The sequence below is a fragment of the Nocardia sp. BSTN01 genome, assembly GCF_015354405.1.
GTDB lineage: Bacteria > Actinomycetota > Actinomycetes > Mycobacteriales > Mycobacteriaceae > Nocardia.
The window spans coordinates 1-57671 of sequence record NZ_JADKYP010000043.1 but is presented as its reverse complement, the minus strand read 5'-3'; the positions used below and the strand labels follow the sequence as shown (position 1 = coordinate 57671).

Genomic DNA, 57671 nt, shown 5'->3' with positions numbered 1-57671 from the left:
CCGGTCAGGCCGCCAACCAGCCGACGAGAGAACCGACCACGGGCAGCCGCTCGGCCACAGCGGTCGCCGCATTCCGCCGGTCGGGCTCACCCCGATATCGCGACCGATCGCCGTCGACGTGCAGCAGTGTCCACAACTTGCGGGTCACCGGATTCATCAAGCCCAGCTCGTCGGCGAGTGTGCGCATATCGCCGAAGTAGCCGGACAGGATCCGGCGCGAGTTCGGGGACCGCCAGAAGGCGTCCTCGATCACCTCACGCGGAATGTCGAATTCCTTCGCGAACGAGCGCGGGGGCGCCATGATCTCACCGGCCAGCCAGCGCATCGTGATCGGAAAAGCCAACGCGCACATCGCCTTACCGAACGGGCCCATCCGCTCGATATGCGCCTTCAAGAACTCACCGGCGAAGGAGATGTGCCGGGCCTCCTCGGCGATGTGGATCTGCATGGTACGCAGCACTGCCGGAGGCATCGACTCACCCTCCCGGATGATCGCCTTCTGATAGTGGTCGATCGGCTCCTCACCGCCGAGGATGCCGATGAACAGGATGGCGTGCGCGTAGCCGCCGGCCACGCCGATGAAGGGCGACAACGCACGGAACAGCGGCCGCATCCCCGGCACGTCCACGCCGATCCGGTTGATCAGCTCCTGGAACATCTGGATGTGGTTGCACTCTTCGGTCATCTCGTGCAGGCAGTAGCGAAACTCCGCAGATCCGTTGGGGAGCTTCATGATGTACTGCATCATGCCGCGGATGAGAATGCTCTCGAAGGCGGCGCCGACCTTGATCACGTTGGCCGTGCGCCACTTTCCGATCTCGATCCTGCGCTCCAGCGGCAGCGACTTGTACCAGTCGGTTCCGCCGAGCGGATCGAGCTCCGGCGACAGCACCCATCTCGGATCGTCGGGATCGATCGCCAATTCCGGTGAATCCCAATCGATATCGAGATAGGGATCGAAATTGCGATGGACCGATCCCTCGGACAGGATCGCCAGCATCTCCCGGTAGTCGGGGCCGAATATCTCGGTACGAATGGATTTCGACAGCGTCATCGATGTCTCCTCTGCTCTGCGGGACCCCCGCACCCGGTCGGCCCGGCGAGCGGGCTTCGCAGTGTGGCTCATCGGGCCTCCTAGCTCCCGGCCCCGAGGCTCGGCCCCGGCGGTCGACACCCAGCAGGTGTGATCCTTCGAGAATATATGGGACTCGTAGTCCCACACAATCCCCCGAGCCCGGCGATTCGGCCGGCGCCCGGGATCGCGCCCTCCCGCAACTCCGGCCGAAACCACGATGTCGATGCGATACTCGACCGGGTTCGCCGGGCCCGCGGGTCCGCCCGCCCGATCCACGAGGAGTAGCCCGACATGCTGGCCGCACGCCTTCACCTGGGACCGCAACGCCGACTGGAACTCGACGATGTGCCGACGCCGGAACCGGGCCCCGACCACGTCCTGATCAAGGTCGAAGCGGCGGGCGTCTGCCTGTCCGATGTCCATCTGATCGACGGGACGCTGACCCCGGTGATGCTCGCCGGTGACGTGGTGACGCTCGGGCACGAGGTCGCGGGCACGGTTCACACCCTCGGACCGGGTGTGACCGGCGCGAAGGTGGGGGACCGGGTGCTGCTGCAGGCGGGTGAACTGCGCGACGGCGCGGTGTTCACGCGCGGGGTCGACTACGACGGCGGGTGGGCGGAGTACACCCTGGCCCGGGTCGACACTCTGGTGCCGATTCCCGACGATCTGCCCTTCGAGCAGGCCTGCTTCATCCCGGACGCGGTCTCCACGCCGTGGGCCGCGATCACGGCGACCGCCCAGGTGCGGCCCGCCGAACCGGTCGGTGTGTGGGGTGTGGGCGGTCTCGGCGCCCACGGGGTGCAATTGCTGCGCATGGTCGGCGCGGCGCCCATCGTGGCGGTGGATCCGCTGCCCGCGGCGCGGGAACGGGCGCTCGGTTTCGGTGCGGATCTGGCCTTCGATCCGGCCGATCCCGAACTGCGGTCGCGGATCTTCGCCGCGACCGGCGGCGCCGGTCTGGCGGCCGCCTTCGATTTCGCCGGAGTGGCGGCGGTGCGCGAACAGGCCGTGACCTGTCTGGGGGCGGGTGGGCGGCTGGTTCTGGTCGGCCTGACCGACAAGCCGATCACGATCACCGGGGGTATCGGCTTCAGCTTCTTCCAGCAGCAACTGCGCGGACACTACGGATCGCAGCCCGAACATGTCACCGAACTGGTGACGCTGCGGCGGCTGCATCGTCTCGATCTCGCCCGTTCGGTCAGCGCGGTGCTGCCGCTCTCGGAAGCCCCGGCCGCGGTGCGGGCGCTGGAAACCAAGGAGGGCAATCCGATTCGACTCGTCCTGCGCCCCTGAACGGGGTGCGTTTGCCCCGCCGACCAGGGCAAGTGCCGCCCCGCCGCATTGACACCGTCTGGCCCCGGTGAGAATGTGGGGACCCAGTCAACTCGCAAGTCCGCACGGCGCAAGGGGGATCCAGGATGGCGGTAGTCGCCGGCGGTGTGTTCATCGACTGGGAACAACTGACCGGACAGTCCAAATTCGTCGTGGATCTGATCACCTTCCCGATCTTCAGCGCCGTGGCCGGTTGGCTCACCAACTGGACCGGTGTGCTGATGTTGTTCTGGCCGTTGCAATTTCGCGGCGTCCGGATTCCGGGACTCAAGGTGCTGTATCCCTATTTCCCGCGCCGGGTGCAGGTACTGCCGACTTTTTCCGGTGACGGTAGGCAACTCGGCTTTCAGGGCTTCATTCCCGCCCGCGCGGAGAAGATGGCCAGCATCTGCGTGGATATGGCGATCATGCGGATCGGCAGCCCGCGCGATTTCATCCACGAATTGGATCTGGAAGGTATCGCCGACTACATCGCCGACCGCGCGCACGAACAGTTGCAGCAGATCGTCGACGATGTGATGTACCGGGAGAATCCGGAACTGTGGCGGGCGGTGCCGCGGCCGGCGAAACAGATTCTCTATCAGCGCATCGACCGTGAACTGCCGAAACTGTGCCGGCGCGGTTTCGAGCAACTCGGCGACAATGTCGACCAGCTCATCGATATCAAGAGTTTCGTCATCCGCTATCTGCAAGCCAATCCGGAGATTCTCAAGGATCTGACCACCACGATCGCCGCGCCGGAGCTGCGGTTCATGGTGCGGATCGGGTTGCTCGGCGCCCCGTTCGGTGTGCTGCTGGCGCTGTATATGCATGTCCATCACGACATTCCGGTGCTCGGGTGGCTCCCGGGCTGGCTGGTCGTCCTGGCCGCGGCCGCCACCATCGGCGTGCTGGTGAACATGATCGCCATCAAGATGGTGTTCGAACCCGGCGATCCGCAGCCGCGCTACAAATACCTCTGGCGGCAGGCGCTGCTGGCCAAGCGGCAACCGCAGGCCGCCGACGACCTCGCCCAAATTCTGGCCTACCAGGTACTGACCCTGCCGAATCTGGCGGCGGAACTGCTGGACGGTCCGAACGGGGACAAGACCCGCCAGTTGGTGGAACATCTGATCGCCGACGAGATCCGCACCCAGCTGGGACCCACGCGCTCGGTGGTGCGCGCGGCCTTCGGAGCGCGGCAGTTCGACAATCTGCAGGTCGGTGCCGCCGGGGCTGCGGTGAGCCTGGCGCCGAGTCTGGTGCAGGACGAGGCCTTCGCCCTGGATCAGGCCAAGAAGATCGACGAATTCGCGGCGCGGAAACTCAAACAGCTCACGCCGGGCGAGTTCATGGAGATGTTCTATGCCTCGGTCGAACAGGACGCCTGGCTGTTGTATCTGCACGGTGCGGCGCTGGGCCTGGTGGTGGGCGCGGTGCACCTGCTGATCTTCGGCTGGTGAAAAATACAAGCACGCGTGCTTGCATTTTTTTCGGGGCGTTGCCATGCTTTCGGTCATGGCTGATCTAGAGGCGCTGCTCGACGACTTCGAGGCCGAATGCGCGGACCTGGACCGTCTCGTCGCGCCGCTGGATCCGGCCGGCTGGACGCGGGAGACGCCCGCCCCGGGCTGGACCATCGCACACCAGATCGCCCACCTGACCTGGACCGACGAGGTTTCGACGATCGCGGCCACCGATGCCGCGGCGTTCGCCGAACTACTGCGCGAGGCGACCGCCACGATCGCCACGTTCGTCGACGACGCGGCCGCCGAGGTGGCGGGCACACCGGCGCCGGAACTGCTCGAGCGGTGGCGTCGCGGCCGGACCGGTTTGGCGCAGGCGCTGCGCGCGGTACCCGCCGGCACGAAATTGCCCTGGTTCGGGCCGCCGATGAGCCCGATGTCGATGGTGAGCGCACGGTTGATGGAGACGTGGGCGCACGGTCAGGACGTCGCCGATGCGCTGGGCGCGGCGCGGACGCCGACGGCGCGATTGCGCAATATCGCGCATATCGGCGTGCGGACCCGCGATTTCGCCTACACCGTGCACGGTCGCCAGGCACCCGCGGAACCGTTCCGAGTCGAGCTCACCGCACCGGACGGATCGGTCTGGAGCTGGGGACCGGAGGATGCCGCGCAGCGCGTGAGCGGGTCGGCGTCGGACTTCTGCCTGCTGGTGACGCAGCGCCGGCATCGGGACGATCTCCCGCTGGTGGCCACCGGAAGCGACGCCGCGGAATGGTTGACGATCGCGCAGGCGTTCGCCGGGCCTCCGGGATCGGGGCGCGAAGTGGGCCAGTTCGCCTGACGATGTGCGCCTGAAGGATTCGGAGAGAGCGGGCGAGCGCCCACTCAGGGTGCGACGTGCTTGTGGTCGACCGGACGCCGTTGGCCGGAGGACTTCGAGATCGCATCTCGAAGTTGACGCTCGCCAGCTTTGTCGGGTTACCCGGCACTATTCCGACGCAAACCTGCGCGCCCAGCGGCCGTAGGCGGCGCACCGGCACCCTCCGGACGATGTGAACAGCGGTTTCACGCCGCTTCGCCCGCCGTTGTGATCTTGACCGCACGGTCTCGGAATCCCCCGACGACAGGCAGTAACCTGGACGTGCGTACGACTTTCAACGGTGCGGGTCGGCAACGAGGGGAACCAGGGGAGAGGGAAGGACGCACCGCTATGGCTCAGTCCGCGCAGTCCCGGTCCACCGGCCAAATTCTGCAGCACACCGCCGTCGTACTCGCCGGAATGGCGAGTATCGGCCTGACGGTCGCCGCCGGAACCTACATCGTCAATCAGATCGCCGGTACCGGCTTACCGGCCGTCATCGGCTCCGGCGAACGAGGCGACACCATCGTCCCGGCACCCGACACCGACCGATCCGAGGCGTCACCGAGCAGCACTCCTGCCACCACCGGGTCGTGGCGCCCGGCCGCCGAATCCCGTCGCCTGCCGGTCCTCGCGGCCGATGGCGCGGCAGCGCCGGTGCGCATCGTGCCCGGCCCGGCGGACCGCTCATCGAGCATCGACACCGCACCCGCAAGTTCCCGTCCGGGCGGCGTCGGGGGACGCCTGAACCTCACCGGAGAAACCTACGTCGGGGCGAATCTGTCGAGGACACAACAGCATTCGTTCGCCGTCACCCTCGACACGAATGTGCCGGCCGCCTTGGGTGCGAACGCCGGTCCGGATCATCGGCAGGGCTCCGCGCCGGATGCGGTGACCGAATTCCGCACCGACGTCGACGTGCACAGTGGCGAGTTCAGCGTCGCGATGAGCGATCCACTGCTGGGTCGGCACAACGTACAGGTTCAGCGGCACGCGCGCCCGGCTCCGGTGCCCTCGGCCGGTCCGGAGCGGATTCCTGTGAACCACACCGGCGATCCGGCCGCCGCCGATTCGACGCAGGCGGCAGTGCTTCCGGCAGCGCCGGATTCCGCGGTGGCATAGCGTTTCAACATCCTTCCGGCCGGGTACCGTCAAGGTGCCCGGCCGGTTGTCGTCTGTGTCCGCTCCTGTCGAGCACACTCGAAACGTACTGGTCGTTTCTGCATTTGTCCTCGTCAGCGGTTATTCGCCACTCGGTCCGCGGGCCGCACGTTATTCCCCGGTAACCATTTAATAAAGAGGAATTCTGTAGTACTTTTGTGGCAAGCGTGGAGCAGGGAGGGCCTATGGGCCACATCAGGTACGCGAGCGATGTCGGGGCTCCGGTGGAGGTCGCATTCACGTATACCGACAACCATCTGTTCGTCCCGGATTGGATGTTCGGTATCGCAGCGTTCGAACCGGTCGGCGAGGCCGGCCACGGACCGGGTGCGGTCTACGCGGCGACGTTCCGGCTGGGGCTGTGGCATCCCACGGTCGACTGTGAGATCACCGAATACCGCCGCAACGCGGTCATCGGGTACACCCTGCGCAGGCGCCGGCCGGGGAAGGTGGCGCCTGCGCAGGACCCCGCCGCGTCGTCGCAGAACGCGTCGTCGCAGAAGTCGGAAGCCGCCCCCGCGCTCGCCACGTTGACACTGCGATTCGATCCGCTCGGGTACGGCCGGTCGGTGCTGACCTCGGAGGCCGACTATCCGCCGGCGCACGGCTGGGCCGCCCGCCCGGCCGCCAAGGCCATCGATGCGCTGGCCAAGGCGGCGGTCCGTCGCAGCGAGACGCAATTGCGCAGAGAAATCGAGGAATTCCACGGCACGGATCTTGTCGGCCGGATTGCGTAGGGTACCGGTCATGATCATCGTGAGCACCGACGGATCCTGCCTGCGCAATCCTGGCGGCGCCATCGGCTGGGCGTGGGTCAATCATCAGGGCAGTTCAGCCAGCGCCGGCGCGGCCTCCGGCACCAACCAGGTGGCCGAGCTACGCGCGGTTCTGGAGGCGATTCGCGCGCATCCGGGCCCCGAACCGCTGTTCATCGAGAGCGATTCGCTGTACGCGATCAAATGTGCGTCGGAATGGCTACCGAGCTGGCGCCTCAACGGCTGGCGCACCGCCACCGGCAGCGCGGTGAAGAATGTGGAACTCGTCCAGTGGATCGATCACGCGATCGCCACCCGGCCGGGCCCGGTGCGTTTTCGCTGGGTGCGCGGGCATGTCGGCAACTACTACAACGAACAGGCCGACAAACTCGCCGGGGAGGCCGCCCGCGCCGCCGCGGGCCGAGCCGATGCGACCCCGAACGGCATCATCGATCTTCCGCCGTTGCCTTCCGCGGTGCGCCCCGCCGCGGCACCCGCCGAGACGATGCCGGACACCGCCGCGACGACGCCGCTGACGGTCGTCGTCACCGACAAGCCGGCGCCGAAACGCGGACGCGCGACAGCCGAAACCGCGGACGCCCTCACCCTCTTCTGACCGGGCACGCGTCAGACCAACCGAATGGCTTCCGGCGGTGGTGGGTCGGCCCACCGCCGGAGGCGCCCGGTTGCCGCCACCTCGGCCGCCCGGACCGCGCCGTGTTCACAGTCCGAATCGCCCTCGAACGCGTTCCGGCCCCGCGACGGAAACCGTCGCGGGGCCGGAAGCGTTGTGCTGTAACCGGATTCAGTTACCCGGCTGCGGGGCCGGGGCGGGCTGGGCACCGCCGTTGGCCTGCGGGCCGGTACCCGGGGCCGGCTGCGCCGCACCCGGCGCCGGAGCGGACGGACCCATTCCCTTGGTGACCGGCGAGTCGAACTTCGCGACCAGCCACTTGCCGTCGTGCTTCTCCATCTGGGCCACGCCCGGGATGGTCAGCTTGTCCGGCTGCGGAACGGCCTGGTTGGTCTGCTCCTGCGTGATCACCAGCACCACGTTGGCCTGGCTGTCGTTGCCGGACTCCCACGCGCAGTGGATCTCGTCCAGCTTCGACTTGGCCTGCACGCTGACCATGGCCTGCTTCAACGTGTCCGAGGCGCCGCTGAAGAACTTGCCCCACTCACCCGTCGAGAGATCGTTGACGCTCTTGAAGTAGGCGTCGAGATCCTTCGAGTCGTAGCTGGCCACGGCCTTACCGAAATCGCACGCCGCCTTGGTCGAATCATCGCGCGCGGCGAGCTGATCCTCGCGATTGTCGGCCTTCAGATAGAAGACCACCACCGCGGTGATCGCGGCCACCAGCAGCACCCCCGCGGCGAAGGCCGACACGATCGGCACCCACGGCGTGCTCTTCCCGGAGGAGGGCGCACTCGCCGGGGCGGGGGCCGCGAACTTGGTGGTTGCCGCATCGGCCGCGGCCGGGCTCGCGGTCTCGAGCTTCACCGTCTTGTCCGCATCGGCCGTCTTCGCGGTATCGGCACCCTTATCGGCGGCAACCGACGAGTCCGATTCGAACTTGACCGTTGCGTCCGCGGCGGTGCTGTCTTGCGCCGCGTCGACCTTCTCGGTCGACGCGGCATCGTTGTTCGCCTTGTCCTTGGCGGTGTCGTCATCGGACATGAATCGATCTGTCACCTTCCCGGCATGTGGAAACCACGCCGTATGTTTCGGGCCACTCTACTTACCGCACCGGCTTCGGGGTCCGAGCGTTCGGATCGGCACCCGACGGCATCTGCGCTCCGTTGTTCGGAACGTCGGGCCGCGGCGCGTTCGCCGAACCACGAATCTGCTGGTCCGGAGGTGCGTTGGTGCAATAGTTGTACTTCGGGAACGTACCGTCGGTCACGACGGACGGCGCGACCGGCGCGTGCGAGTACTGGCAGAACGGGCGCGGCCAGATATCGATGATCGTATAGAACTCTCCGTCGTGGGCCGGCACCCCTATGGCCGAACTACCGACGCCCAGCGACGGGAACAGCGCCCGCAGCGCCGGCAGCCGCAGCTGCGCCGCCTTGGTGACGGCCACGAAGTTGGTCGCCAGGCTGGTGATCGGATCGGTGGTCTCGTCCAGCGTCGCGCCCAGCGACTTCATCTGCGCCGGGGCCTGGTCCAGCACCTTGCGGAGTTCGTCGTTGGCGTTGTTGAACTGGGTGAACAACGTCGACGAGTTCTGGGTCAGGGTGCTCAGATCGGGCTGCGCGTTCGACGTGGTGGCGGCGATGGTCCGCAGGCTGGTGAGCAGGTTGGTGGTCTGCGGCAGCAGATTGTCCAGACCGGCCGTCACGAGGCTCAGCGCATCGACCATGTCGCGCAGCTGATCCTGTCCGCCGCTGAGCGCGGTGTCGAATTCGGTGAGGATCGTGCTGAACCGGTCCGGGTCGATCTGATCGAAGAATCCGCTGGCGTTCTCCAGCACCGCCGACACGGGGGTCGGGGTCTGCACCTTCTGCGGATCGAACGGGATCACCGACCCGTCGGTGAGGTACGGACCCTTGTCGGTTTCGGGCTGGAAGTCGATGTACTGCTCACCGGCGGCCGAGAGGGCGTGCACCACGACCTGGGTCGCCTTCGGGATCTTGTACCGGGTGTCGATCTGGGCTTCGGCCGCGATCGAGGCGCCGCGATCCGCCAGCTTGATCGAATTGACCTTGCCGACACGGAATCCGCGCAGCGTGACGTCGTTGCCCGGTTGCAGACCGCCGGAGCGGTCGAGTGCGACCGTGACCGTGTAGGTACTGCGCAGCGGATTGATCCGCATCACGTCCACCGCCAGGTACGTCGCACCCACGACGAACGCGATTACCAGTCCGATCGTGGACAGCAGCAGTTTGTGTCGCAGCAGCCAGCTCATCGGTGGCCCCCTGTCACTCGGCCGTAGACGATCTGCAGCACCTGGATCAAACTGCCCGCCATGTCCTGCAGATCGCGCACATCCCAGAACTTGCTGTGCGGCGGGTCGGTGAGCAGGCCGACGTCGAGCTGGGTCAGGGTCGCGGCGACGGCGAGGGTGTTGCCCTTGAAGGAGGCGTCGACCTTCGGCCGGATCTCGTGCAGGGCGTCCAGCGCGGGGCCGAGGTCGTTACCGGCCCGCGACAGCGCGTCCATCAGCTTGTGCACATTCTCGAGCAGGCTCGCCAGCTGATCGTGGCTGGTCTCGGCGTAGTCGCCGAGCGCCGCGCTGGTGGTGGAGATCTTGCCGAGCAGATCGCCGATCTGCTTGTTGTTCTCCGCGATGGCGCCGATCATCTGCGGCAGCGAATCCGCCACCTGACCCAGCTGGTCGTGGTTGGCCTCGATGGTGTTGGCCAGCGCGTCGAAGCCGTTGAGCGTGCTGTCGATGCGATCGCTGTTGGCGTGCAGCGTGGTGACCACACTCGTCATCTGCTTGATCAGGCTCGCGAGCTGTTCGGGCCGGCCGCCGACCACGGAATCCAGTTCCGAGGTCAGCTTGGTCAGCGCGGCCACACCGCCACCGTTGAACAGCATCGAGACCGAGAGCAGCAGCTCCTCGACGGTGGCACCGGCCGAGGTGTGGTCGATGCCGATGGTGTCGCCGTCCTTCAGCATCGGCGTGGTCTCGTCGGACTTCGGCTTCGACAGCGCCACGAAGACGTCGCCCAGCGGAGTGGCCTGGCGCAGTTCGGCGGTGGAATCGCGCGGCAGCGTGATGTCCTTGCGCACGTCCATGTCGACGATGGCCTGGTAGTTCTTGGTCGAGATGTGGGTGACCACACCGACATCGGAACCACCGATCTTGACCTTGGCCTGATCGGGCAGGTTGAGCGCGTTGGCGAAAATCGCGTGCAGGGAATAGGTCTCACCGGACTGCCCCGGTTTGGGCAGCGGCAGACTCTCCACGGTCAGACCGCAGCCGGAGGCCGCCACGGTCGCCGAGACGCCGAGGGCCAGCCAGGTGCGCCGCAGGCGCGTCGATACCGTCATTTCGTCAGTCCCAACAGTGCGGCGGACAACCCGAGGTCGGGTCCGAAATCCTCGATCTTGCCGGTCCGGCAGCCATCGGCCTTCATCTGAATGCGTTCACAGAACACGCTGACGACCTCACCGGACAGCGCCGTGCCGAGCACCGCGTGCAGGCGGACGAAGCCGCGGTTGCGGTCCATCGAGCGATCCAGGTTCTGCAGCAGCAGCGGCGCCACGTCGACGGTCTCGATCACACCGGCCGCGTTCTGCCGCAGCTGGTCGGTGACCTTGGTCAGCCCGGTCAGGCTCTCCGACAGCTGGCTCTGATACTGGCTGAAGACGCCGCTGGTGTTGGCGAGGAAGTCGTTGAGCTGATCCAGCGTGGCCTGCAGACCGGGCGCCTGCTCGGCCAGCAGCGACGACATCTGGGTGACCTTGTTGCTGAAGTCGCGCACCGACTGGTCGTTGTCGGCCAGCATCGAGGTCAGCTCGTTGAGCTTGATGATGATGGTCGAAATCGCGTCCTTGTTGTCGACGCCGACCTTCAACGCACCCGACAGCGCGTTGAGCGTGTCGCGGATCCGCTCGCCCTGGCCGTTGACCATGTCGTAGAGCAGCGTGCCCGACAGCGGGCCCTCCTTCTGCCCCGGTGCCGGCTTCAGCGCGGCGGTGAACTGATCGATGGTCTTGATCATCGTGTCCAGTTCGACCGGGGTGCGGGTCTGCTGCACGGTCAGGTGCGTGTTGTCCGGCAACTTGGGCCCGCCGGTGTAGCGCGGGGTCAGCTCGATGTGCCGGTTGGTCACGATCGAGGGCGACACGATCGCCGCCGTCACATTCTTCGGAATGTCGACGTCGTGGTTCACCGTCATGTGCACCTCGACGTACTCACCCTTGGGGATGATCTTGTCGACCTTGCCGACCTCGAGTCCCAGCACGGTGATCGGATTGCCCTCGAACACGCCGGCGATATTGCGGAAGTCGGCGGTGATATGGGTCGAACCGCCCACCGCGTTCTGCACCGAACCGCAGCTGCCGGCCACCAGTACGGCCGCACCGATCGCGACCGTCCTGGTAGCTCGGGCCAGCCATTTGTTCAGCATCATCCCTGGCACCCCTCGATCACTCGCGCGAAGCACAACCAGTTGTCCGGGAACAGCCACGGCACACCGACCTCACCGTAGGGGCCGTTGCCGAACACGTTGTTGAACTGCCGCAGCGACGCGGGCATGATCGTCAACAGTTTGTCCAGGTTGTCCTTGTTCTTCTGCAGACCCTGGGCCATCGTGTTCAGCTGTTCGATGGTCGGGCCGAGCTGGTTGTTGTTCTCCGCGCCGATCTGCTGCAGTTGCTTGGTCAGGGTCGCGGTGTTGTTCAGCAGTTGCTTGAGCAGCTCCTGGCGTTCCATCACCCGGCTTGCGATCGCCTCGCCCTGGGTGATCACCAGCAGCACGCTGTTGCGGTTGTCGCCGAGGATCCGGGTGACCTTGTCCAGATCCTTGAGCAGACCGTCGACCTGGTCGCGCCGATCGTTGATGGTCTTGGCGAGCGCGCCGACGCTGTCGAGCGCCTGCGCGGTCAGCTGCGGCGAACCGTCGATCTGGTCGCCGAGCACCTTCAGCGATTCGGCCAGCTTCTCGGTGTCGAGCGCCTCGAACTTCGGGGTGCCGATCTGCACCACATCGGCGAGGTCGTAGGGAACCTTGGTGTTGGACTTGTGAATCCGGTTGCCCGGCAAGCCTTTCCCGTTGCCCGGGTCGAGATCGACGTAGCGCGCGCCCAGCAGCGTGGCCATCTTGATGGAGGCGCGGGCATCGGGGCCGAGCTTCACGTCGTTGTTCACGTGCAGGGTGATCAGCACGTGGTCACCCTCGAGCTTCGCCCCGGCGACCGTGCCCACCGGCACACCGGCGACATTCACCTTGTCACCGGTCTGGACGCCGGCGGTCTGCACGAACTCCGCCTGCACGTCCTTGGTGCCGACACCCAGCTTCTTGTACCCGCTGGAGACCACCAGCAGCACCACGATGAGGACGGCGCCGATGACGCCGAGCCAGAAGAAGCGGTTGCCCTGGAAGCGATTCTTGATTCGCGTACCGAATGTCGTCATGGGCGGCACACCGCCGAGTGGTTGGGTCCACCGATCTGGCTGACCAGACCTCGCGGCAACAGCACCCCGTAGAGCGAGATGTCCAGCGTGCACAGGTAGGCATTGGCATAGGCGCCGTCGGAGGTGAACTTGCCCACATCGGCCAGGATGCCCGGCAGGTCGACCGCGGCCTGATCCAGTTTGGCGCCGTTGCTGATCAACATGGTCAGCGCGTCGGTGGACGAGTTCTGCGCGGCCCTGATCTTCGGCTGCACCTGATCGACCATGTTCACCAGGGAGCTGGTGGCATTCGCGATCTGGACGGTCGAAGCCTGCAGGGACTGTCCCTGCTCGTAGAGCCCGCCGATCAGCGCACGGGTCTGGGTCACCAGAGTCTCCAATTCGTCACCTCGTTTCGCCAGTCCCGACATCACGCCCGACAGTTTGGTGATCACGTCGGCCAGGATGACGTCACGTCGCTGGAAGTCACCGGCCAATGCGGCGGCCTGGGTGATGAACGAGCTCAGCGAAACACCGTCGCCCTGCAACGCCTGGATGAAGGTGTTGGTCAGGTCGTTGACCTGCTGGGGCTGCAGGGTTTCGAACAGCGGCTGAAAACCGTTGAGCAGACCCGAGATATCGAACGAGGGTTCGGTGCGGTCGACCGGGATGGTCGCGTTGTTGCGGAGCGCCGAATTGTCGCCCTTGTTGCCGGGTGCCAGCGCCACATAGCGCTGGCCGATCAGATTCTGGTACCGGACAAGGGCTTTGGTGTTGCCGTACACGGTCTGATCGGTCTGCACGATGAACGACACCTTGGCCTGGTGCTGTCCCTCGACCTCGATCTTGGTGACCTTGCCGACGCGCACGCCGGCCATCCGGACGTCGTCGCCCTCGCGCAGGCCCAGCACATCGGTGAAGATCGCCGAGTAGCTGTGGGTGGAACCGTTCACGGTGCGCGCCAGCGTATTCCAGATGACCACGGTCACCAGGACCGAGACGATGGCGAAGATACCGAACCCGATCAGCGGTTTGCGAATTCCTCTCATCAGCTGGCACCGCTTTCGGATACTTGCAAGGTTCCACCCCTCAGGATCGAGCTCAGCAGCAGATATTCGGCAGTCGTCGGATCCCGGCCGAGCAGCGCGCTCATCGCGTCCCGTCCGGTGTAGTAGGCGATCGGCCCCGCCGTGGGCTTCTGCCCGTCCGCGGCCGGAGCGGCGGCCGGAGCCGGCTGCGGCGCGGGGGCCGCGGGCGCACCCGGCAGGCCGGGCAGCTGCGGGAACAGACCTTCCAACGGAGTTCCGGCGAACGGGTTGCCCGGCTTGGGCGCCTGCTCCGGCGCGGCCGTCTGCGCGGTGTCACCGGTGGTGACGCCCGGGATGGCGGGCAGGCCCGGCATCGGCGGCAGCTTGGGCAGTCCCTGCGACGCGTCCAGCGTGCGCGGCTTGAGGGCCGGTGTCGGCGGACCGATATCGGAGACCACCGGGGCGGTGCCACAGCTCGGTGCCGCCATGTCGCCGTAGCGCGGGCAGTCGGACCGGTCGTACGGCTTGTACGGCGTGAAGGTCACCCCAGCGTTCCAGATCATCTGCTGCTGCGGACCCCAGTGGAAGGTCGTGCTCAGGTTGCGGACCGACGTGTTCAGGTTCGCGATGGCCTGCGGGATCGCATTCGGGTCCTCGCTGAGCGCACCGAACATGTCGCCGGTGCCCGAGGTCAGCTGCTTGCCGACGTCGGGGTTGCGGGCGAACAGGTTGTTGACCTTGTCGATGGTCGCCGAGGTGCCGGTGATGAGACCGGCCAGTTCGCTGCGCTTGTCGGCGATGGTCTGCGCGGTCTTGACCGATTCCGACAGCGTCGTCATGAGATCCGGCGCGGACTGGTTGAGCGCGTGGAACGAGGCGGAGAAATCGTTCAGCGTGCCCTCCGGATCCGGCACCGCGGCCCGGACCTGGGTGAACCAGTTGTTCAGCCGCTCGACGGTGGAACCCGGGACCCGGCCGCTGCCGTCCAGCGCATAGGACAGCGTGCTCAGCACCCGGCCCAGTTGCATGGGGTCGATCTTGTTGAGGATCGTGCGGACCGTGGTGAGCGTGTCCTGCAGCGCGATGGTGCCTTGGCTGTGGTCCTCGGCGATTTGTGAACCGGCCTTCAGCGAGGCGTTGTCGGGACCGTTGTAGACCAGTTCGACCGAGGTGACGGCGAACAGGTTGCTGGGGACGACGCGTGCGGTGACATTGGCCGGGATATCGGAGATGTAGTCCGGCTTCATGTTGATGTGCACCTGCTGCAGCTCGCCCTTGGCGGCCACCGACACTTCCTCGACCGCGCCGACCAGCACGCCGCGGAACTTCACATCGGCCTGCGCGGGCAGTCCGTCACCGGTGGTGGTCAGGTTGGCGGTGACCTCCACCTTGGGATTCAGGATGTAGCCCTTGTAGCGGGCCATCAGCAGGGTCAGCGCCGCGGCGATGACGACGATGCCGCAGACGCCCGCGATGAGCAGCTGCCGCATCGTCGGTCCGCGGCCACTCGGATCGATGATCATCTCGCCCCTCTATCCCGAGATCCTGATGCCCGGGTTCACGCCCCAGATCGCCAGCGTCATGAACAGGTCGGCGAAGACGACCGCGATGATGCAGAGCTTGATCGCCCGGCCCGCGGCCACACCGACACCCTCGGGACCGCCCGAGGCGAAGAAGCCGTAGTAGCACTGGATGAAGGTCGTGATCGCCACGAAGAGAATGGCTTTCAGCAACGACCACAGCACGTCGTGCGGTACCAGGAATTGATAGAAGTAGTGCTGGAAGGTGCCCGACGCCGTGCCGCCGATGAACCCGACCGTGATGGAACACGACAGGTAGGCGACCGGCAGCGCCAGGCAGTACAGGGGCACGATCGCGATCATCGCGGCGATCATCCGGGTGCTGACCAGATAGGGCAGCGGCCGGATCGCCTGCGATTCCAGCGCGTCGATCTCCTCGGCGATGCGCATCGAACCCAGCTGGGCGGTGAAGCGGCAGCCGGCCTGTGCGGCGAAGGCGAGGGTGGCGAGCATGGGCCCGAGCTCACGGGTGGTCGCGAAGGCGGAGATCGCACCGGTCAGCGGGCTCAGGCCGAGCAGGTTCAGCGAGGTGTAACCCTGGATGGCGACGGTCATACCGCCGAAGGCGCTGAGGATCAGGACTACGCCGATGGTGCCACCACCGACGATCAGACTGCCGTTACCCCAGGTGACGTCCGAGAGCAGCCGCCAGACTTCCTTCGGATAGTGCTTGAGCGCCAACGGCATCGAGCCGATCGAGCGCAGGAAGAAGAAGACTTGATGACCGACCCGCGCGAGCCAGTCCCGCGGGGCGCCGGCGGAGCTGCGGATCCGCTGCAGAGGCCGCAGTAGCGGCGGAACATAAGTTGACGACACCGGCTCAAACCATCTGTGGGGGGAACAGGGCGTTGTAGATCTGCGTGATGATCAGATTCGTGCCGAACAGCATCAGCGCGGACAACACCACGGCGGTGTTGACCGAGTTAGCGACACCGCCCGGGCCGCCGCGGGTGTTCAAGCCCGAATCACACGCGATGATCGCGGCCAGCAGGCCGAAGATCAGGGATTTGATCAACGCCACCAGCAAATCGCTGGTCACCGCGAACGACGCGAACGTGCCGATATAGGAGCCGGGGGTGCCGTTCTGAGCGAAGATGTTGAAGATGTAGCCGGTCAGGAAGCCGACGAAGATCACGAATCCGCACAGCAGCACCGACACCAGCATGGCGGCGCCGAGCCGGGGAGCCACGAGCCGGCGCATCGGGTCGACGCCCATGACCTTCATGGCGTCGATTTCCTCGCGGATGGTGCGGGAGCCGAGGTCGGCGCAGATCGCCGAGCCGACGGCGCCGGCGATCATCAGCGAGGTGACCAGCGGCGCGCCCTGCTGAATGATGCCCAGACCGTTGGCCGCGCCGATGAACGAGGTGGCGCCGACCTGCTGCGCGACCGAACCCACCTGAATGGAGACGATGACGCCGATCGGAATTGCGACCAGCAAGGTGGGCGCGGCGGCGACACTTGCCATGAATGCGCACTGCCGGACGAATTCACCGAACGGGAAGCGACGACGGAAGATGGCGACGAACAGTTCCGCGACCGCGGAGAAGCCCATCGTGATCTGTCGACCGAAGGTCTCGAGGGACCGCTTGGGGTGATCCTGCCAGTACGCCTTCGTCCAGTCCGCCGCGACACTCATTCTCGATGGTGAACTAATTGCCCCCGACCCGTCCGGACCGTTGGTGACTTGCACTGGCTACCCCTCTCGACGCCGGTTACCCGCCCCGACGACTGTTTCGCTTGAGGCACCTTACTACGGAGTTAGGAAAAACACAGCACAAAGTGTGGCTGTCGTCATAGACCCAGATCACGTTGGTTCCGGACCTGTGATCGGGCCCACCAGGCTGGTATCGATCACAATGAACACGACCATTTCCTAGAACATGTTCTAGCTTCCTGATCGAATGTCCAACTCGGGATCCGACACCCCTTTTATCGGATTGAAATTCTCGTTATTAAGATTTGCCCCGAATACTGACGAAAGCCTATAGCGAGTGCCCGCGAAAGAGCGGTCGTCGCAAGCAGGTGTCGCATCTCGTCGGCCTCGTACGTGTCGTCGCGTGGCCACGGCATCGATCCAGCAAACTGCATGGCCATACCGGGCGCACTCGGGCCCGAGAACTGCAAGGATGTAGTCCGACAAGGCTGATATCGTGCGGACTTCCGACGTCTGGAGGGAAATGTTCAACACACTCGTCAGGGCGGCTCATGCCGCCTTCGCCGTAGCTCTGGGCGCGGCGCTGCTCGGGACGGGCGCGGGGGTCGCGCAAGCCGGTCCCGGATCGCCGGTGATCGGCGGCGGCTCGGGAATCATCATCGACAACCAGTTCGAGTGCACCGTCACGACCATCGGCCACGACGCCGGTGGCCGCCTGGTGGGCCTGACCGCCGGTCACTGCGGCGAGGCGGGTTCGGAGGTGTGGTCCGAACAGGACCGCGGCGCCGGCGTGATCGGACATTTCGTCTACTCCAATCACGACCTCGACTACGCGGTCATCCAATTCGATCCGGGCCACGTCACTCCGGTCAATCGGATCGGCAACGTGACGATCACCAACGTCGGGGCACCGGCCCAGTTCCCCAGCATCGTCTGTAAGGAAGGCCGGACCACCGGCAATACGTGCGGCCTGGCCTTCGGCGACATCTTCCAGACCGACGAGACCTGGGCCGAGATGTGTGTCGTCGAGGGCGACTCCGGCGCCCCCGTCGTGATCGGCACCACCCTGGTCGGCATGGTGAACGCCTATCTGGCGGTGGCCTGCTTCGGGCCCGAGGTGGGCACCAACATGTCGGCGATCGTCAACGACATGAATGCGCGCGGCGGCGCGGGGGCGGGCTACGCGCCGATCTGATCAGCGGCACGACAACCCTTGTAACGGGCGGCGATTCGGGTATCACATCCGAGTCGCCGCCCGTTTTCCGTGCCCGGGGCGGGGCCGGCCGCGCGGCGCGGATCGGGTCGGCCGCCGCGGGATCCGGATATGGTGAGGATTGCCGGCCCGAAAGGAGCACTCCGTGAAGGTGATGAGCGCGATCACAGGTTGGGCCGTCGCGGCCGGGGCCGTCGTGTGCTGGGCCACCGGCACCGCCTCGGCAACCACCGTGCACTGCGACGCCGACCGCAACCGCGATATCACGATCATCGCCGAGACCACGGCATGCCGTGCTACGGGCGATGATTCCGGTCATGCCCGATCGGCGGGAATCGACGGCGTCGGCTATGCCAAGGCAACCGCGGGTGCGCTGGCCCTCGGCCTGGGCGCCGGGGGCGGGATCGGGGCCAGCGAGGGCGCGGCCGGTCTGCCGGTCGCGGTCGGGATGGGGCCCGATGCCTTCGCCTTCACCTCCCTCGCTCCGGAGCCCGTTCCCGGCCGGATCGGGCTCTCGTTCGCGATGAACGGTTCACAGGCGCAAGTGATTTCGGGTGAGCGCAGCACCGTCTGCCTCGGCTCGGCGGCGCTGGCCTGGGATTCCCGAACCGGCGCGGTCTGTCTGGCAACGCCGTTCGGGTTGTGGCGGGTCGCGGCCGCGCACTGAGCACGGTTCAGGGGCTCACCTACCCTGGCAGGTAGGCGTAACGACGCCGCGGCGACGCGGCGGCAGGAGGTCTTCACAGGTGGATTCGGCACGTTCGCGGCAGGCAGCCGAGGTGGAAGCGGCGCAGGTGGCGGGGGCCGCCGATACCAACGACGCACCGCAGATGGTCATCGACCCACGATTCGTGCCGGTCGTGCACCATTTCTTCCGGCTGTTCCCACGGCCCAACCGGGGCGGCGGCGCGTTCGCGGTCTTCCTGCACGGGCGGCCCGTCGTCGATGTGTGGGCGGGCTGGTCGGCGCCGGATCAGCGCTGGCAGTCCGACACGGTGGCCCTGAGCTTTTCCACCGGTAAGGGTGTGGTCACCACGGTGCTGCATCGAATCGCCGAACGCGGGCTGGTCGATTACGACGCCCCGGTGGCCGAATACTGGCCGGAATTCGCCGCGAACGGCAAGCAGGACATCACCGTCCACGAGGTGCTCTCCCATCGCGCCGGACTGCACAAGGTGCGCGGCCTGGCCACCGATGCCGACGGCATCCTCGATTACGACGCGATGATCGCGGCGCTGGCCGCGGCCGAACCGGATCCACGGCGGTTACAGGGGTCGGGATATCACGCGGTGACCTTCGGCTGGCTGGTCGCCGAGATCGTGCAGCGGGCGACCGGCGAGCCGTTCACCGAGGTGTTGCGGCACGAGATCGCCGAACCGCTGCAGACCGAGGAGTTCTGGTACCGGGTGCCCGAATCCGAGCGCTACCGCATCGCCCGCACCTTCCCGCGGTTGCGTATTCCCGGGCTGCGCTGGGATACCGCCTCGAAGGTGATCGCCCGCAGCCGCACGGTCGGCGCGATCGCCGAGGCCGGGATGCCGGCGGGCTTCGATGTACTGGTCGGCGATCCGCGCGTGCACGACGCGGTGATGCCCGGCTTCAACGGGGTGTTCTCCGCTCGTGCCCTGGCCCGGATGTACGGCGCCCTGGCGAACGAGGGCCGGGTGCTGCTGCCCGACCGGACCTGGAGCGAACCACTGCTGCGCCCGGAAACCATCGAGAACGTCAATCACGTGCAACGCAGCGAACATCGCGACTACGTCATCGGCGTACCCGTGCCGTTCACTCTGGGATACCACCGGCCGCCGATCGCCTCGCGTCGCCCGCTGCGCCGGGCGTTCGGCCATTACGGCGTGGGTGGTTCCGGTGCGTTCGCCGATCCGGAATCGGGCATGTCGGTCGCCTTCGTCACCAATCGCCTGGGTAATTCGCTGAACACGATCGGCGACGGGCGGCTGGCCCGATTGGCCGCGGAGGCCCGCGCGGCACTCGGCTGACGGGGCACGGACCGCATCGAACCCGGGCCGTGGCTGCTTCGTGTGCTGGGTATGCGCGCAGCAACAGCAGGCCGGCATCGCCTCCCGCAGATTTCCGGCGAACGGGCCGTGCCCCGGCAACCGCGGTGGGTCGCGGCGCACGCGCTGGCGGCCGGAATCGATTTCGATCGGTACTTCCGGCTGCGCCGCGCGCACGACGGCGATCCGTTTCTGGTCCGCTTCCCGGGATTCGGCGCGGTATTGTTCACGGGGACACCGGGCGGCACGAAGGAATTTCTCCGGTCGCCGATCGGAATTCTGCATCCGCCGCAACCGAATCCCATTGAACCGCTTATCGGTTCGGCCTCATTGATACTCGCCCGTGATCAGCGTCATCGCAATGATCGCACGGTGCTGACGCCCGCATTTCATCGCGCGCGAATTGCGCAGTACGGCACGGTAATTCGGGACAGCACCCGCGACGAACTCGGCGGCGCCGGCGCCGGTCCCGCGTGGCTGCCGGGAACGGTGATCGATGCGCGGGCGGCGGCGCGGGCGCTGACGCTGCGGGTGATCCTCACACTGATCTTCGGCGCCGACGATCCACGCCGGCGCGACACCTACACCGCCGCGGTCGGCGAATTCCTCACCGCCTTCACCGGGCCGCTGATGCTCGTTCCCGCGTTGCGGCACAGTGCATTCGGTGTGTCGCCGTGGGACCGATTCGTGCGGGCGCGCACCGGGCTGGACGCGCTGCTCGACGCCGATATCGCCGCACGGCGGGAGACCGGCACGCCCGGTGACGGTGCGCTCGGTGTGCTGTCGACCGCCCGCTACGAGGACGGCAGCGGGGTGAGCGATGCCGATCTGCGCGAACAACTGCGCACGCTGCTGGTGGCCGGTCACGAGACCACGGCCACGAGTCTGGTGTGGGCGCTGTTCCGGTTGCACCGCGACCCCGGCGCGCTGGCCCGGCTGCGCGCCGAAGTGAGTTCCGCGGGGCCCGACGCCGATCCCGGGGAGCTGGCCGGTCTTCCGTATCTGAATGCGGTGTGCCAGGAGACTTTGCGACTGCATCCGCCGGTGCCGATCGTGCTGCGGCGGCTCACCGGCCCGCACACGGTTTGCGGGGTGGAACTGGCCGAGGGGGACACGATGGGGGTCGCGATTCCGCTCGTGCATTCGGATCCCGAAACCTGGGACGAGCCCGAGCGGTTCCGGCCGGAGCGGTTCCTGGACCGCCGGTACGGACCGTTCGAATACCTGCCCTACGGCGGCGGCCATCGCCGCTGTCTCGGCGCCACCCTGGCCGACTACGAATTGCGAATCGCGCTCGCCACCATCGTGAGTCGGGTCGAGTTGTCGCTGCTCCCGCGGTATCGGCATGGCCGAATTCCGCGCTCGGTGCCGCACAACATCGCGACCGGTCCGCATCGCGGTATCCGCTTCACGGTGGAGGGAATCCGCCATCCGTGAAGTGATTTGTCTCACAATGAGGTTTGCTGGGTATCGATCCGGCTCTTATCCACCCACCCGGACCTCGAACCCGACTCGCCGATGCGAACGGGACTTTCACCCTGTCACCACTACGCCACTCACCCACGGTGACGGATCACACAGGTGGGGCGCGGACTTCATAACTGGCGGAACGCAATTGGCCGATGCCCGCGAGAGATGTAGTAATGGATGCCGGGCCGGGGCCTGATAGACCGTTCGCGCACCCGCGCGCGAATATTCCTGTGCGCCGTGGCGCGCGATGTAGGTGGGAGAGGACGAAACGGCTGTGCGCACCACAACCTGTCGGAAGCCCGTTCGGGACGAGACCAGCCTGTCCAAGCGGACCGGCCTGTTAGCCCTCGCGGCGACCTCCTTGGCGGTTACCGCCGCCGGTGCCATCGCCATGGCGCCCGCCTCGGCAGCACCGCTGTGGCCCGGAGGGCCCGATGTTCCCGGCGCTCCGGCCGTCGTGCAGGCGCCGCAGCCCGAACCCGGTGCCGCGCCGGTGAAGAACCCGCCGCCGCTGCCGCAGGCGAATTTCGCCGCGCCGAGCATCAGCCCCGGCGACGGCGACGTGGTCGGCGTCGCGCAGCCCATCATCATCAACTTCAAGGATCCCGTCGGCGACCACGCCGCGGCGGAGAAGGCCATCCGGATCACCTCCAGCAATGCCACCCACGGCCACTTCTACTGGCGCGGTGACAAGCAGGTGCGGTGGCGGCCGGAGGAGTTCTGGCCCGCCAACTCCGACATCACCGTCGAGGCCGGCGGCACCAAGGTCGCCTACAAGGTGGGCGACGCGGTCGTCGCCACCGCCGACGACGCGACCCACATGATCACCGTCACCCGCAACGGTGAGGTCATCAAGACCATGCCGACCTCGATGGGCAAGAAGGACCACGAAACCCCCAACGGCACCTACTACGTCGGGGAGAAGAACCGGAAGATGATCATGGACTCCTCGACCTACGGGGTCCCGATCACCGATCCGCAGGGCTACAAGCTCGAGGTCGAGTACGCGACCCGGCTGTCCAACAGCGGCATCTTCGTCCACGCCGCCCCGTGGTCGCTCGCCCAGCAGGGTGTGTCCGACTCCAGCCACGGCTGCCTGAACGTCAGCACCGAGGACGCCCAGTGGTTCTTCGACAACGCGCAGAAGGGTGATCCCGTGGTGGTGACGAACTCCACCGGAAACCTCAGCGCCGGTGACGGTATGGGCGACTGGAGCTAGGCTCCTCCGCCGCTGCGCGTATTTTGCGGGCCGTGAGTGCCGCGAGATGTGGTTGGCGGGGCGGCGGTAAGTGGCCGCTGTGGCTTGCCGGGCATTGCCGTGTTCGGGTGGTGACGGCGGGCTCGGGGTTTGGCGGAAATGGCGGCCGTCGCGGTGTCGGACTTCTAGGATCTGCTCATGGCCGGGGTGTCCGAGAATGATCATCCGACGCCCGGTCGAGAGTTCAGTGGTTCGGTGCCCGGGGTTCTCCGGGCGTTCGCTGGGGGCAGGCAGACTGCGGCGGTGCGGAGCCGGCCGGAGCGAGTGTTGCCGCTGAACCGGGGACGGCGGCGGCCGTGGGGGGATTACGGGCTGTTCTTCGTGCTGGTCGTGCCGAATCTGGTGCTGCTCGGGCTGTTCGTCTACCGTCCGCTGATCGACAACATCCGGCTGTCGTTCACCGACTGGAATCTCGCCGAACCCTTCGCGCACTTCGTCGGAGCGCGCAACTACCGCGAGTGGTGGACGCGGGCGGACACCTGGCAGATCGTCGGCAATACCGTCGTCTTCACCGTCTTCGCGGTCGGCGGCAGTATGGTGCTGGGTCTCGGGCTGGCCCTACTGCTCGATCGGAAACTGTTCGGCCGCAACGTGGTTCGATCGGTGATCTTCGCGCCGTTCGTGATCTCCGGCGCGGCGATCGGGGTGGCGTTCCAGTTCATCTTCGATCCGGGCTTCGGCCTGGTGCAGGATCTGCTGCACCGCATCGGCATCGCGAATGTGCCGGATTTCTATCAGGAACCGCACTGGGCACTGTTCATGGTGACGGTGACCTACATCTGGAAGAACCTGGGCTACACCTTCGTCATCTACCTGGCCGCGCTACAGGGTGTGCAACGTGATCTGCTGGAAGCGGCCGCGATCGACGGCGCCGGACGGTGGGCCACCTTCACCCGCGTACTGCTGCCGCAGCTGCGGCCCACCACGTTCTTCCTGTCGATCACCGTCATGCTGAATTCACTGCAGGTATTCGACATCATCAATGTGATGACGCGCGGCGGGCCACTGGGCACCGGTACGACGACCATGGTCTATCAGGTCTACCAGGAAAGCTTCCGGAATTTCCGCGCCGGATACGGTGCCACGGTCGCGACGATCATGTTCGTGGTGCTGCTGATCATCACGCTGGTCCAGGTGCGAGTGATGGATCGAGACGAATGACGAGCGCGACGGTAGCGCCCGCCACCCGCGGCCGGCAACGGAAACGACTGCTGGCCACCGTTTTCGGCTACGCGGCGATGGTGTGCGTACTGATCGTCGTCGGGGTGCCGCTGTTCTGGATTCTGATCACCTCGTTCAAGGCGCGGCCCGATATCTACACTCAGCCGGCGGTGTGGTGGCCGCGCACGTGGCATCCGGAGAACTACCGCGAGGCCACGACCACGCTGCCGTTCTGGACCTTCCTCCGCAATTCGCTGATCGTCACCGCCGCCGTGTCCGCGGTCAAATTCGCGCTCGGCGTCTTCAGCGCCTACGGGCTCGTCTTCCTGCGCTTTCCGGGGAAGACGCTGATCTTCCTCGCGATCATCGCCGCGCTGATGGTGCCGAACCAGATCACCGTGATCTCCAACTACGCGCTGATCGCCCAGGTGGGGTGGCGCAATACGCTGCTGGGCATCATCGTGCCGCTGTGCGGGGTGGCATTCGGCACCTTTCTGATGCGTAATCACTTTCTCTCCCTGCCGGTTTCGGTGATCGAGGCCGCGCGCATCGACGGTGCGAACTGGTGGCAGCTGCTGATCCGGGTGGTACTGCCCATGTCCGGCCCGACGATGGTGGCGTTCGCGGTGGTCACGCTCGTCAACGAATGGAACGAATATCTGTGGCCGTTCCTTATGGCCGACGACTCCGGCGTCGCGACCCTGCCCGTCGGCTTGACACTGCTGCAGAACACCGAAAATCCCAGCGTCACCAACTGGGGGCCGGTGATGGCCGGAACCCTGCTGACCATGCTGCCGATTCTGGTGGTGTTCGTGCTGCTGCAGCGGCACATGATCAAGGGACTCACCACCGGTGCCGTCAAAGGATGATTCGCACGAGGAGAGTGCCGTGACCCGACCACGCACACTGACCCGTCGCGGATTTCTCACCGCCACCTCGGCGGCCGCCGGGCTGGCCCTGTCTGCGTGTGCGGGGATGGGTGGCAGCACCGGTGTCGGCGGCGATCCGAATACGATCATCTTCTGGTCGAATCATCCGGGCACCTCGAAGAATCAGGAAACCGAGCTGATCAACCGGTTCCACGCGCAGCATCCCGATCTGACGGTGAAGCTGGTGGACGCCGGGCGCAATTACGAAGAGGTGGCGCAGAAGTTCAATGCCGCGCTGACGGGCGGCGCCCTGCCGGATGTCGTTGTGCTCTCGGACGTCTGGTGGTTCAACTATGCGTTGAACAAGGCCATCGAACCGCTCGACGAGCACATCGCGGCCGCCGGAGTGCCGCTGGCGGACTACGTCGACAGCTTCGTCGACGACTACCGGTTCGCCGGAAAGCTGTGGGCGCTGCCGTATGCGCGCTCGACTCAGATCTTCTGCTACAACCGTGCTCTGTGGGCCCGCGCCGGACTGCCCGACCGCGGTCCGCGGAGCTGGCAGGAATTCGACGAATGGGGACCCGAACTGCAACGTGCCATCGGCGCGGGGAAGTGGGCGCACGGCTGGGGTGATGCCAAGAACTATCTGGCCTGGACATTTCAAGGACCGAACTGGACCTTCGGCGGGGCCTACTCGGATCGGTGGACACTGAAGTTCTCCGATCCCCGCACGATCGAGGCGGGAAACTTCCTGCGCGACATGATCAATCGCACACGCTACGCCGCCATCCGCCCACAGCTGGCCGTGGATTTCGGCACCGGCGTGGTGGGCTCGGCCATCACCTCCACCGGCGATATCAAGGGCATCGTCGCCAATGCGGCGGGCAAACTCGACTTCGCCACGGCCTTCCTGCCGCATCCGAACGGGCCGGGATGCACCACCGGTGGTGCGGGACTGGCGATTCCGTCGCGCATCTCCGATCAGCGCAAGGCCAACGCACTGCGCTTCGTCGAGTTCATCACGAATCCGGTGAACACCGCCTATTTTTCACAGGCGACGGGCTATATCCCCGTGCGCAAGTCGGCGGTCCACGATCCGTCGGAACAGCAATTCCTCGCCGCCAACCGCAATTTCGCGACGGCCGTCGACCAGCTGCCGCTGACTCGTTCGCAGGACTACGCCCGGGTGTTCCTGCCCGGCGCCGATCAGATCATCGGCACCGGGCTGGAACAGATCGGACTGCAGAACCGGGACGTGACGTCGGCCTTCGCCGATATCACCGATCGGCTGCAGACCATCTACGACCGGCAGATCGAACCGAAACTGCCGCGGTAGTCACCAGATCCGCACGCGCTCGGTGGGTTCCAGGTACAACGCGTCACCCGGTTCGACCGCGAACGCCTCGTGGAATCCGTCCAAATTGCGGACCACGCCGTTGCACCGGAACTCCGGCGGAGAATGCGGGTCGACGGCCAGCCGGCGGATCGCCTCCTCGTCGCGGGCCTTCGTCCGCCACACCTGCGCCCAGCCGAAGAACACTCGCTGCAGCCCGGTCAATCCGTCGATCACCGGCGGCTCGGCGCCGTCGAGTGAGATCTTGTAGGCCTCCAACGCGATCGAGAGCCCACCCAGGTCACCGATGTTCTCGCCGATGGTGAATTCGCCGTTGACGGTGTGGCCGGGCAGCGCCTTCGGTTCGAACTGGTTGTACTGGTCGATCAACGCCTTGGTGCGCTTACCGAATTCGGACCGATCGGTTTCGGTCCACCAGTCGACCATATTGCCGTCGCCGTCGTATTTGCTGCCCTGATCGTCGAAGCCGTGGCCGATCTCGTGCCCGATCACCGCACCGATGCCGCCGTAGTTGGCGGCGTCGTCGGCGTTCATGTCGAAGAACGGCGGTTGCAGAATCGCCGCCGGGAACACGATCTCGTTCATGCCCGGGTTGTAGTAGGCGTTCACCGTCTGCGGCGTCATGAACCACTCGCCGCGGTCGACCGGGCCGCCGAGCTTGTTCATATCGCGGTCGTGGTCGGCGGCGTAGCCACTGCGGTAGTTGCCGACCGGATCGGCGGGATCGACGCGGACCGCGGAATAGTCGCGCCAGGTATCGGGGTAGCCGATCTTCGGGGTGAACCGCTCCAGCTTGGCGAGCGCGGCCTCCCGGGTCTCCGGGCTCATCCACTCCAGTTCACTGATGTTGCGGCGGTAGGCCTCGATCAGATTCGCCACCAGCTCCTGCATCCGCTGTTTCGCCTCGGGCGGGAAGTGTTCGGCGACATAGATTTTCGCGACCGCTTCGCCGAGCAGATCCTGCACCAGCGAGACGCCGCGCTTCCAGCGCTCGCGATTCTCCTGAGCGCCGGTGAGGGTGCGCCCGTAGAAGTCGAAACTCTCCTCGACGATCGCGGCGGTCAGATACGGCGCACGTGCCCGCAGCACCCGCCAGCTCGCCCACGCCTGCCAGTCCTCGAGCGGCTCGGCAGCCCACAGCTGCGCGAAGGTACGCGCGTAATCGGGCTGGCGCACGATGACTTCGGCGAACAACTCGGTGCCGGAGGCCGAGACCCCCGCGGCCAGCTCCTCGGTCCACGCCGTCCAGTCGAATTCCGGGTTCGCGGCGGCGAGGTCGGCGAACGTGGTGAGGTTGTAGCTCAACTCGGCGTCCCGGCGGCGCACCACATCCCAATGCCCCGCGGCCAGTTTGCGCTCCAGCTCGAAGACGCGCTGCGGATCGTACTCGAGCGCGGCCAGCTGGAACATGCGCCGGATGTGCTCGACGTATTTGGTGCGGATCTCGGCGTAATCGTCGTTGCGGTAATACGATTCGTCCGGCAGGCCGAGCCCGGACTGGGTCAGGTTGACCAGATAGCGCTGCGAATTCTTGTCGTCGGTATCGACGTAGGCGCCGACCGCCCCGCCCACACCGGTGCGCTGCAGCCGGCCCAGCAGCACAGCGAGTTCACCGCGATCCTTCACCCCGCGCACCGCCCCCAGTTCCGCGGCGATCGGGGTGAGCGCGGCGGCCTCCACCGCCTCCTCGTCCATGAAGCTGTTGTAGAGGTCGGCGATCTTGCGGGCCTCCTCCGCGTCCGGCACCGAGGCCACGGTTCCGGCCGCCAAGTCCTGGATGATCTTCTTGACGTCCAGTTCGGCCTGGTCGTAGAGGGTGCGGAACGCTCCGTCGACCGCGCGATCGGCGGGAATGTCGTAGGTGTCCAGCCATTTGCCGTTGACGTGCGCGAACAGGTCGTCCTGTACCCGCACAGCGTCGTCGCGATAGGTCAGATCGATGCCCGAGGGAGTCGTCACGTCGAAAGTCACGACCTCCAGTATGCCGACGACGGCGTCGCGCCGCCGCCGCATTCAGCCCGGTGCGGCGGTCGCCGCCGGGATGCGGTCGAATTCGCCGTCCCGGGCGCCGGCCAGGAATGCCCGCCACTCGCCGGGAGTGAACGACAGTGCGGTGGTGTCGTGGATCAGCACCGCGCCACCATCCGCCGCGGGGCGAACGTGCAGGTCACCCGCGCTGTCACCGTGCAGGACCCGGCGCAGGAAAGCCATCCAGGCGGGCGCGTCGACGGTGATGATCGGCTCGAGCTCGGGTCTGTTCGCGGGATCGCGGCGGTATTTGCTGTCACGGATCTGCACCGCGTCACCGTCGAAACGGACCTCGACGCACTGGTTGCCGTTGTTGGTGCGCGTGGAGGTGAACCAGGGTGTGACCTCCGGCCGATACCTCGCGGGGGTGGGCATGGGCCGGAGTTTACACCGCTGCGTATTTCTCGATCAGCGCCAATGATTCTGTGCGAGTGAGGGATTGATCGAGCGCTCGCACGAATGCGAACGCCAGGTCGTGCACCTGGTCGGGATTGTCGACCGGTGCGCCGAAGACCGCGCTCTCGGCCCAGCCGAAGGTCGGCAGATACTTTGAGGCGAAGTCCAGCAGATGAAAACTCGCCCCGCCGAGGATCGCGCCGTCGGGCGCCGCGAACGGGATGACCCGGATGTCCACATTCGGCCTGGTGCGCAACAGGCCGGCCAGATACTCCAACTGCGCACACAGCACTGCCTGACCGCCGACCTGCTGCAACAGGGTCGCCTCGCCGACCACGGCGGTGAGGGCGACGGGATCGTGGCCGTGCAACCGCTTGCGGCGGCGCATCCGCACCGCGACCAGCTGTTCGACCTGCGCCGGGCGGATCATCACATCGGCGGCGATCAGCGCCCGCGCATAGGCCTCCGTCTGCAGCATGCCGGGGACCACGAGGCTGTCGTAGCTGCGAATACTGTCCGCGCCGTATTCCATCCCGTAGTAGCGCTGCAGTTCCGGGCCGATCAGAGCCGAGCGGGTCCACCAGCCGCGCTCTTTCCCGGCGGCCAGCAAGCCGAGCAGTTCCGCCCGTTCCCGCTCGCCGACCGCCAGCAGATCCAGCACCGGGCCGATCGTGTTGCCGGTCAGCACCCGGCGGCCCTTCTCGACATGCGACCAATTCGCTGGGGTGAAGCCCACCGCCCGAGCGAAGCCGGCCGAGTCGAAGCCGCGTTGTTCGCGGAGTTCGCGCAGGCGACGGACCAATTCCCACCGGGCGACCACTGGCGAGGTAGGGGCCATGCGGGCAGATAGTACGCCGGCCACCGCGACACGCCGCTGACTATTGTCATTTCAACTGTACGGCGATACGGTCTGCGTATCGGTGGCACTGCACTCGACGACGAGACGAGGTTCGCCATGAGCACGCGCGACCCGATGGCCGGCGCGATCGAACCGAATATCACCACCATCACCACCGCGCCGCGCGCAGTCACCCAGGAAGCGCTGGTCCGCTGTCGTCGCTACCGCAAGGAGAACGGGCTCTACGGCATCGTCGAACCGGTCCGAGGTCGCATCCTGTTGGAAATAGGCCCGGTCGGCGCGATCACCGTGCCGGCCGCCCTCGGAGCTCCGATTCGCGAATACCTCACCGTGCGCGGACATCGCGGGCCGATCATCGGACATCCGCGGTCGGCACGCTGGACCTTCTTGACCGGACACGTCGACGAATCGGCCACCGACGCCGCGATCGCGTCCGATATGTTTCATCGCTGCGCCGCACTGGTCGCCCCGGGCACCACCATCGTGCTGCCCTCACCGGCCGACGAACGCACCGGATACCGGGTGTGGATCGACTCGCCGCACAGCGACTACCGGCCGGAACTGGCCGAGGTACTCACCGCAACCCGCCAGTGCCGGCCGGACCCGTACTGACCCGCGGCGATCAGGAGGTCGGCCGCGGACTCAGGGTCACGCTGTACTTGTTCTCCAGCGTCTGATTCCAATCACGTTGGCACTGGTCGATCTTCGACTGATCGCCGTTGGCCTTGTTCACGCAGTCGAGGAAATCCTTACCGCCGTTGTTGACGAAGAAGTTGACCCCGATGGCGGCGATCACGATCCCGGCGATCAAACCGAGCAGACCCAGGACGAGACCGGCCATCGCCATCCCGCCCCCGGCCGCGGTGCCGCGCCGCGCCTTCACCGTCGCGATGATGCCGAAGATCAGGGCGACCAGGCCGAACAGGATTCCGCCCAGCACCGTCCAGCAGGTCAGCAGGGCGATGATGCCGAGGACCAGCGCCGTGATGGCCAGCCCCTTGCCCTTGGGCTGTTCCCACGTGCCCTGTCCCGGCGGACCGGGATAACCGCCCGGAGGCGGTGGGGGATATCCACCCGGATACTGTCCGGGCTGCTGGCCGTACTGACCGGGTTGTTGTGCATACTGGCCCGGTTGCTGCGGATATTCGCCGGAACGGCCGGGATATTCGCCCGAGCGTCCGGGTTCGCCGCCCGACTGCGGATACGGTTCCGGCGGGGGGTAGTTCCCGGGCGGTGGATTCTCGGTCATCGCTGTCCTCTCCTCTAACGCACGGGCCCTCGACGGCCGCGTCTGCCGACTCTATTGGCCGCCGAGACGTGCGTGCATTTCCCACACCAGGACCTCCGCCGGAACCTCGGCGACGATGCGCTGCCCGCCGCTGCGGGTCATCCGCACCGCATCGCCCTCGTAGAGGGTTCCGACGCCCTCCATCTCGACCTCGCCGCGGGCGACGAAGACATGCAGGTAGGGCGCCTCGGGCAGGGTGATCGCCTGCCCCGCGGCGGCTCCCGCCACACCGGGCATACGCCCGACGTGCAGGGCGGAATGGCTGCTGCTGATCGCGATCGCGGTGCGATCGCGATAGCGCGGCATACCCGTGGCGACCGTGATCAGGCCGCCGCGGTCCAGTTCGTCGTCGATTTCCAGTTGCTGATATCCGGGAGTAATTCCAGGCTCGTCCGGTACTACCCACATCTGCACGAAATGAACCGCTTCGGAATGCGGAGACGTGCCGCCCTGTTCGGGCGGCAGCCGCCACGAATCATTCTTTTCCGAATGCAGAATTCCGGTTCCCGCGCTCATTCGCTGCGCCAATCCGGGATAGATGACACCGGCATGCCCGAGCGAATCCTGATGCACCAGAGAACCGTTCAGAACCCAGGTGACAATTTCCATATCGCGATGCGGATGAGTCTCGAATCCCTCGCCCGGCAACACGATGTCCTCGTTGTTCACCAGCAGCAGCCCGTGATGGGTGTTCTCCGGATCGTAATGCTCGCCGAACGAGAACGAATGCTTCGAATCCAGCCATGCCACACGGGTTTTCATGCGATCGCCGGCGCGATGAACATCAATGTGTGGTGTCGTGAGTGTGGACAACGGGGGTCCTCCTCTCGAGCTGCTGTCGAGGCCGCCGGGTAGATTCTACCGTGGCTGTGCACCGGCCCCGCACATTGATCCGGAGGTGAACCGAAATGCGACCCGACGCTGCGCGGCGGGCCGCGGTGGCCGCCGCCGTCCGCCGGCCCGGAATGCCGCGGCTGGCGCTGATCCGGTTCTCCGGACAGTTCGGCGACGGAATGTTTCAAGCGGCGCTGTCGGGCGCGATTCTGTTCAATCCCGAACGTGCCACCGATCCGCTGGCCATCGCGGGCGGGTTCGCGGTACTACTGCTGCCGTATTCGGTGATCGGACCGTATGCCGGAGCGATGCTGGACCGCTGGGACCGCCGGATGGTGTTGCTGATCGCCAACGTGCTGCGGGCGGTATTGATCGTGGTGACCGCGGTCGGGCTGTGGGCCGGAATCCGCGATACGCCGCTGTTGCTGCTGGCGCTCGCGGTGGTCGGGATCAGCCGATTCGTCCTGGCCGGGATCTCGGCGTCGCTGCCGCGGGTGCTCGAACAACGCTGGCTGGTGCCGATGAATTCGGTCCTGGCCACGGTGGCATCGGGATGTGCCGGAGCGGGCGCCGCGGCCGCGGTGGCGATCATCGGCGCGGTGGGCGCGGGCGACGTCGCGGGTGCGGTGGCGGTGGCGGCCAGTGCCTGCGGGTCGGTGATCTCGGCGGTGGCCGCGATCGGCTTCGCCCGCCATCAGCTCGGACCCGAACATCGCATCGGTGCGTCCGGCCGCGGTGCGACCGCCGAGTCCGTGCGCGCCGTGCTGACCGGTCTGCGCACCGGCGCCCGCGCGGTCGCCGAATCGCGGGATTGCACCACCGCGATGATCGGCGTCGGCACCCACCGCATCGTCTTCGGCGCCAACACCCTGCTCATGGTGCTGGTCCTGCGCCGCCCCAACGAATCCGGGATGTCGGCGAGTTCGGGACTGGTCGGTTTCGGCGTCGCGATCACCGCGGTCGCCGCGGGCATGCTGGCCGCCGCGGTGCTGACGCCGCTGCTGATTCCGCGGCTGGGGCGCCCGCGCACGGTGGTCGCCGGATTGTCGGCGGCGCTGCTGGTGCAGGCGACACTGGTCCCGCCGATCACCGTCGCCACCGGTGCCGCCGAACATCGGGCCCATCAACTGCTGCTGGCCGGCGCGTTCCTGCTCGGCCTGGCCGGGCAGATGGTGAAACTGACCGGCGACGCCACCCTGCAGATCGATGTCGACGACGCTCGGCGCGGACAGGTATTCGCCCTGCAGGACACGATTTTCAACATCACGTTCGTCGTCGCCGTCGCCCTGACCGCCCTGGTCATTCCCGCCGACGGCCGCTCCCTCGGCGTGGTGGCGGCCGGCGCCGGACTGTACGCGCTGGGGATCGCGGCGATCGCGGTCAACAGCCGCCGGCGCACGCCACGCGGTTGCTCCGGACGTTCGCAGACGCATCCCGGCTGATCGGTTAGATTGTTAGCCGCTGTGCTCGGTCCCAGCTGATGCGGTGACTGACAGTGCATGTCACCAGCGGTGCGAGTGGTAGTCGAGGAGTGCGGTGTTCGGGAACAACGCGACGGGGAGAGCTGCTGCCGACGGAACGGCGGTGGCGCACGGCTCCCTCCGACTCGGAAAGCGCTGCGCCTCGGCGATTTTCACGCCCACGGTCACCGGATTGCTGGTGTTCGGCACACTCGCCCCCGTCCCCGCGTCGGCCGAACTCGCCCCGTGGGCGCCGCCACCGAAAAATGCCTGCGGCGAAACGGGATTCGATCCACTCGCCCGCCAGCCCGATCCGAATGCGCCTGCGCCGCCGATTCTTCCGCCGAGAATCGACATCCCAGTGCCGGTGCCGGAGATCGTGCCCGTACCCGTACCGGGCCCGCGGCCGGACAACACCCGGATCGTCCCGCAACCCCTGCCCGCGGACCCGTGCCACAACCCGTGCCCGGACATTCGCGATACACCGAAACCTCCGCCCGCCGAAGATCCTTCCGCGCCAGGCGAATCCGCACCCGGCTCCGGTTCGGCCTCCGGCTCCGACAGTGGCTCGGGCACAGGCACAGGCACAGGCTCCGGCACCGGCTCGGGTTCGAATTCCGGTCTGTTCAATCTGCCGAACATCAATATCAATCCCGAACCCGAACCGATTCCGATCCCCATCCCCGGCGGCGAACCGCCGGCGCCGGAGACGCCGCCGACACCGGTGCGGCCGTCGACCGACCCGGGCGCGGTCGCGGCGGCACCCGCGCCGCGCACGGTCGAGAACGTGAAGCTGGTCAATCAGGTGACCGGCCACGGTTCGGTCAACCGCACCGATATGCGCTGGCAGGTCGACGGGACCGATCTCGGCATCATGTGGGAGGCCGGACCGGGCAAGGTCGCGGTGGTATTCGGCGACACGTTCGGCAAGGGCTGGGAGTACGGCCAGGTCGGCGGGCCGGACTGGCGATCGAATGTGCTCGGCTTCAGCTCCGAACGGGACCTGTCCAAGGGCCTGATCATCGACGACATGGTGCAGGACAGCCGCTGCCACGCCGCCGAACTGCTGAACAGCCGCAAGATCAAGAACTTCGAGACCACGGTGATCCCCACCTCCGGATTCGCCCTCGGCGACCGGCAGTACATGAGTTACATGTCGGTCAATCACTGGAGCAGGATCCCGGGGATGTGGTGGACCAACAACGGTGGTCTGGCCTACTCCGACGACGGCGGCAGTACCTGGGTCAAGGATCAGTACGCCAAGTGGGACAACATGTTCGGCATCGATCGCTTCCAGGTCGCGACGATGGTGCCGCACGGCGACTACGTCTACATGTTCGGCACGCCCAACGGCCGCATCGGCATGATCGGCTTGGCGCGGGTGCCGAAGAAGGATGTGCTGAACAAGTCCGCGTATCAGTACTGGGTCGACGGCACCTGGGCTCCCGCGCAGGAGAACCACGCCACGCCGCTGCTTCCCGGCATCGCGGGCGAGCTGTCGGTGCGCTACGACGAGTCGAGCAAGCAGTGGCAGATGGTGTACCTGGACCCGGCTCGGCACGCGATCGTGCTGCGCACCGCGACCGAACCGCAGGGATCCTGGACCGACGGCACCCTGCTGGCCGATACGAACGACTACCCCAAGGCCTACGGCGGTTTCATCCATCCCTGGTCGACGGGGAAGGACCTCTACTTCACGATGTCGGCCTGGGACAGTTACAACGTCTACCTGATGCACGCGACGCTGAACGACCCCGCCGCATCCGAACCCGCCGATCCGGAGCCCACCGCACCGGAACCCGCCGATCCCTAGGCTCGCGCGCGGGGAAATGTCATCGACACCACCTCGCGTATTCACCGGCGGCCAGTACTCTCGAAGCAATCATGGCCACCTATTTCGATCCCAAATCCTGGTCGCCGTTGCGGGCAGTGGACCTGGGCCGGCGGCTGTTCGACCCGGAGTTGCTGGATCAGTGGACGGCTTTCACCACCGCATGGCTCGACCCGGTGGCGGATCTCGGGGCGGGTACGGTCACCGCGCTCATGCCGGATGTGCTGATGACGCTGCTCAGCGAGGGAATCCTGAGCCGCTTCGGCGGTCGGGAGGTCACCGCCACCCTGCTCGGCCACGATCTGACCGCGATTCTGCAGACCCTCAAGGTGCGCCGCCGCGGCGCCCACTTCCAGACCAAGACGGTGCTGACCGAGCTGCGCTGGAACGGACATCCGATCGAGGAGATGACGGTGATCGCGCACGGAGTGCGACTGATTCCCGGCGTCCCGACGAAGGTGCGCACCGCCGGACTCGACGTCATCGGCACCGTGACCACCGCGGCGCTGGTCGAGTGGCTCAACGAGAAGCGGCTGGACTGGGGGTTCGCGGTGCATCCGAGCGGATTGATCAGCGCGCGCCATCGCACCCGTAAATTTCAGGCCCTGGTCGACGCCGCCATCAGCGACAACATCGTCACGATCGCGGTCCACCAGGCTGCCTGGTCGGGCGTTCGGGTGCCGCGGCGCTGGGTGTCGGTGGCGCCGGTCACGCTGGCGGACCTGCCCAACGACGTGCGCATCGTGCGTGCCGACCGGCACGGCGACCGGGTGGAGTTCCGGCTCGAGCTCCCGCAGATCACCGGCTCGTTCGACCTCGGGCAGATGCGTGCGGCGATCGTTGCCGGAACCACGCTGATCGTGTTCTGAGGCCGACTCCGGACCGCCGAGTCCGGTTCCGCGGCGCTACTGTCCGCCCGCGTTCCACCATTCGAGCAGCGCGGCCTCGGCCTCGTCGCGGGTGAGCGGACCGCGATCCAGCCGCAGTTCCTTCAGATAGCGCCAGGCGCGGCCGACCTGCGGTCCCGGCTCCAGGCCGAGCAGTTCCATGATCGCGTTGCCGTCCAGGTCCGGGCGCACCCGCTGCAGATCCTCCTCCTGCTGCAGGCGTTCGATCCGGGCCTCCAGATCGTCGTAGGTCGAGCGCAGCAGTGCGGCGCGGCGCTTGTTGCGGGTGGTGCAGTCCGCGCGCACCAGTTTGTGCAGCCGCGGCAGCAGGTCGTCGGCATCGGTGACGTAGCGGCGCACCGCCGAATCGGTCCACTGGCCCTTGCCGTAGCCGTGGAAACGCAGGTGCAGGTACACCAGCCGCGCCACGTCCTCGGTGAACTGCTTCGGATATTTCAAGGCGCGCATGCGCTTTCGCACCATTTTCGCGCCGACGACCTCATGGTGATGGAAACTGACACCGCCGGCGGGCTCGTTGCGCTTGGTCGGCGGTTTGCCGATGTCGTGCAGCAGCGCGGCCCAGCGCAGCACCAGATCCGGATCGCCCTGCTCCTGATCGATGGCCTGGCGCAGCACCGTCAGCGAATGCTGATAGACGTCCTTGTGCTGATGGTGTTCATCGATCTCCAGCTTCATCGCCGGAACCTCGGGCAGCACCCGTTCGGCCAGCCCGGTCTCGCACATGATGTCGATGCCGTCGGTGGGATATTGACCGCCGATCAGCTTGTCCAGTTCGGTACGCACCCGTTCGGCGGTGATGCGGCGGATCTCGTCGGCCATCAGCGCGATTGCCACCCGCACCCGCGGCGCCACCTCGAAGCCGAGCTGGGAGACGAAGCGGGCCGCGCGCAGCATGCGCAGCGGATCGTCGTTGAACGAATCCTCCGGCGCCGCAGGCGTATCCAGCACGCCGGCCAGCAATGCGTCCATGCCGTCGAGCGGATCGACGAATTCCAGATCACCGGCCGGGCCGATACGCACGGCCATCGCGTTGACCGTGAAGTCGCGGCGCACCAGATCACCCTCGAGGCTGTCGCCGAAGGTGACCTCGGGGTTACGGGAGACGCGGTCGTAGCTGTCGCTGCGGAAGGTGGTGATCTCCAGCTGCCAGCCCGATTTCGACGCGCTCACCGTGCCGAACGCCAAACCGCCGGTGTCCCACAGATTGTCGGCCCAGCCGCGCACGATCTCCAGCACGACCTCGGGCCGGGCGTCGGTGGTGAAGTCCAGATCGGTGCCCAGCCGCCCCAGCACCGCGTCGCGCACGCTGCCGCCGACCAGGTACAGCTCGTGGCCGCGCGCGGCGAACAGACCGCCCAGCGGAGTCAGCACATCCGAGAGCCGGCCCAGGGTGATCGCCGCCGCGGCAAGCAATCGTGTCCGGCGGTCATCGTCGGGGTCGGACACGGCCCTTCCTTTCACTTGTGTGCCGTCCTCCACTTCTGCGTCAACGGACTTCGGCGAAACCACGCCGAACGCAGCTTAGTTGGTGCCCACCCGCCGGTACCCGCCCGGACCGGACGGACACCACCACCGCGGTGCGGCATGACACTCGGCATCGAACACGTTCAGTGCATCGATCCGGCGCGGCTAGACTGACCCGGTGTCTCCGGCCGATCGCGCGAACAGTCGACGCCGCCAGCCCCGGCGCCGCGGTTCGGCCGGTAATGCGGCGAAACCTCGCATGCGCACCGTCCGGGAAACCTCCGCGGGCGGATTGGTCGTCGACGGACTCGACGGGCCCGCCGACCAGCGCTGCGCCGCGCTCATCGGGCGCACCGACCGCCGCGGCCGGTTGCTGTGGTCGCTGCCGAAAGGCCATATCGAAGAGGGGGAGACGGCCGAACAGACCGCCGTCCGGGAGGTCGCCGAGGAGACCGGGATCAACGGCCGGGTGGTCGCGGAACTGGGAAGTATCGACTACTGGTTCGTCACCGAAGGCCGTCGGGTACACAAGACCGTGCACCATTACTTGATGCGGTCGTTGGGGGGTGAGCTCTCCGATGCCGACGTCGAGGTCACCAAGGTGGCCTGGGTGCCGTTGAGCGAACTCGATTCCCGGCTCGCCTACGCCGACGAACGGCGTCTGGCCGAGGTCGCGAATCGGCTGATAGATCGGATGGAGAGCGGCAGACAATGACGCGTGCGAGTCGCAGTGGGCACCGCTGGGTGCTACTGCTCGTCTCGCTGGCGCTCGCCGTATTGAGCGTGCCGTCGGCCGGGTCGAGTCATGCGCAGCCGTCCGGGTCGGGAGGTTCGACCGCCGCGCCGAAATTCCTCAAACTCACTCTCGATTCGGTGTCGCCGAGCACGATCACCACCACCAGCGATTCGGTCCTCGCGCTGACCGGCACGGTGACCAATATCGGCGACCGGGTGGTGGACGACGTCAGTGTGCGAGTGCAGCGTGGGGCGGCCATCGCCGAACCGGGTGAACTGCGGTCCACGCTGCGCCAGGATCAATCGAACTTCCCGGTCAGCGCGCAGTTCCAGGACGTCACCGACCAATTGGGGCCCGGACAGCGCAAACAGTTCACCCTGCGGATCGGGGTGCGCGAGGGCATGTCCAACGCGGCCGCCAATCCGCCGGTCACGGACTCGCTCGGCATCACCGAACCGGGTGTGTATCCGCTCCTGCTGAATGTGAACGGCGAACCGGCCTACGGCAATCAGGCGCACCTCGACGATGCGCGGTTCCTGCTGCCGGTGCTCGGCCTGCCCGCCCTGCCGAACGGTGCCGATGCCGCGGCGGAGGGGGCACAACCCGTTCCGGCCGCACCGCAGCCGCCGGTGGCGACCACTATGCTGTGGCCGCTGGCCGACCGGCCCCGCATGGTCGCCGGCATCCCCGGTTCGGTGGACGGCAAGGTGCTGCTCACCGACGACGAACTGGCCGGGGAACTGGCCGCGGGCGGCCGCTTGGATCAGCTGGTCTCGGCGCTGGAGTCGGCGCTGCGACCCGACCCCTCGCACGATTCCGGCCGCGCGGGTCCCGGGCTGGCTGGATCGCTGTGCCTGGCCGTGGACCCGGACCTGCTGCTCACCGTGTCGAAGATGACCGAGGGGTATCGGGTACTGGCCTCCCCCTCCGATCCGGACGGGCCCACGCGCGACGGCACCGGTCCGCAGGCCGCGCGGGCGTGGCTCGACCGGTTGCGTGCGCTGGCGCCGACGATGTGCACGGTGGCGCTGCCGTTCGCGCAGGTCGACCCGACCGCGCTGGCCGGCGTGCACGATGCCGATCTCCTCGCCCGCGCGCTCACCGCGCCCGCCGATATCGTCGATTCGCTGCTGTCGGTCAAATCCGTGCGCGGGGTGAGTCTGCCCGCTTCCGGAGCCATCGGATCCGATGCCGCGACCATGCTGACCGAGCGCGGTTTCACCACCGCCGTCCTCTCCGGGAATGCGGTGGCCGAGGGCGGTTCCGTCAGCACCGCAACGGGTTCCGGGCGCGGTGAGGCGACGGTGCGCAGTACCGCCTCCGTCGCCGCGGACATCACGCCGGTGGTACCGGAGATGGTGCGCCTGCCGGCCGCCGCACCGGCCAAACCCGACGCCGCGCCGCCGGCGCCCGATTCCGGGTTGAAGGTCGCGACCTTCGACATGTGGTCGGCGACCGCGCTGGCCGCGGTCGGGTCGAATCCGCCGACTCCGGCGTTCACTCCCGACCGGGTCCGGTACGCCGTCACCAACGACTCCCGCACCGCTCGACTGCAGGACGCCCTGGGCGCGCTGAGCTGGCCGGTGCTGAATACGACCGAGACCCGTCCCCGCGCCACCCTCCTGATGCCGCCGCAACAGTGGGGCGCCGACCGCGACGAGGCCGGAGCGTTGCTCTCGCACCTGGAGCTGATGTTCCGCAGTGGTCTGGCGACACCGCGTTCCTTCGCCGACCTGCTCGCCCAGCCGGTCGATCCGCGCCCGTACGACCTGGACTACTCCGGTGACGCGGCGGCACAGGCGGTGCCGGATCAGTTCGTCGCGCCGGTCGGGCAGCAGGAACATCGGATCGACGATCTGATGAGCGCCCTGGTGGAGATCCCCCAGCAGGAGCCGACACCGCGGACGTTCCTCACACCGTTGCGCGACGATCTCATCCGGGTGCTGACGCTCTCGGACCGCACCGGCACCGATTCACAGGCCGACACCGCCGCGCAACGACGACTCGAACAGACCACCCGGACCATGGACGGGCTGTTCTCCTCGGTGAGCGTGCTGCCGCCGGGCGGGGTGTACACGCTGGCCTCGGAGCAGAGCCCGCTGCTGCTGGTCGCGCGCAACGATCTGCCGGTCGCGATCCGGATCCGGTTCAAGATCGGGGCACCCGCCGAGACGAATATCACCGATATCGGTGAGCAGCAGCTTCCGGCGGAGGGTACTCGGTCGTTCCAGATTCCGACCAAGGTGAGCGACAGCCGTAACCTGGTGATTCCGATATCCCTTACCACACCGGCCGGAGTGCCTCTCGGCAATGCCACCTCGGTTTCGGTACGTTCGAACGCTTACGGTCAAGCGTTGGCGATAATTACCGCATGTGCCGGTGCACTGCTGTTCCTGCTCGCCGGTCGCCGCTTGTGGCGCCGCTTCCGGGGACAGCCCGATCCGGCCGACAAGGGTTTGGACCCGGGAAAACGACGCAGGCTCAACCGATACCTGCGCGCCCGCAAACGAGTACTGCAGGAAGAGGAGGCACAGTGAGCGACAATCGCGCAGCGGCTTACTGTGCCGACCGGGTGCGGGTGTCCCGCAGGTCACGGGGCACAGTGAGCGACAATCGCGCAGCGGCTTACTGTGCCGACCGGGTGCGGGTGTCCCGCAGGTCACGGGGCACAGTGAGCGACAATCGCGCAGCGGCTTACTGTGCCGACCGGGTGATTCACGGGCCAGCCCGAATGCCGAGCAGACCGGAGGTCCGGTGACCGAGTACGACGGCCCCGTCGTGCCCGATCAGGCCGACGACGAGCAGTTTCCGCGACGCGCGCCCGCCGCGCCGTGGGAGCGTGGACCGCGTCGGCTGAGTCCCGATCCCTCGATGCCGCCCTCGGGCGCCAACGGTGTCGCGCCCACCGGGACGCCGCCGCACCGCGTACCGCCGAACGACGCCCGGCCCGATCCGGCCGATCCGCGGCGGCCACTGAGTGGCCCGATTCCGCAGGTACCCCCCGCGGGCCGGACGCCCGGCCCGAACGGAGCACGACCCACCCCGCCGCCGCGCCGGCAGTCGCCGCCGAGCGCCCCCCTGCGCCAGACTCCGGGTGCCGGCCCGCGCCAGGTTCCGCCGGGGGCATCGCCCCGTCCGGCACCGCCGAGTTCACCCGACCGCTATCCGGGACCGCAGAATCCGCCGCGCCGGCAGAGCCCGCCGAGCGCGCCCCTGCGCCAGACGCCGCCGAACGCGCCGCGGCAGCCACTGCCGCCGAATGCACCGCCGAGCGAACCGTTCCGTCAAGTCCCCCCGACGGATCAGCGGGGTGCTCGCCCGCCGCAGGACGGCTCGCCGCCGGGACGGCCCCGTCCGCCGCAGCGCGACCCGCGCCCGCCGGCCGAGCCCCCGAATCCGGAATCTCGGTTCCGCGACCCTCAGTACCGCGAGTCCCGGAACCGGGAGATCCCACGCCGGGACGCGCAACGCCCGGATCCGCGGCGGCCCTATCCGCCGGGCCCGCCGAGCGGTCCGGTCGACCAGGTTCCGCGCGCACCCCGCGCGGAGCGGGCGATGCCACGCCACATCCCGCCCTCCGAGGCGGAGCCGCGTCGCCGGCCGGCCGGGGAGCGTCCGGCTGCTGCGCGCCCGGATTCGGCACGGCCGACACGCGCGCGCAGCGATTCGGCCGGTCCGCGCACCGCCCAGCAGGCCGTCATCGAGCAGGAGCCGGAAGACTCGTCGACTTCGCGATTGGTCCGCGATTCCGGGTCCATCGCGGTCGCCACGCTGGTCAGCCGCATCACCGGCTTCGTCAAGCAGCTGTTGCTCGTCACCGTGCTCGGCCCGGCCATCGCCAGTGCGTTCACGGTCTCCAGCACGATCCCGACCATGATCTCCGAGCTGCTGCTCGGCGCGGTGCTCACCGCCATCGTGGTGCCGACGCTGGTCCGCGCGGAGAAGGAGGATGCCGACCGCGGCGCCGCCTTCGTCCGCCGCTTGGTCACCGCGGCATTCACGGTGCTGGCCATCGGCACCGTCCTGGCCGTCGCCGCGGCACCGGTGATGACCACCCATATCTTCCTGTCCCACGACGGCAAGGTGAATACCGCGCTGACCACGGCGCTCGCCTTCCTGCTGCTGCCGGCCATCCTCTTCTACGGGATGTCGGGCCTGCTCATGGCGATCCTGAACACCCATCAGGTGTTCAAACCGGGTGCCTGGGCGCCGGTGCTGAACAACGTGGTCGTGCTGGCGATCCTGACCCTGTACGCGGTCACGCCGGGAGAGATCAGCCTCGATCCGGTCCGGATGAGCGATCCGAAGCTGCTGGTCCTCGGCGTCGGTGTGACCGTCGGTGTCATCGTTCAGATGGTGAGCCTGCTGCCGGCCATCCGGCGGCTGGGGATCGATCTGCGCCCACTGTGGGGGGTGGACGCCCGGCTCAAGCAGTTCGCCGGGATGGGCGCGGCCATCATCCTGTACGTGTTCATCAGCCAGATCGGCTGGACCATCGCCACCCGGGTCTCCTCGCATGCCGACGTCGCGGGCCCGACCATCTATCAGAACGCCTGGCTGCTGCTGCAACTGCCGTACGGCGTGCTCGGCGTGACGCTGCTGACCGCGATCATGCCGCGCCTGAGCCGCAATGCCGCCGCCGACGACAATCCGGCGGTGGTCGACGACCTCGGCGTCGCCACCCGTCTGACCATGATTTCGCTGGTCCCGGTGGTCACCTTCCTCACCATCGCGGGTCCGCAGATCGGCCAGGCGCTGTACGGATACGGCCATTTCGGCAGTTCGGATGCGGGCCGCCTGGGCGAGGCGGTCTCCTGGTCGGCGTTCACGCTGATTCCCTACGCGCTGGTGCTGATTCATCTGCGGGTGTTCTACGCGCGGGAACAGGCCTGGACACCGACTTGGATCATCCTCGGCATCACCGGCGTCAAGATCGTGTTGTCGCTGCTCACACCGGTGTTCTTCAGTGAGGATCACGTCGTCATCGCCTTGGGTGTGGCCAACGGTCTGGGCTTCGTGACCGGCGCGGTGATCGGCGGCTGGCTGCTGCATCGCAGTCTCGGCGATCTGCGGATGGCCAATGTCGGCCGGACCGTCACCCGCGTGGTGCTGGCCTCGGTGGCCGGCGCGGCGGTGACACTGATCATCGATCAGGTGCTGGGCCTGTCCCGGCTCGACGGCGGCCTCGCCTCGGTACTGCGGGTCGGCCTGGACGCGATCGTCATGTTCGGCGTCGCCTTCGGGCTGATGCGCCTGGCGGGTGTTCCGGAGATCGTCGCGCTCACGGTCGCGGTGTCGCGGCGCCTCGGCTTCACCCCGCCGGCGCCGGACCTCGGCCTGGACGACACCGCGGTCGATACGCACGACACGATGGTGCTGCCGCGTCCGGACCTCGCCGCTCCGTATTACTACCGCTACGACCCGTATACCGACGCCCAGACCATGGTGTTGCCGGTAATTCGTCCTGGTGCGGTTGACCGCACCGGCCAGGGCGAGTTCCCGTACCCTGTTCGGCAGAGAAACGCAAATGCCGGTGCTACACCGGCACAACGGACTTCGACATATCAGGGCGAAGGAGGAGCGAGGGTGAGCGACGACGCGGCGGAGGGTCAGCCTTCCGCCGAGGCTGCCGAGGCGGCAGGCGCAGTGCGCACCGACGACGTCCCGCCCGGGAGTGTTCCGCCGGCCGACCGCACTCCGGAATCCGCATCCGACCATACGGAAGCGTCGACCGCCGCTGCGGCGCCCGACGCCGAAGCCGGTGTGGACGGGTATGTCCCCGACGCACCGAACGCCGCCGACGCGGTGAGCGGCAACGGTGCGGAAGCGGTGCCGCCCGGCGCTGTGCCGCCGCGGGATCCGGCCTACGACACCGGCATGCTGCCGGTCGGTTCGCCGGAGATGCCCCCGATGCGGGTGGAACCGCCGTCCCGGCGGGTGCCGCGCGGTCCCAAACTGATTCCGGGCGCCTCCGTGGCGGGTGGTCGCTATCGGCTGCTCGCCGACCATGGCGGCGCGCGCGGACTGCGGTTCTGGCAGGCCTTGGATGTGAAACTGGACCGCGAGGTCGCGCTCACCTTCGTCGATGCCGATCAGAAGGCCACCGACAATCCCGGCCACGACGGGCCGCAGGCCATTCTTTCGCGCACGCTGCGCCTGGGCCGGATCAACTCGTCCGGCCTGGCCCGCGTGCTCGATGTGGTGCGCGGTAGTTCCGGCGGCATCGTGGTCGCGGAGTGGACTCCCGGCCGCTCGCTGCGGGAGATGGCCGAGACCATGCCCTCGCCGATCGGCGCGGCGCGGGCCATCCGTGCCCTCGCCGCGGCGGCCGAACTGGCCCATCGCGGCGGCGGTTCGTTGTCGATCGACCATCCGGACCGGGTGCGTATCAGCGCGTCCGGCGATGCGGTGCTGGCCTTCCCCGGCACCCTGGCCGATTCCGACGCGCAATCGGATGTGCGGGGGCTCGGCGCGATGCTGTACGCGCTGATCACCGCTCGCTGGCCGATCCGCACCGGCGGTGTCTCCGGATCCGCGGCGACCGTCGGCGGGCTGAAGCTAGCCGATTTCGGCAGCGACGGTTCTCCCGTGGAACCGCGTCAGATTCGTCCCGAGGTGCCGTTCGAGATCTCCGCGGTGGCGGTCCGCTCGCTCGAGGCCGACAAGGGCGTGCGGACGGCGGCGACCGTGCAGCACGTGCTCGAGCAGGCCTCGGTCGTCGACCAGAAGACCGACTTCATCCCGGTCCTGCGCCTGGGCCAGCGTGCCGTGGCGAATCCGGACGAAACCCTCGCCGATCCGGAACTGCTCGCCGCCGAGCGGGAGCGGTCGCAGCGAATGTTGTGGATCCTGGTCGGCCTGGGTGTGCTCGCGGCGCTGGTGGTCGGCGTGATCATCTGGTGGCTGTTGAGCATCTTCGCCCCGGGCTCGGCCGACGAACCGCTCAACGAACAACGCAAACTGGGCCTGACCACGGCCAGCGTCGCACCGACAACGCCGGCCGCGCAGCCCGCGGGACCCGCGCCGACCACGGCCGCCGGACTTCCGCTGCAGGCCACGGGCGTCGCGGTGTACTCCCCGGAGGGCACCCCGGACAGTCCCGGCAACGTGTCGGCGCTGCTCGACGGAAATCCGACCACCACCTGGCACACCGATCAGTACTTCCAGCAGTTTCCGGCTCTGAAGAAGGGGGTCGGGGTGCTCGCGACGCTGCCCGGCCCCAGCAAGGTGAGCAAGGTCGTCATCGATTCCGCGTCACCGGGCACGGTGGTCGAGGTGCGGACCTCGCCCACCGCGGTGCCCACCCTGGACCAGACCCAGCTCGTCGGCCAGGCCACCCTGGCCGACGGCGCCACCACGATCCCCGTGCAGTCCGATCAGCCGGCTCGCTACGTGCTGATCTGGATCACCCAGCTGGCCAACAACGGCGGCCAGTTCCAGACGTCGCTCGGCGACATTCGCTTCGAGGCAGCTTCCTGATCCGTGTCCTCGCGGCCGGCGACCCTCCCGGCCCGTCATATCGCCTCGCTCTGGTTGCTACCGATTCGTAATAAACGTTATGATTCACAGCGCGCTCTCAGCAGGGGAGCTTCCTGGGATCTGGTGTCTCGGTCCTGGATGATGCGGAATTAGCGGCCTGTCCGGTGTAGGACTTCGTGCCGCCGTGAGCGCTGTCCAAGGGGTTTGTGTGTCGTTCGAAGCGATCGCCAGTGGGGGGACACCGGAGTCGTCTGCTGTCCGTCGTCGCTCGATCGATCCGGACGAAACCACCGATTTCGAATTACTTTCCGCCCATGTCGCGGGCGACCGCGATGCTTTCGGCATTCTGTTCCGCCGTCATTACCACCGGCTCTGGCAATTGGCGCTGCGCACCTGCCGCACTCCGGAGGATGCCGCGGATTCGCTGCAGGACGCACTGCTGTCCGCGCATCGCAATGCCGCCACCTTCCGCGGGGATGCGGAGGTACGCAGCTGGCTGCATCGCATCGTGGTCAACGCGTGCCTGGATCGTATGCGGCGCAACAAGTCTCGCCCCGCGACGTCGCTGTCGGACGAGTCGGTGGCCGAACCGGCGGTGGAACGCGACGACATCGCGCAGCGCGAGGTGAAAATGGTGGTCGCCGCGGCGCTGTTCACACTGCCGCCCGATCAGCGCGCAGCGTTGGTTGCGATCGACATGGAAGGGTATACCGTAGCGGAAGCGGCGCAGTTGCTGGGCGTCGCCGAGGGGACGATCAAAAGTCGCTGCGCCCGGGGCCGTAAACGGCTGGAACAGGAATTGGAATTCCTGCGAAATCCGGGGAACCGGACGTAGCCGAGAAGCGTCATTACTAACAGACGGACAATTATTCGTTGTGCCTGCCGCCGCACCGCTGCGATGACAGGCGCTACATCATGAGGCCGGACCCGGAGAGGCGATGGACGACAAGGGCGAATTCGCCGCGCGGCGACGCCGTTCCGGGCTGTGGGGCGACGAAGCGGACACAGGAGGTGTGATGGCAGCCCGTCCGGTGCCGCACCCTCCGTTCTCCACCGATCTGCTGGCCGATCTGCACGCCGACAACGTCCCTCCCGAGCAGGCCGAGCTGCTGTGGCCCCAAGTTCGCCGGGATCCCGACGCCGTTCGTTTCCTGCACTCGCTCGACGGCGTGAGCGCCGAGTTACGCGCGCTGAGCCTGGACGACCACATCCTGCATCCGATCCCCACCGAGGTAGCGGCTCGGCTGGACGCCCTCCTCGATGAGTTGTCGCGTGGCGAGCAGCCGCAGCCGGTCGCCACCGTCCACCGTCTCTACGGCGACGGATCGGGCGGCGAGCCACCTTCGACGCGTCCGATGCCTGCTCTGGACGCGGTACCGCAGGAGGCGCTGCTCGAGGAACAACTCGAGCAGGACGCCGATGTGCCCGGCGTGGCGGACCCGGGCGAGCCGATTTCGCTGGACGGTCACCGCGCGAAGCGCCTGCGCTGGTTCACCGCGGCCGCGGCGGCGGTGGCCGTCATCGCCGGAACCCTGGTCGCCGTGGACGCGGTGACCGATCGCACGGTGAGCCCGAAGGCCCTGCCGGCCCACCACAGCGCCACCGTCGCCCTCGACGACGAGCTGTCCTCCGCGGCCGTGCTGAGTGCCATGGGCCGCAACGACGTCACCGGCGCGCTCTCGGGCCCCGGGGCCATGGCCGGCTGCGTGAAGGCCGCGGTTCCCGACCGCACGGTGCTCGGCTCGACGAATGTCACATATCGCGGTCGATCGGCCGTGCTGATTCTGCTCACCGGCCCGCGTCCGCCCAAGATCACCGCACTAGTCGTCGGGACCGGTTGCAGCCCAGCGGATCCGCAGATCCTGGAGATGCGCGATATCGGCTGACGGCGCTCGGGGTGCGCGACGGCCTCGTCGACGCCGACGTTCCCGGGCGTGACCTCGAGTACGGCCGGTCGCGGCGGGAACATCTACGTTTACCCTGTTGTTGACCGACACGCCTGTTGAACACACTTCGGAAGGGCATCATGAGCACGCCTGTACGCGATCTGATCATTGTCGGCTCCGGCCCCGCCGGCTACACCGCCGCGGTCTACGCTGCCCGGGCCGAGCTCGAACCGCTGCTGTTCGAGGGCACCCAGTTCGGTGGCGCGCTGATGACGACGACCGAGGTGGAGAACTTCCCCGGCTTCCGCGACGGCATCATGGGTCCCGATCTCATGGAAGAGATGCGTGAGCAGGCCAAGCGCTTCGGCGCGGATATCCGTACCGAGGATGTCGAGGCGATCGATCTCTCCGGCCCGATCAAGTCGGTCACGGTCGGCGGCGAGGTCTATGAGGCCTACGCGATCATCCTGGCCATGGGCTCGGCTGCCCGCTACCTGGGCGTACCGGGGGAGCAGGAGCTGCTCGGCCGCGGTGTCAGCGCCTGCGCGACCTGTGACGGCTTCTTCTTCAAGGGCCAGGACATCGTCGTGGTCGGCGGTGGCGACTCCGCGATGGAAGAGGCGACCTTCGTCACCAAATTCGCCTCCAGCGTGACCATCGTGCACCGCCGCGAGGAATTCCGCGCCTCCCGCATCATGCTCGAGCGGGCGAAGGCCAACGAGAAGATCCGCTTCCGCCTGAACTCCGAGGTGGTCCAGGTGCACGGCGACACGGCCGTGACGAGCCTCGCCCTGCGCGACACCAAGACCGGCGAAACCTCCGAACTGGCGGCCACCGGCTTGTTCGTGGCGATCGGCCACGACCCGCGCAGCGAATTGGTCCGTGGTCAGGTCGATCTCGATGCCGAGGGCTACGTGAAGGTGCGCGAGCCCGGTACCGCGACTTCGGTGGACGGCGTCTTCGCGGCCGGCGATCTGGTCGATCACACCTACCGCCAGGCCATTACCGCCGCCGGTACGGGTTGCCGTTCGGCGATCGACGCCGAGCGCTGGCTCGCCGAGAAGGGCGACATCACCAGCAACACCCTCGATAACGCCGGCAACCCGGTGGAAGTGACCGCCGGCTGATCCGCCCCGAAGCTCTCGAATATCGCGTCACCGCACATCGCTAGGAGTTCCGCCATGTCCGAAACAGCCACCAAGACCGTCACCGACGCCACCTTCGAACAGGATGTGCTCGGCAGCGACAAGCCGGTACTCGTCGACTTCTGGGCCTCCTGGTGCGGTCCGTGCAAGATGGTCGCCCCGGTGCTGGAGGAGATCGCCGCGGCACACGGCGACAAGCTCACCGTGGCGAAGGTCGATGCCGACGCCAACCCCACCAGCTCCCGTGACTACGGTGTGATGGCTCTGCCGACGATGATCCTGTTCTCCGGCGGTAAGGAAGCCAAGCGCATCGTGGGCGCCAAGGGTAAGGCCGCGCTGCTGCGCGAACTCGAGGGCATCATCTAGTTCTCCGGTCGAGGCCCCGGGTCAGGGTACGTCGCGAGCGTGCCCGCCCGGGGCCCCGATGCGGTTTCACCAGGAGGCACTCCGGGACCCGATGGCTGTGTACTATTTCGGCACCCGGAGAATTGCCGAAATACGGCTCGGGTCTGAGACAATCGACCGACGCTCCGGTCGTGCGAGGGTGTGTGCCATCGCACAAGTGGGTACCCGGGTTGGCGGAAGGAAAGGGCTCTCACGCATGCACCGACTTCGTCACGGCGATACTGGTCCAGCCGTCGCTGAGGTCCGGAGCACCCTGGCAAGTCTCGGATTCCATCCACACCCGCACGGGACCGACCGGTCCGGTGGGCAGGGGGAGTACTGGAAGGACTCCGACGCCGCCTTCGATCGTGAACTCGATTCGGCCGTACGTGCTTTCCAGCAGCAGCGCGGCCTGTTGGTCGACGGCGTCGTCGGGCCCGCCACCTATCGTGCGCTGAAGGAGGCCTCCTATCGCCTCGGCGCCCGCACCCTGATCTATCAGCTCTCGGCGCCGCTGTACGGCGACGACGTCGCCACCCTGCAACGCCGCCTGCAGGATCTGGGCTTCTACGTCCATCGCATCGACGGCTATTTCGGCCCGCACACCCACGATGCGCTCACCGCCTTCCAGCGTGAGATCGGGCTGTCCGCCGACGGCATCTGCGGTCCGGACACCCTGCGTTCGCTGGAGTTGCTCGGCGCGCGGGTCACCGGCGGGAACCCGCATCGCATCGCCGAGGAGGAGGTCGTCCACCGGGCCGGCCCGCAGCTGACCGGGAAGCGCATCGTCATCGACCCCGGAATGGGCGGCGAGGACAAGGGTTTGGCCGTGCCGACGGAATTCGGCGACGTGTACGAGTCGGAGATCCTCTGGGATCTGGCGAGCCGCCTGGAGGGCCGGATGGCCGCCACCGGTATGGAGACGTTCCTGTCCCGCCCGTGGGGCGCCAACCCGACCGACGCCGAACGCGCCGAGACCTCGAACACCTTCGATGCGGATCTGATGATCTCGCTGCGGTGTGCGGCGAATCTCAGTTCGTCCGCGGGCGGTGTGGCCAGTTTCCATTTCGGGAATTCGCACGGTTCGGTGTCGATGATCGGGCAGGTGCTGGCGGGATTCATCCAGCGCGAGATCGTGGCGCGAACCTCGTTGCAGGACTGCCGCACCCACGCCCGCACCTGGGACCTGCTGCGACTGACGAAGATGCCGACCGTCCAGGTCGATATCGGATACCTGACAAATGATTACGACGCCTCGGTATTGACCAATCCCCGGATGCGCGATGTGATCGCGGAGGCCATTCTGATTTCGGTCAAGCGGCTGTATCTGCTCGGCCAGGACGATCAGCCCACCGGCACTTATACGTTCGCCGAACTGTTGGCCGAGGAATTGGCCGCAGCCGATCGGATGTAGTTCCCGACTATCTCAGGAAGGCGCCCCCGGAATTCGATTCCGGGGGCGCCTTCCTCTTGCGCGTCAGTGGCAGGGAACGCCCGGCTGCGCCTGCATGGCGGCGGCGGCCAGCAGCTGGTCCAGAGCGCGTTCGACGTCTTCCTTCCACAGATGATCGCTGTCGAGTTCCAGGCGCAGCCGCGGGAACCGATGATGTTGTGCCACCACCGAGAATCCGACGTCCTCGAGGAAGTCCGCATCGATCATGCAGCTTTCGGGCGAGCAGGCGCTGTTTGCCTTCTGCCGGGGGGCGGAGGCGATACCGTGGCCCGGCGAGTCGATGCGCTCCATGAAGAACATGGACCGCACTCCGCGGGCCGGCAGCGCGGTCGCGGCCGGATCGGTGCGAATCCCGAAGGCCTCGATCGCTCGCACACCTCGACGGATCAGATCGCCGACGACGGCCTGAATCAGCCGATGGGCAATGTCTCCATCGTTGTGCGGCGGTTCGGCCCGCAGCGTGGTCAGCAGGACCGCGTCCGGGCTCACCGGGGAGGTGGGGAACAATGCCGCGCGCGGCACCACACTCGGCGGCGAATACAGCGCACATCCGGCCGGCTGACCGTCGACCATGGCGATCTGCCCGCAGGATCCCCATTCGAGCATCACCGTCGACAACCACGCCTCTTTTTCGAAGACGGGGTCGCTGAATTCACGGGAATCTGCCGCCACGGCCGGGTCGATCTCCCAGAACACGCATCGACGCGCATGTGCCGGAAGTTTGTCCAGTCCGCCGAGGGTTAGTGCGGTCACGCTGGTCGACACCGCTCTGCTCAGCCTCCAGCTTTCCGATTCATCTATGCTCACGCCGCATCAACATCTTCTCGCCAGCAAGAATATGCGATCAAAGCGAACGCCTCATTTCCCATCCCTTATCGATCGCGGCACATTCGGATCGGCGCGAAAAACAGCGGTGTCACAGTGACGTTTCTCGCCGAACCCCAGGGGTCTGTCTCGTCAGAGCTGTTGTTGCTCCATCAGCCCGACGATGCGCTCCAGATCGTCGACCGAACCGAACTCGACAACGATCTTGCCCTTCTTCTTGCCCATACTCACCGTCACCCTGGTGTCGAACGAATTGGCCAATCGCTCGGCGACCTTGTCCAACCCCGGTGCGTAGATCTGCCTCCGCTTGGGCGTCGGCTTCACTTCGTCTTCGGGATAGCGGTTCGCGAGAGTGACGGCCTCCTCGGTCGCACGAACCGACAACCCCTCGGCGACGATGCGTTCGGCCAACCGCTCCTGCGCCTCGGCGCCCGCTTCCAACCCGAGCAGGGCGCGAGCATGTCCGGCGGACAGCACGCCGGCCGCGACCCGTCGCTGCACCGGAATCGGCAACTTCAACAGGCGAATCATATTCGTGACGACTGGTCGGGATCGGCCGATTCGGTTCGCCAATTCCTCGTGGGTGACGCCGAATTCCTCCAGCAGCTGCTGATAGGCCGCCGCTTCTTCGAGCGGATTCAGCTGCACGCGGTGGATATTCTCCAACAGCGCATCGCGCAGCATGGCGTCGTCGGTGGTCTCGCGCACGATCGCCGGGATGGTCTCCAGGCCGGCTTCCTGGCAGGCTCGCCATCGCCGTTCACCCATCACCAGCTGATAGCGCGGAGTGGGGGAGGACTCCAGCACCCGCACCACGATCGGCTGCATCAGGCCGAATTCCCGCACCGAATGGACGAGTTCGGCGAGCGCATCCTCTTCGAAGACCTGCCGCGGCTGCTTCGGATTGCGCTCGATCTGATCCGGCGGAATCTCCCGATATACCGCACCGGCGCCCGACTCCTCGGCCGCATCGGGAACCCGATGCAGATAGGCCGACGCGGGATGCGGGCCGATCGGATCGAGTCCGATCACCGCATTGGCTGCCGCACTTCCGAGTCCCTGCACATCGGCAGGACCGGTCGGAATCAACGCGGCTAGCCCGCGCCCCAAGCCACCCTTCTTCGCCTGACTCATCGGCCTATCGACCCCTTTCCTGTGCTGCACCAGCCGTACCGACCGCAGTGCCTTCTCGGCCCGGCGTCGCTCGGCTCTGGACGACGGCCGAGCGGGCCGCGATCTCCCGCCCCGCGTCGAGATAGCTCATCGCGCCGCGGGAACCAGGATCGTAATCGAGCACGGTCATGCCGTAGCCGGGCGCCTCGGAAACCTTGACGCTGCGCGGAATCACCGAGCGCAGCACCGCGTCACCGAAGTGGCCGCGAACTTCTTCGGCAACCTGGTCGGCGAGTTTGGTCCGGCCGTCGTACATGGTGAGGACGACGGTCGAGACGTGCAGCTCCGGATTCAGATGTGCCTGCACCAGACCGATATTGCGCAGCAGCTGGCCGACGCCCTCCAGCGCGTAGTACTCACACTGGATCGGGATCATCACTTCCTTGGCCGCCACCATCGCGTTGACGGTCAGCAGGCCGAGAGAAGGCGGGCAGTCGATCATGACGTAGTCGATGTCGTAGCCCGCCAGGTTGGCCTCTTGGATGGCGGCTTTCAATCGGCCCTCACGGGCGACCATGGAAACCAATTCGATTTCGGCGCCCGCGAGATCGATCGTCGCGGGAATGCACAGCAGCCGTTCGTTGTGCGGGCTGCGCTGGATCGCGTCCTGCACCGAGATCTCACCGATCAGCAGCTCGTAGCTCGACGGCACACCGGAGTGGTGCTCCACGCCGAGCGCGGTGCTGGCATTGCCTTGCGGGTCGAGATCGATGACGAGCACCGTCATTCCCTGCAGCGCCAGCGCCGCAGCGAGATTCACGGCCGTCGTCGTCTTACCGACGCCGCCCTTCTGATTGGCGATGGTGATGATGCGTTGCTCGCGAGGCTTGGGGAGGTTGAGCGAGCCGGGGTGCAGGACCTGGCTGGCGCGATGCGCCTCGGCGGCGATGGGGGTTTCGGCGGCGGAGATATTTCCGAATGCGGTCTTGGCGAATTCATCTCCCTCGAGGCCCCCGCTGTCCAGCATTCCGGGCACCCGGGACGTTGTTTCCCGTGAAACATTCGCCGGACGGTTCGACATACAGGCTCCTAACCCCGAGAACTTCAGACACGTGCCCAGGCAGCACCGGCGCCGCATGGCTCGAACAAGCAGAACGCGGAGCTGCCGGGAACCGCGAAACCGCGCGCTCACGCTCGACGACAACTAGCTTGCCAGCACCGGCCAGAATACGGAAGTTGAACCGCGGCAATCACTATGCGACACGCGCGGAATGACTCGTCGCGAGCGTCGCATGCGGCTTCGCTGGGCGTTGTTTCACATGAAACAACGAAAGTTACTGTGCGCCTCGGGCGCGTCGATTCGCTTCCTTGTTCGCCCGCTTCTCCGCGCGCGGGACACGCTCCACGCTGAGCACCACGGTCGGGGGCGTCACGATGCCGACGCCGCATTCGAGGATCGTCGCGTGGCCGGCGCCGGCGCGCGCCAATTCCACCCGATCGCGCTCGAGCTCCTCGGCGACGCTGGATCCCTTGAGCGCCAACATATGGCCGTGCTCGTGAATCAGCGGCAGGGACCACTTCGCCAATTTGCCGAGGGGAGCGACCGCACGAGAAGTCACGTAATCCGCGCCGCCCGCTTCCTTCCGGACGTCCGGCTGTTCGGCACGACCGCGGACCACGGTGATCTCGAGACCCGCCGATTCGACGAACTCCGCCAGGAACTTGGTGCGCCGCAGCAACGGCTCGACGAGTGTGATGCGCAGATCCGGACGCGCGATGCCGAGTGGAATTCCGGGAAGTCCGGCGCCGCTACCGATATCGACAACGGAGGCCCCGAGGGGAATCAACTCACCCAGCACCGCACAGTTGAGGATGTGGCGATCCCAGAGTCGCGGCACCTCTCGCGGTCCGATCAGACCGCGTTCGACGCCCGCGGTCGCCAGCGCGGCGCAGTACTGCTCGGCCAGCGGAAGACGATCGCCGAATACCTCGGCCGCCACCGCGGGCGGCGTCAGATCGACGGAGTCACCGCCGGGGGAGTGCTGAGGTGTGGCACCCGCGCCTCGTTCCACGTGAAACATCCTTCCGGACCGTCGAAATCCATCAACGCCACTAAACACATAGAGGCCACTCAACACAAAGAGTAGGGCCCCCGGTCCGATGAACCGGGGGCCCTACCTTACCCATTCGACATTCTCAGGCCGGGATCACAACCACGTGCCGGTTGGGCTCGACACCTTCACTCTCACTCGCGACACCGTCCACGGCCGCCACGGCATCGTGAACGATCTTGCGCTCGAACGGAGTCATCGCCGCCAGCGATTCGGGCTTACCCGATTCCGCCACGCGCCGCGCCGCATCGGTTCCGAGCGCGCTCAGCTCCTCGCGACGCTTGGCCCGCCACCCGGCCACGTCGAGCATCAGGCGGCTGCGCACACCGGTCGCCTGCTGCACGGCCAGCCGGGTCAATTCCTGCAGCGCGTCCAGAACCTCACCGCGCCGACCGACGAGCTTCGACAGATCCCGCCCGCCGTCGATGCTTACGACCGCCCGGTCGCCCTCGACATCCAGATCGATATCGCCGTCGAAGTCGAGAACGTCCAGCAGTTGCTCCAGATAGTCGCCCGCGATCTCACCCTCTTCGATCAACGCCTCTTCGGCATCGGTCGGATCCGGTTCGGTCGCCTCGTCGCGGTCGTCCACCGCCGCCGCATCATCCTGCACACCGAGGGCCACAGTGGCGTCCCCTCCATCGGTCTCAACAGTCATATGTCGTTTCCTTCAATCTGAATCATCCGTCGTATCGGATCCGCTAGCGACGTCGCTTCTGATTCGCTCGACCTCTGTTGCCGGATCGCTTGCGATTACCGGGCCCTGGTGACTTACCCGACGAGCCCGACTTGCCGGAGGCCGAACCGGCCTTGGCCGAACTCGAACTCGTGGAGTCCGAAGTCGTAGCGGCGGCGGTGCCGTTGGTCGCGGCCGCGGGCTTGTCCGCGTCGGCGGCCGACGTCTCGGCGGCGCCGGATTTCTTCTTCGCGGTCGGCTTGGCACCGGGCTTCGGCGCGTTCTGCGCCTTCCGCTCGATCGCCTCTTCCTTCTTCTGCTGTTCTTCCTTGTCGATGCGCCCGAACACCAGATGTTGCTGCCCGTAGGTCCAGATGTTGTTGGACACCCAGTAGAGCAGGATCGCGATGGGCAGGAAGGGGCCACCGACGACGACACCGAGCGGGAAGACCCACAGCGCCAACTTGTTCATCAGCGCGGCTTGCGGATTCGCCGCCGCCTCCGCACTCTGGCGTGCCACCGAGGCGCGGGCGTTGAAGTGGGTCGCGAGGCCGGCGATGATCATCAGCGGAACCGCGACGACGACCATATTCCATACGTGCGGGATGCCGCCGTAATCCGCGTACGCGTCCAGGGTCGCCTTGGGGGAGGTGATCGCGGCGGAGATCGGCGCACCGAAGATACGGGCGCTCAGGAACGACTGCACATCGTGCGCGCTGAACACGTAGTTCGGCGTCATCGCGTTCTGCTCGGGCGTCATGTGTAGCTGGCCGATACCACTACCGGTGCGGTTGAACGACCGCAGCACGTGGTACAGACCGATGAACACCGGCACCTGAGCCAGCACCGGCAGACAGCCCATCAGCGGGTTGAAGCCGTGTTCCTTCTGCAGCTTCTGCATCTCGACCGCCATCTTCTGGCGGTCGTTCTTGTACTTGCGCTGCAGTTCCTTGATCTGCGGCTGCAGTTCCTGCATCTGCCGCGTGGTGCGCACCTGTTTGACGAAGGGCTTGTACAGCACCAAGCGCAGGGTGAACACCAGGAACACCACTGCCAGCGCCCAGGCGAACCCATTGCTGGCGCCCTTGTCGAAATCTCCGAGTCCGAAGACGAACCCGAAGATCCGGTGCCAGAACCAAAGGATCCAGGACACCGGGTAATAGATGAAGTCGAGCACGGCTCTATGTACTCCCGTCGGTCGTGTCGCCGGTCACCGCGCGCGGCGACCCTTTACAAGACTTGTGTTCAGCCGCCTCGTCATGGGCCCGGCTCGTCTCGTGAGCCGCTTCGGCAGCAGCCCGTTTCCGTTCCGGAACCGGGTCCCACCCACCAGGGTGCCAGGGCGCACATTTGGCCAGACGCACGGCCGTCAATCCGAGACCGACGAACAGCCCGCGAGTACGCAGAGCCGTCACCGCGTACTCGCTACAGGTCGGGGTGAAACGGCACACCGGCATGCGGGTGGGGGAGACGTAGGTCCGGTACAGCTCGATCACAAAGATCACGAGATTCGCCGGAAGCCGCGTCACCACGCGCAGGCGGTTCATGACGCATCACTCGAAGCCACCCGCGCGGCGGAGAGATCGAAGGACATTTTCCGCAGCGCGGAACGCAATTGCTGATCCAGCTCCGCCGCGGTCGCGGTCGCGGCACCGGGGAGGGCGCGGATCACGACATCGGCCTCCACCGGAAGATCGGCGACGACCCCGGCGCAGATATGACGCAGGCGGCGGGCGACGCGGTGTCGTACCACCGCGGTGCCCACCGCCTTGCTGACGATCAATCCGAAACGAGGACCACCGAAGCGTGCGAGCGATCGCGCCGCCGCATCGTCGGACCTCCCGGCATCGTCGGATCTCATGTCCGCCGATGCCGACGGCACCACCACATGCACGACGATGTCCCGTCTCCCGACTCGTCGGCCACGTCGCACCGTCCGGGAGAAGTCGGCACGATGATGCAGCCGGTACGGCTCAGGCAACACCCGAGTGTCCGAGCACGTAACGGGTGAACGGAAGCAGCGAGACGATCGACGAGTCAGGCATGGCGGCGATGCCGATGCCGTGCGATCAGGCCGTCAGAGAAGCGCGGCCCTTGCGACGGCGCGCCGACACGATCGCGCGCCCGGCACGGGTGCGCATCCGGAGGCGGAAGCCGTGGACCCGCGCACGACGACGGTTGTTCGGCTGGAACGTCCGCTTGCCCTTGGCCACGGTCAACACTCCTCGAGTTGGTGGGCGCCAGGCGGCGCCCGAAGCTGTTCGGTGAAACGTATGTGGTCGCGATGAAAACTGGTCTTCATCGGCACAACGCCCATTGCGTGGTGGTCCCGCTGGATCGGTGATTCGACCGGGCAGCGGGCAGCCAACACCGCGTCAACGGGTGACTGTACGAGGGTACTGATCAGCCAGGAGAGGGTCAAACTCGGGGTCCCTCATGAGACGCCCGCCACTGAATCCGGGCGGCGACAGCCGTTCACACCGGGC

At 66.9% G+C, this 57671-nt stretch carries 51 protein-coding genes; 26 read left to right on the top strand and 25 right to left on the bottom strand.

Annotation, left to right across the window (positions count from 1 at the left end; all coding sequences use genetic code 11):
* Nucleotides 1-4: 4 nt before the first annotated feature.
* Entirely contained in the window at nucleotides 5-1054 is a 1050-nt protein-coding gene (locus IRT45_RS26825; protein WP_194808649.1) for a diiron oxygenase, read from the bottom strand.
* Between the two features lie 312 nt (nucleotides 1055-1366).
* On the opposite strand from IRT45_RS26825, the gene IRT45_RS26820 reads away from it, so the two are divergent.
* From IRT45_RS26820 to IRT45_RS26795, 6 genes are all read left to right on the top strand, one after another.
* Entirely contained in the window at nucleotides 1367-2371 is a 1005-nt protein-coding gene (locus IRT45_RS26820; protein WP_194808637.1) for a zinc-binding dehydrogenase, read from the top strand.
* A gap of 125 nt (nucleotides 2372-2496) precedes the next feature.
* A complete protein-coding gene (locus IRT45_RS26815; RefSeq protein WP_194808636.1) occupies nucleotides 2497-3852 on the top strand; it encodes a hypothetical protein in 1356 nt (451 codons plus the stop codon).
* Between the two features lie 55 nt (nucleotides 3853-3907).
* Nucleotides 3908-4699 (top strand): TIGR03084 family metal-binding protein, encoded by a 792-nt coding sequence (locus tag IRT45_RS26810; RefSeq protein WP_194808635.1) that lies wholly within the window; start codon nucleotides 3908-3910, stop codon nucleotides 4697-4699.
* A 369-nt stretch (nucleotides 4700-5068) separates the two neighbouring features.
* Entirely contained in the window at nucleotides 5069-5839 is a 771-nt protein-coding gene (locus IRT45_RS26805; protein WP_194808634.1) for a hypothetical protein, read from the top strand.
* A gap of 224 nt (nucleotides 5840-6063) precedes the next feature.
* Nucleotides 6064-6615 (top strand): SRPBCC family protein, encoded by a 552-nt coding sequence (locus IRT45_RS26800; protein WP_194808633.1) that lies wholly within the window; start codon nucleotides 6064-6066, stop codon nucleotides 6613-6615.
* A 10-nt stretch (nucleotides 6616-6625) separates the two neighbouring features.
* Nucleotides 6626-7249: a ribonuclease H gene (locus IRT45_RS26795; protein WP_194808632.1), complete on the top strand. Its 624-nt coding sequence runs from the start codon at nucleotides 6626-6628 to the stop codon at nucleotides 7247-7249.
* A 189-nt stretch (nucleotides 7250-7438) separates the two neighbouring features.
* Here IRT45_RS26795 and IRT45_RS26790 read toward each other — a convergent pair whose 3' ends face one another.
* From IRT45_RS26790 to IRT45_RS26750, 9 genes are all read right to left on the bottom strand, one after another.
* Entirely contained in the window at nucleotides 7439-8311 is an 873-nt protein-coding gene (locus tag IRT45_RS26790; RefSeq protein WP_194808631.1) for a hypothetical protein, read from the bottom strand.
* A gap of 61 nt (nucleotides 8312-8372) precedes the next feature.
* Nucleotides 8373-9542 carry an MlaD family protein gene (locus tag IRT45_RS26785; protein ID WP_194808630.1) on the bottom strand — a complete coding sequence of 390 codons (1170 nt, stop codon included), beginning with the start codon at nucleotides 9540-9542 and terminating at the stop codon, nucleotides 8373-8375.
* Nucleotides 9539-10633: an MCE family protein gene (locus tag IRT45_RS26780; RefSeq protein WP_194808629.1), complete on the bottom strand. Its 1095-nt coding sequence runs from the start codon at nucleotides 10631-10633 to the stop codon at nucleotides 9539-9541. Before IRT45_RS26780 ends, IRT45_RS26785 begins: the two co-directional genes overlap by 4 nt.
* Nucleotides 10630-11718, bottom strand: a complete 1089-nt coding sequence (locus IRT45_RS26775; RefSeq protein WP_228535168.1) for an MCE family protein — start codon at nucleotides 11716-11718, stop codon at nucleotides 10630-10632. Before IRT45_RS26775 ends, IRT45_RS26780 begins: the two co-directional genes overlap by 4 nt.
* On the bottom strand, nucleotides 11715-12722 hold the full coding sequence (locus IRT45_RS26770; RefSeq protein WP_194808628.1) for an MCE family protein: 1008 nt from the start codon (nucleotides 12720-12722) through the stop codon (nucleotides 11715-11717). Before IRT45_RS26770 ends, IRT45_RS26775 begins: the two co-directional genes overlap by 4 nt.
* Nucleotides 12719-13750 carry an MCE family protein gene (locus tag IRT45_RS26765; RefSeq protein ID WP_194808627.1) on the bottom strand — a complete coding sequence of 344 codons (1032 nt, stop codon included), beginning with the start codon at nucleotides 13748-13750 and terminating at the stop codon, nucleotides 12719-12721. The genes IRT45_RS26770 and IRT45_RS26765 overlap by 4 nt, the downstream gene beginning before the upstream one ends.
* Nucleotides 13750-15252: an MlaD family protein gene (locus tag IRT45_RS26760; RefSeq protein ID WP_194808626.1), complete on the bottom strand. Its 1503-nt coding sequence runs from the start codon at nucleotides 15250-15252 to the stop codon at nucleotides 13750-13752. Before IRT45_RS26760 ends, IRT45_RS26765 begins: the two co-directional genes overlap by 1 nt.
* 9 nt (nucleotides 15253-15261) lie before the next feature.
* Nucleotides 15262-16125, bottom strand: a complete 864-nt coding sequence (locus tag IRT45_RS26755; protein WP_030514081.1) for an ABC transporter permease — start codon at nucleotides 16123-16125, stop codon at nucleotides 15262-15264.
* A 4-nt stretch (nucleotides 16126-16129) separates the two neighbouring features.
* Complete coding sequence (locus IRT45_RS26750) at nucleotides 16130-16948, bottom strand: ABC transporter permease (RefSeq protein WP_194808625.1); 819 nt, start codon at nucleotides 16946-16948, stop codon at nucleotides 16130-16132.
* Nucleotides 16949-17489: 541 nt separating this feature from the next.
* Here IRT45_RS26750 and IRT45_RS26745 point away from each other — a divergent pair.
* The 8 genes from IRT45_RS26745 to IRT45_RS26710 all read left to right on the top strand — a co-directional run bounded on the left by IRT45_RS26745 (nucleotide 17490) and on the right by IRT45_RS26710 (nucleotide 26291).
* Nucleotides 17490-18161, top strand: a complete 672-nt coding sequence (locus IRT45_RS26745; RefSeq protein WP_194808624.1) for a serine protease — start codon at nucleotides 17490-17492, stop codon at nucleotides 18159-18161.
* A 172-nt stretch (nucleotides 18162-18333) separates the two neighbouring features.
* A complete protein-coding gene (locus IRT45_RS26740) occupies nucleotides 18334-18846 on the top strand; it encodes a DUF6764 family protein (RefSeq protein WP_228535192.1) in 513 nt (170 codons plus the stop codon).
* 163 nt (nucleotides 18847-19009) lie between these two features.
* Entirely contained in the window at nucleotides 19010-20176 is a 1167-nt protein-coding gene (locus IRT45_RS26735) for a serine hydrolase domain-containing protein (protein ID WP_194808647.1), read from the top strand.
* Between the two features lie 51 nt (nucleotides 20177-20227).
* Nucleotides 20228-21631 carry a cytochrome P450 gene (locus IRT45_RS26730; protein WP_194808622.1) on the top strand — a complete coding sequence of 468 codons (1404 nt, stop codon included), beginning with the start codon at nucleotides 20228-20230 and terminating at the stop codon, nucleotides 21629-21631.
* Nucleotides 21632-21983: 352 nt separating this feature from the next.
* The gene (locus IRT45_RS26725) at nucleotides 21984-22883 is read left to right on the top strand and encodes a L,D-transpeptidase (RefSeq protein WP_375540159.1); all 900 of its coding nucleotides are present in this window, start codon (nucleotides 21984-21986) and stop codon (nucleotides 22881-22883) included.
* Between the two features lie 282 nt (nucleotides 22884-23165).
* On the top strand, nucleotides 23166-24083 hold the full coding sequence (locus IRT45_RS26720; protein ID WP_375540158.1) for a carbohydrate ABC transporter permease: 918 nt from the start codon (nucleotides 23166-23168) through the stop codon (nucleotides 24081-24083).
* The gene (locus IRT45_RS26715; RefSeq protein WP_194808620.1) at nucleotides 24080-24952 is read left to right on the top strand and encodes a carbohydrate ABC transporter permease; all 873 of its coding nucleotides are present in this window, start codon (nucleotides 24080-24082) and stop codon (nucleotides 24950-24952) included. The genes IRT45_RS26720 and IRT45_RS26715 overlap by 4 nt, the downstream gene beginning before the upstream one ends.
* Before the next feature lie 19 nt (nucleotides 24953-24971).
* A complete protein-coding gene (locus tag IRT45_RS26710; protein WP_309241163.1) occupies nucleotides 24972-26291 on the top strand; it encodes an ABC transporter substrate-binding protein in 1320 nt (439 codons plus the stop codon).
* On the opposite strand, the gene IRT45_RS26705 is transcribed toward IRT45_RS26710, so the two are convergent.
* From IRT45_RS26705 to IRT45_RS26695, 3 genes are read right to left on the bottom strand one after another with little or no spacing between them, the layout of a single operon-like run.
* The gene (locus IRT45_RS26705; RefSeq protein ID WP_194808619.1) at nucleotides 26292-28322 is read right to left on the bottom strand and encodes a M13-type metalloendopeptidase; all 2031 of its coding nucleotides are present in this window, start codon (nucleotides 28320-28322) and stop codon (nucleotides 26292-26294) included.
* Complete coding sequence (locus IRT45_RS26700) at nucleotides 28323-28712, bottom strand: DUF397 domain-containing protein (protein WP_194808618.1); 390 nt, start codon at nucleotides 28710-28712, stop codon at nucleotides 28323-28325.
* A gap of 10 nt (nucleotides 28713-28722) precedes the next feature.
* A complete protein-coding gene (locus IRT45_RS26695) occupies nucleotides 28723-29571 on the bottom strand; it encodes a DUF5753 domain-containing protein (RefSeq protein ID WP_194808617.1) in 849 nt (282 codons plus the stop codon).
* Nucleotides 29572-29688: 117 nt separating this feature from the next.
* On the opposite strand from IRT45_RS26695, the gene IRT45_RS26690 reads away from it, so the two are divergent.
* Entirely contained in the window at nucleotides 29689-30204 is a 516-nt protein-coding gene (locus IRT45_RS26690) for a hypothetical protein (protein WP_036507404.1), read from the top strand.
* 10 nt (nucleotides 30205-30214) lie between these two features.
* On the opposite strand, the gene IRT45_RS26685 is transcribed toward IRT45_RS26690, so the two are convergent.
* Both IRT45_RS26685 and IRT45_RS26680 read right to left on the bottom strand, forming a co-directional pair.
* Entirely contained in the window at nucleotides 30215-30841 is a 627-nt protein-coding gene (locus IRT45_RS26685) for a DUF4190 domain-containing protein (protein WP_194808616.1), read from the bottom strand.
* Nucleotides 30842-30892: 51 nt separating this feature from the next.
* Entirely contained in the window at nucleotides 30893-31693 is an 801-nt protein-coding gene (locus tag IRT45_RS26680) for a pirin-like bicupin family protein (RefSeq protein WP_194808615.1), read from the bottom strand.
* A gap of 95 nt (nucleotides 31694-31788) precedes the next feature.
* Here IRT45_RS26680 and IRT45_RS26675 point away from each other — a divergent pair, with 95 nt between their 5' ends.
* From IRT45_RS26675 to IRT45_RS26665, 3 genes are all read left to right on the top strand, one after another.
* Nucleotides 31789-33156, top strand: a complete 1368-nt coding sequence (locus tag IRT45_RS26675; protein WP_194808614.1) for a hypothetical protein — start codon at nucleotides 31789-31791, stop codon at nucleotides 33154-33156.
* A gap of 187 nt (nucleotides 33157-33343) precedes the next feature.
* Nucleotides 33344-34987: a DUF4185 domain-containing protein gene (locus tag IRT45_RS26670; protein WP_194808644.1), complete on the top strand. Its 1644-nt coding sequence runs from the start codon at nucleotides 33344-33346 to the stop codon at nucleotides 34985-34987.
* A 71-nt stretch (nucleotides 34988-35058) separates the two neighbouring features.
* Nucleotides 35059-35874: a hypothetical protein gene (locus IRT45_RS26665; protein WP_194808613.1), complete on the top strand. Its 816-nt coding sequence runs from the start codon at nucleotides 35059-35061 to the stop codon at nucleotides 35872-35874.
* Nucleotides 35875-35910: 36 nt separating this feature from the next.
* Here the strand turns inward: IRT45_RS26665 and IRT45_RS26660 are convergent, their stop codons facing one another.
* A complete protein-coding gene (locus tag IRT45_RS26660; protein WP_194808612.1) occupies nucleotides 35911-37359 on the bottom strand; it encodes a CCA tRNA nucleotidyltransferase in 1449 nt (482 codons plus the stop codon).
* Nucleotides 37360-37555: 196 nt separating this feature from the next.
* Here IRT45_RS26660 and IRT45_RS26655 point away from each other — a divergent pair, with 196 nt between their 5' ends.
* The 8 genes from IRT45_RS26655 (at nucleotide 37556) to IRT45_RS26620 (ending at nucleotide 50421) form a co-directional block, all read left to right on the top strand.
* Nucleotides 37556-38092: an NUDIX hydrolase gene (locus IRT45_RS26655; RefSeq protein ID WP_062966410.1), complete on the top strand. Its 537-nt coding sequence runs from the start codon at nucleotides 37556-37558 to the stop codon at nucleotides 38090-38092.
* Complete coding sequence (locus tag IRT45_RS26650) at nucleotides 38089-40650, top strand: DUF6049 family protein (RefSeq protein ID WP_194808611.1); 2562 nt, start codon at nucleotides 38089-38091, stop codon at nucleotides 40648-40650. Before IRT45_RS26655 ends, IRT45_RS26650 begins: the two co-directional genes overlap by 4 nt.
* 1018 nt (nucleotides 40651-41668) lie before the next feature.
* The gene (gene murJ, locus IRT45_RS26645) at nucleotides 41669-45592 is read left to right on the top strand and encodes a murein biosynthesis integral membrane protein MurJ (protein ID WP_228535166.1); all 3924 of its coding nucleotides are present in this window, start codon (nucleotides 41669-41671) and stop codon (nucleotides 45590-45592) included.
* 271 nt (nucleotides 45593-45863) lie between these two features.
* The gene (sigM, locus tag IRT45_RS26640; protein WP_063008932.1) at nucleotides 45864-46427 is read left to right on the top strand and encodes an RNA polymerase sigma factor SigM; all 564 of its coding nucleotides are present in this window, start codon (nucleotides 45864-45866) and stop codon (nucleotides 46425-46427) included.
* A 181-nt stretch (nucleotides 46428-46608) separates the two neighbouring features.
* Nucleotides 46609-47478 (top strand): hypothetical protein, encoded by an 870-nt coding sequence (locus IRT45_RS26635; protein WP_194808610.1) that lies wholly within the window; start codon nucleotides 46609-46611, stop codon nucleotides 47476-47478.
* Between the two features lie 140 nt (nucleotides 47479-47618).
* A complete protein-coding gene (gene trxB / locus IRT45_RS26630) occupies nucleotides 47619-48605 on the top strand; it encodes a thioredoxin-disulfide reductase (protein ID WP_194808609.1) in 987 nt (328 codons plus the stop codon).
* Nucleotides 48606-48659: 54 nt separating this feature from the next.
* Nucleotides 48660-48989, top strand: a complete 330-nt coding sequence (gene trxA, locus IRT45_RS26625) for a thioredoxin (RefSeq protein ID WP_030514055.1) — start codon at nucleotides 48660-48662, stop codon at nucleotides 48987-48989.
* 235 nt (nucleotides 48990-49224) lie between these two features.
* Entirely contained in the window at nucleotides 49225-50421 is a 1197-nt protein-coding gene (locus tag IRT45_RS26620; protein ID WP_194808608.1) for an N-acetylmuramoyl-L-alanine amidase, read from the top strand.
* 63 nt (nucleotides 50422-50484) lie between these two features.
* Here IRT45_RS26620 and IRT45_RS26615 read toward each other — a convergent pair whose 3' ends face one another.
* The 9 genes from IRT45_RS26615 to rpmH form a co-directional block, all read right to left on the bottom strand.
* Nucleotides 50485-51225, bottom strand: coding sequence for a GNAT family N-acetyltransferase (locus IRT45_RS26615; RefSeq protein ID WP_194808607.1), 741 nt, complete (start codon nucleotides 51223-51225; stop codon nucleotides 50485-50487).
* Nucleotides 51226-51417: 192 nt separating this feature from the next.
* On the bottom strand, nucleotides 51418-52419 hold the full coding sequence (locus IRT45_RS26610; protein WP_194808606.1) for a ParB/RepB/Spo0J family partition protein: 1002 nt from the start codon (nucleotides 52417-52419) through the stop codon (nucleotides 51418-51420).
* 4 nt (nucleotides 52420-52423) lie between these two features.
* Nucleotides 52424-53425 (bottom strand): ParA family protein, encoded by a 1002-nt coding sequence (locus IRT45_RS26605; RefSeq protein ID WP_228535174.1) that lies wholly within the window; start codon nucleotides 53423-53425, stop codon nucleotides 52424-52426.
* 307 nt (nucleotides 53426-53732) lie between these two features.
* Nucleotides 53733-54479 carry a 16S rRNA (guanine(527)-N(7))-methyltransferase RsmG gene (gene rsmG, locus IRT45_RS26600; RefSeq protein WP_194808605.1) on the bottom strand — a complete coding sequence of 249 codons (747 nt, stop codon included), beginning with the start codon at nucleotides 54477-54479 and terminating at the stop codon, nucleotides 53733-53735.
* A gap of 115 nt (nucleotides 54480-54594) precedes the next feature.
* Nucleotides 54595-55167: a protein jag gene (locus IRT45_RS26595; RefSeq protein ID WP_210743953.1), complete on the bottom strand. Its 573-nt coding sequence runs from the start codon at nucleotides 55165-55167 to the stop codon at nucleotides 54595-54597.
* A 43-nt stretch (nucleotides 55168-55210) separates the two neighbouring features.
* Nucleotides 55211-56362 carry a membrane protein insertase YidC gene (gene yidC / locus IRT45_RS26590; RefSeq protein ID WP_194808604.1) on the bottom strand — a complete coding sequence of 384 codons (1152 nt, stop codon included), beginning with the start codon at nucleotides 56360-56362 and terminating at the stop codon, nucleotides 55211-55213.
* A gap of 4 nt (nucleotides 56363-56366) precedes the next feature.
* On the bottom strand, nucleotides 56367-56732 hold the full coding sequence (gene yidD / locus IRT45_RS26585; RefSeq protein ID WP_194808603.1) for a membrane protein insertion efficiency factor YidD: 366 nt from the start codon (nucleotides 56730-56732) through the stop codon (nucleotides 56367-56369).
* Complete coding sequence (gene rnpA, locus IRT45_RS26580) at nucleotides 56729-57169, bottom strand: ribonuclease P protein component (protein ID WP_194808602.1); 441 nt, start codon at nucleotides 57167-57169, stop codon at nucleotides 56729-56731. The genes yidD and rnpA overlap by 4 nt, the downstream gene beginning before the upstream one ends.
* An 85-nt stretch (nucleotides 57170-57254) precedes the next feature.
* The gene (rpmH, locus tag IRT45_RS26575) at nucleotides 57255-57398 is read right to left on the bottom strand and encodes a 50S ribosomal protein L34 (protein WP_006550910.1); all 144 of its coding nucleotides are present in this window, start codon (nucleotides 57396-57398) and stop codon (nucleotides 57255-57257) included.
* Nucleotides 57399-57671: the final 273 nt, after the last annotated feature.

Excerpts from the sequence above, each read along its gene's own strand:
- IRT45_RS26705 (WP_194808619.1), bottom strand. The coding sequence starts at position 28,322 with ATGCGGCGGCGGCGCGACGCCGTCGTCGGCATACTGGAGGTCGTGACT.
- IRT45_RS26795 (WP_194808632.1), top strand. The coding sequence starts at position 6,626 with ATGATCATCGTGAGCACCGACGGATCCTGCCTGCGCAATCCTGGCGGC.
- murJ (WP_228535166.1), top strand. The coding sequence starts at position 41,669 with ATGCCACGCCACATCCCGCCCTCCGAGGCGGAGCCGCGTCGCCGGCCG.
- IRT45_RS26605 (WP_228535174.1), bottom strand. The coding sequence starts at position 53,425 with ATGCTGGACAGCGGGGGCCTCGAGGGAGATGAATTCGCCAAGACCGCA.
- IRT45_RS26730 (WP_194808622.1), top strand. The coding sequence starts at position 20,228 with ATGCGCGCAGCAACAGCAGGCCGGCATCGCCTCCCGCAGATTTCCGGC.
- IRT45_RS26620 (WP_194808608.1), top strand. The coding sequence starts at position 49,225 with ATGCACCGACTTCGTCACGGCGATACTGGTCCAGCCGTCGCTGAGGTC.
- IRT45_RS26815 (WP_194808636.1), top strand. The coding sequence starts at position 2,497 with ATGGCGGTAGTCGCCGGCGGTGTGTTCATCGACTGGGAACAACTGACC.
- IRT45_RS26760 (WP_194808626.1), bottom strand. The coding sequence starts at position 15,252 with ATGATCATCGATCCGAGTGGCCGCGGACCGACGATGCGGCAGCTGCTC.
- IRT45_RS26735 (WP_194808647.1), top strand. The coding sequence starts at position 19,010 with ATGGTCATCGACCCACGATTCGTGCCGGTCGTGCACCATTTCTTCCGG.
- trxA (WP_030514055.1), top strand. The coding sequence starts at position 48,660 with ATGTCCGAAACAGCCACCAAGACCGTCACCGACGCCACCTTCGAACAG.
- IRT45_RS26690 (WP_036507404.1), top strand. The coding sequence starts at position 29,689 with ATGAGCACGCGCGACCCGATGGCCGGCGCGATCGAACCGAATATCACC.
- IRT45_RS26745 (WP_194808624.1), top strand. The coding sequence starts at position 17,490 with ATGTTCAACACACTCGTCAGGGCGGCTCATGCCGCCTTCGCCGTAGCT.
- rsmG (WP_194808605.1), bottom strand. The coding sequence starts at position 54,479 with ATGTTTCACGTGGAACGAGGCGCGGGTGCCACACCTCAGCACTCCCCC.
- IRT45_RS26765 (WP_194808627.1), bottom strand. The coding sequence starts at position 13,750 with ATGAGAGGAATTCGCAAACCGCTGATCGGGTTCGGTATCTTCGCCATC.
- IRT45_RS26665 (WP_194808613.1), top strand. The coding sequence starts at position 35,059 with ATGGCCACCTATTTCGATCCCAAATCCTGGTCGCCGTTGCGGGCAGTG.
- IRT45_RS26820 (WP_194808637.1), top strand. The coding sequence starts at position 1,367 with ATGCTGGCCGCACGCCTTCACCTGGGACCGCAACGCCGACTGGAACTC.
- IRT45_RS26750 (WP_194808625.1), bottom strand. The coding sequence starts at position 16,948 with ATGAGTGTCGCGGCGGACTGGACGAAGGCGTACTGGCAGGATCACCCC.
- IRT45_RS26790 (WP_194808631.1), bottom strand. The coding sequence starts at position 8,311 with ATGTCCGATGACGACACCGCCAAGGACAAGGCGAACAACGATGCCGCG.
- IRT45_RS26610 (WP_194808606.1), bottom strand. The coding sequence starts at position 52,419 with ATGAGTCAGGCGAAGAAGGGTGGCTTGGGGCGCGGGCTAGCCGCGTTG.
- trxB (WP_194808609.1), top strand. The coding sequence starts at position 47,619 with ATGAGCACGCCTGTACGCGATCTGATCATTGTCGGCTCCGGCCCCGCC.
- yidD (WP_194808603.1), bottom strand. The coding sequence starts at position 56,732 with ATGAACCGCCTGCGCGTGGTGACGCGGCTTCCGGCGAATCTCGTGATC.
- IRT45_RS26740 (WP_228535192.1), top strand. The coding sequence starts at position 18,334 with ATGAGCGCGATCACAGGTTGGGCCGTCGCGGCCGGGGCCGTCGTGTGC.
- IRT45_RS26650 (WP_194808611.1), top strand. The coding sequence starts at position 38,089 with ATGACGCGTGCGAGTCGCAGTGGGCACCGCTGGGTGCTACTGCTCGTC.
- IRT45_RS26825 (WP_194808649.1), bottom strand. The coding sequence starts at position 1,054 with ATGACGCTGTCGAAATCCATTCGTACCGAGATATTCGGCCCCGACTAC.
- IRT45_RS26635 (WP_194808610.1), top strand. The coding sequence starts at position 46,609 with ATGGCAGCCCGTCCGGTGCCGCACCCTCCGTTCTCCACCGATCTGCTG.
- IRT45_RS26695 (WP_194808617.1), bottom strand. The coding sequence starts at position 29,571 with ATGGCCCCTACCTCGCCAGTGGTCGCCCGGTGGGAATTGGTCCGTCGC.
- IRT45_RS26780 (WP_194808629.1), bottom strand. The coding sequence starts at position 10,633 with ATGACGGTATCGACGCGCCTGCGGCGCACCTGGCTGGCCCTCGGCGTC.
- IRT45_RS26805 (WP_194808634.1), top strand. The coding sequence starts at position 5,069 with ATGGCTCAGTCCGCGCAGTCCCGGTCCACCGGCCAAATTCTGCAGCAC.
- IRT45_RS26775 (WP_228535168.1), bottom strand. The coding sequence starts at position 11,718 with ATGATGCTGAACAAATGGCTGGCCCGAGCTACCAGGACGGTCGCGATC.
- IRT45_RS26675 (WP_194808614.1), top strand. The coding sequence starts at position 31,789 with ATGCGACCCGACGCTGCGCGGCGGGCCGCGGTGGCCGCCGCCGTCCGC.
- IRT45_RS26800 (WP_194808633.1), top strand. The coding sequence starts at position 6,064 with ATGGGCCACATCAGGTACGCGAGCGATGTCGGGGCTCCGGTGGAGGTC.
- IRT45_RS26685 (WP_194808616.1), bottom strand. The coding sequence starts at position 30,841 with ATGACCGAGAATCCACCGCCCGGGAACTACCCCCCGCCGGAACCGTAT.
- IRT45_RS26770 (WP_194808628.1), bottom strand. The coding sequence starts at position 12,722 with ATGACGACATTCGGTACGCGAATCAAGAATCGCTTCCAGGGCAACCGC.
- IRT45_RS26595 (WP_210743953.1), bottom strand. The coding sequence starts at position 55,167 with ATGACTGTTGAGACCGATGGAGGGGACGCCACTGTGGCCCTCGGTGTG.
- IRT45_RS26715 (WP_194808620.1), top strand. The coding sequence starts at position 24,080 with ATGACGAGCGCGACGGTAGCGCCCGCCACCCGCGGCCGGCAACGGAAA.
- IRT45_RS26700 (WP_194808618.1), bottom strand. The coding sequence starts at position 28,712 with ATGCCCACCCCCGCGAGGTATCGGCCGGAGGTCACACCCTGGTTCACC.
- IRT45_RS26810 (WP_194808635.1), top strand. The coding sequence starts at position 3,908 with ATGGCTGATCTAGAGGCGCTGCTCGACGACTTCGAGGCCGAATGCGCG.
- IRT45_RS26785 (WP_194808630.1), bottom strand. The coding sequence starts at position 9,542 with ATGAGCTGGCTGCTGCGACACAAACTGCTGCTGTCCACGATCGGACTG.